The sequence below is a fragment of the Mesorhizobium tianshanense genome (assembly GCF_007830515.1).
GTDB lineage: Bacteria > Pseudomonadota > Alphaproteobacteria > Rhizobiales > Rhizobiaceae > Mesorhizobium > Mesorhizobium tianshanense.
Genome location: NZ_VLKT01000053.1, coordinates 1 through 47,898 on the forward strand (window position 1 = coordinate 1; position 47,898 = coordinate 47,898).

Below are 47,898 nucleotides of genomic sequence, written 5' to 3' on the forward strand. Positions count from 1 at the left end.
AGGGTTGGCTTAGACAACCGAATCCTACGCCAAATCAATCGCTTAGGCTACATCCGCCGCCTCTCAGACGGGTCGTCGTGCATAAGACGGGCTAGAATGTCCACCATCCCGTCTTGGAAATAGGCCTCCCCGCGCGCGAAGACCGCGTCGCCGACAAGGCCTCTGAGCGCGTGTGGATCAAATCGGGGGTGGCTTTTCGAATTCATATCACCGGATGGAGCAGACCGTCGGTCTCGATAAGGTGGAGCGCCTCTTCCAGCGTAACCGAGGCATGCAGGCGAAACCACTGGCCGGTATGTCGATGCCACATGACATCGAAGCGGGTTTCCACAAGATGGTGCTCCAGATGATCGAGCCGCGTGAAGGCAGAATCGAATTCCTCGCCTAAGTTCTCCGCAAAGCCGGAACGGTACCGGGTGATGAAGCTGTATTTGCTGCCGTGCCACTTGCCGAAGATGTCGACGGGATAGTTGAACTGCGTCGGGCGAATCTCTGGCAGAAAACGCGGCTTGAGCGTTTCTGCGATAAATTGCTCGCAGATGGTCGCGACTGCAGTCTTCTCCTCCTGGGTCAGAGCTTTGACCCGAATCCATCTGCCTTCCTGCCTCGGCATATTCCGCTCCAGCCAATCAAAGAGAGTAATACGGCAGGTACAACTTTTCTTGCCCATTGTGCCAGCGCAGAGGCCTTGGCAGGTCATTGCCAGCGTGCCCGGATGGCGGCAGTCTGGGATTCCTCTGCCCGGCGCCTACTGAAGGCCGATCAGCTCCAAGACTAGGGCGGACAGACCCGTCGCCTCGGTGTCGCTGTTTAGCGGATATCGATCCTGACCGGCATAGACAACGTACTTGCGCGTCGGTGCGGCATCTTCGCAGGCGAGATGAAAGCCCTTCTCGATGCGTGGCGCCAGACCGCGCTTGATCTCGATCGCCCATCTTCCATGTTTCGGAATGTCGAGAAGCAGATCAATTTCGGCGCCCGCCGATGTGCGATAGAAACTTGCCGAGCTATGCGCTGGCGCTGCCGAAATCAAATTCTCGATCGCAAAGCCCTCCCAACTCGTACCGACGACCGGGTGGCCCGAGAGCTGGTCGAAATCGATAATACCGAGAAGGGCGTGGAGCAGCCCGCTGTCCCTGACATACACCTTTGGCGATTTGACGAGCCGCTTGCCGATGTTGGCATGAAAGGGCGGCAGCCGACGGACCAGCATCAGATCGGCGAGCAGGTCAATATAGCGCGTCACGGTCTGCGCGCTGATGGCGAGCGAGGCAGACAGCCTGGATGCATTGAGCAGGCTCCCCTGCCCGTGCGCCAACATGGTCCACAAACGCTCCAAGGTTTCGGCAGGAATGCGCGGTCCGAACTGCGGAACATCGCGTTCGAGATATGTGCGAATGAAGTCGCGGCGGACATCAAAGCTTTGCGTGTCATCCGCAGCGAGGAAGGAATCCGGAAAACCGCCGCGTACCCACAACGCAAGAAGGTTTTCTGGGGTTTGTGCAGCCTCGGCAACATCAAATGGCCCCATCTCAATATAGGCAATGCGGCCGGCCAGCGTCTCGCCGGATTGGCGCAGCAGATCGATTGAGGCCGATCCCAGGACAAGAAAACGTCCGGTGCGATGCCCGCGCCGCCGACCTTGATCGATGAGTCCACGCAGCGTCTGAAACAGTTCCGGCGTGCGGTGGATTTCGTCCAGGATCACAAGCCGATCTTCGTAGGCTCTGAGGAACAGTGCCGGATCGGCAAGCTTCGCGCGATCTTCCGTGGCTTCCAGGTCAAGATAAAGGGATGGCCGCTTATCGGCTATGCTATGAGCGAGAGTCGTCTTGCCGACCTGTCGAGGTCCAATCAGTCCGACGGCAGCCTGCCGTTGAAGGGCGGTGTCAACCAGCTTGCGTGCTCTTCGCTCGATCATCCTTGCAAATTATCCATGATGCGGATGATTTGCAAGGATAGATAGAACAACTCACGCTCTGCATTCCTGGATAATAGCCGCTTCCCAGCTTGATCGGCTTATTTGAGTTTCCGGCGCCCCGTGCACATGCAATCGCACCGGCTTGAGTGCGCCAGTTCAAGACTTTCACCGTGCTCGCATCGCACGTCGCGTGTCGATCCTAAAGCCGGAGTTCGGCACCTTGCTGGACGAATTGCTCAGCTCACACCAATTTACTGGCGGGTCTCTGCGGCGCCCAACGCACTACTTTGGCAGTTTCATTGATGCGGCTGTCGGAATCTGATGCGGCAGTGCGGACATCGGTGTGGCGGCGACCGTGCGAAGATGTCGAGTATCACTTGCCTGACAGCTGGCATGGTTGGTTGCGGAGGCGGTCCTGGGATTCTTTTTTCCGTCCCGCCGCTTTGAGACGGCGGGATTGGAGGAAAGCGTAGGCGATCATCGTCATCAGGGCGTGTCGGTGTAGGCCCGTCCAGGGATCTGCCTTCGAAGTGATCCAGACCGAGACGTTCCTCCTTGAGCTGCTGGTGCGCCTGTTCACAGACCCATCTGCTTTGATCGTGGCGGCGAGGGCCTTGATGGTGGCATCGGCCGGCGGGTTCGACACATGGTATTTTTGCTCTCCGGTCGACCGCCGCTCGCCAACGAGCCAGACCTCTTCGCCAGGCATGCATTGCATCCGATCATCGAGCATCCGGTGCTTATGGCCATCCGCAACGCGGACACGGCAGGCCGCGAAGAGACAGGACAGCCGACCCTTTGGTGCCGCGCCGCCAACTGACCTTTTGCCATCGTCTCCTGAACTGGGAATGGAATGGCGGCTCTACTAACGATCGGAATTTCAGCCTTTTCCTCGGAAGGAGCGGTTCTGTGCAGTACCGGACCTCGGAGATCGCAGCCTAGAACTCCGCATGCATGTCGCGGAAGAGCCTCGGCGCAACGCGAAAGCGGCGCTCGAAAGCTTCTGTCAGTCGCACGGGTGGGAAGAGACCAACCTGCGCCGCCACTGATTTCAGGGAAAGGCCGCGGGACAGAAGCATGCGCGCCGCATCGAGCCGGGCGATCTCGACGAAGCGGGCTGGTGTCTGACCAGTCGCGGCTACGAACTTGCGGTGGAAGCTCCGTTCGGTCATGCCGGCACGAGCGGCGAGCGAGGGTACATCCAGCGGTGCGGCGAGATTTGCCTGTATCCATCCGATCAGATCGGCGAACGGGCTGTCGCCCTTCAGCTGCGCCTGTAGGAGGGGGCTGAACTGGGACTGATAGCCGGGACGGCGAGCATAGAGGATCAGGCGTTTCGCAACCTCGCCGGCGATGATCGCGTCGAGGTCGTGCGCGATCATCGCCAGCGCCATGTCGATGCCAGTGGTGACTCCGGCCGAGGTCCAGAGTCGGCCATCGACCATCCCTCGGAAAGCTTTTGGCAAACGCCTTGCAGGAATCCCAGTGGGTCGAGATTCGATAGCGTCGAGAAGCCCGAGCGCGGCGAGCAAGAAGCCTCCGGTACAGACGGAGCCGAACCGCTCGGCCATTTTGGCGAGATCCGGGATCGCAGCCCTTAGGAACGGGTTTGCGACAGCCTGCAAGAGCGGCTCGCGCTCGGCGCCTGCGATAAGAACCGTCTGCGCGTCTCCCGGTCGAAGTTGTTCCCTCTCGCCTTCAGCCTTGACAGGGAACATGAGAGACTAGGCTGTCGTGCTAATGAAGAAGTGTTAGCAATCCACAATCGTGCCGGTACTGCGAATCTAATCGTCTCAACCACTGAGTTCGCTTAGTTTTTACAACTAAGTCCGCCCAATCCACCATTGGGCACAACTTTTTCGCCGCCGAACCAAGACTGGCAAACAATGCCGTCATCTATGTCGATATTGCTTAGTCAGATGGACCCCCGTCATCAGAAAACACCTTTGATTCCAATATGTTTTACCAAGGCCTCATTGATAATTCACCTCACATGATCTTCTGCGTTGCCGAATGATCCCACACCAAACCTAACATAGCCGATCACCGCATTTTGTATGTCTTTCCTGCTACTCCAGCTCTATTGTTCAAACAGCGCATAACTCACTGAAATTACTGTAGAATATTTTTTATCACCTTGCGAAGTCCGACACCAGAACCGTCAAAAAAATTACGCTTTTGATTTTAAAGGGAAAATCGCCACAAAAAGATATTTTGAGTTTCACCAACTATCGGGGCCAATCGGCCGATTTTTTTGCACCCTGCGGCGTTCGACGCCGCGCCCAAGCCGTCTCGAAAAGTACCGTCACCGCCCCAGCTAAGGCATTAGCCAGAAGCCATCGCGATCGACAAGCAACCGGTGTTGCACACACCCTACTGCAGGCGATGTGTTGCGAGCGCTGGCATCCACTCGATTTCTGCCGAATTTCCGGCTAGCCTGGGCGATAGATGGCTCAGTTCTGGTGGGTGAATCACAATCAGACCGCCCGTCAAGAGATTGATGGGCAGCACCTTTGGTCCCCCAAGACCGAGAGCAATGGCGCGCGAGGTGAGTTCTACAACGATATGCGCCGTGCGGCTCCCGGCGACCTTGTCCTTTCGTATGCCGGTCAAGCAATTAGGTATATTGGCAGGATAGCGGAATTCGCCTTCACCGCTCCGAAACCAATGGAGTTCGGAGAGACTGGAGCTTATTGGAATCAAGAGGGATGGCTTCTGCCGATCTTTTGGACACCGTTTTCCCTTTCGATCCATCCCAAAACAATAGTAGGGAGTCCCGGCCCGCTCCTGCGGGGTCGCCCACTGTCCTCAAGCCGAGAATTCTAAAAGAGACGTTCAACAAATGACCCAGCACGCACAAAACGCTCGAATTCTCATGTACAGCCACGACACGTTCGGGCTCGGCCACTTGCAGCGCTGCCGGACGATCGCGCATTCGCTGGTCGAGGATTTCCGCGGACTTCAGGTGCTTATCATTTCGGGTGCGACTATCGCTGGCGCCTTCGACTACCGCGCCCGTGTCGACTTCGTGAAGATCCCCAGCGTCATCAAGTTGCGCAACGGCGAATACACCTCGCTGGAGAAGGATATCGATCTGCATGAGACGCTAAGGATGCGCCAGTCAATCATCCGCCACACAGCCGAGACCTTCCGGCCGGATATCTTCATCGTCGACAAGGAACCGCTCGGCCTGCGTGGTGAGATCGAGGACACGCTGTCCTACCTCAAGACGCGGGGCACCACGCTCGTGCTTGGCCTGCGCGAGGTGATGGACGCGCCGCATCTGCTCGAAGCTGAGTGGGCACGCAGGGATGTGATGCGCAAGATAGGCCTGTTCTACGACAAGGTCTGGGCCTATGGTCCGCCGGATTTCTACGACCCGTTGACCGGCTTGGATGTGCCACCGGCTGTCAGGGCAAAGATGAAGTTCGTCGGTTTCCTGCAACGGAGCCTGCAGAAGAACGAGTTGCCCGGCCACCGGCCCGAGGGCGACTATATCCTCGTTACCACCGGTGGCGGCGGTGACGGCGGCGACTTGATCCACAACGTCATCGATGCCTATCAGCAGGATCCGCACTTGCGGCATAGGGCGCTGATCGTGCTTGGGCCTTACATGCCGGCGCGCAAGCGCAACAAGCTGCTCAAGAAGGGGTCCAAGATCCCCTATATCAAAATGATCGAGTTCGACAACCGCATGGAAGAGCTGATTGCCGGCGCCAAGGCGGTAGTGGCGATGGGCGGTTACAACACCTATTGCGAGATACTGTCTTTCGACAAGCCGGCGCTGATCGTGCCGCGCGTCAAGCCCCGCGAGGAACAACTGATCCGCGCACGGCGCGCAGCCGAACTCGGCCTCGTCGAGATGCTTTTGCCGGAAGAAGCCGAGGATACCAAGCGGTTTGCCGATGCACTGGAGGTGCTGCCGGACCGGCCCCGCCCATCGCAGAGCAATCCGCATCTGACGCTGGAAGGGCTGCCTCATATTTCCGAAATCGTCGCGGAACTGCTCGACCGGCGGGCCGGCCATCACCTTTCGGTCATCGAAGGCATGAACTGAGTTGCAACATCGCAAGATCGTCGTGGTTCTGAAGGGCTATCCGCGGCTGTCGGAAACCTTCATCGCGCAGGAACTGCTCGGTCTGGAGCGTGCGGGGTTCGACCTGATACTCGTCGCGCTCAGGCGGCCGACAGACGCAAAACGCCACCCCGTGCATGACGAGATCAAAGCGCCCGTTCACTATCTGCCGGAATATCTGCATGAGGAGCCGCAGCGCGTGGCTCGCTCGCTGTTTGCTTGTCTGCTGCGGCCGGGCTTCTGGCGCGCGCTCGGATCGCTGGCTACCGATATCCCCCGCGACTTTACGCGCAATCGCGTGCGCCGCTTCGGGCAAGCGCTCGTGCTGGCGGCCGAATGGCCGGAAGATGCGGGCTGGCTGCATGCACATTTCGCGCACACGCCGGCATCGGTGACGCGCTATGCCAGCCAGCTTCGCGGCCTGCCCTGGAGCTGCTCGGCCCATGCCAAGGACATCTGGACTTCGGCGGACTGGGATCTGGCTGGCAAGCTTTCCTCGGCGTCCTGGACAGTCACTTGCACGAAAACCGGCTTCGACCGGCTGCAAAAACTCGCTAACGGCAACTCGTCCGTGCATCTGAGCTATCATGGGCTCGACCTTGATCGCTTCGGCAGTTTTGGCGAGGCGCGAAAACAGCATGACGGCTTGGCGCCGGACGAACCGGTTGTCGTTCTGAGTGTCGGGCGCGCCGTCGAAAAGAAAGGTTACGATACGTTGCTGGAGGCCCTTGCCCTTTTGCCTGGTGATTTGGCGTGGCGTTTCGAGCATATCGGCGGCGGCGAGGAACTGGAACGGATCAAGGCGCTGGCGCAAAAGCTCGGCCTTGATGGTCGCGTCTCTTGGAAAGGCGCGCTTGCGCAAGAGGAGGTGCTCGAGCACTACCGCCGCGCCGACATCTTCGCCCTGGCCTGCAGGATCACGGCAAATGGCGACCGGGACGGTCTGCCGAATGTTCTGGTGGAGGCGGCTAGCCAGCGGCTTGCCTGCGTGTCGACCGATATTTCCGGCGTGCCGGAGCTTTTATCGCCGGATGAAACCGGGCTGCTGGTTCCGACGGAAAACCCAATTGCCCTGGCACAGGCGCTGGAGCGCCTGATCCGTGATCCCGTGCTGCGCGCCCGCCTCGGCGACGCCGCAGAGCGGCGCGTGCGCGGCAATTTCGATCATATGGCAAGCATTGGACAGCTCAAGGAACTGTTCGAGCGGGAGTGGCGGGCCGCCGAATGAAGCCGCTGCGTGCTTTCTTCTATGTCCAGCACCTGCTCGGTATCGGCCATCTCGCGCGCGCCAGCCGCATTGCGGCGGCTCTGGTCGATGACGGGTTTGACGTAACCGTCGTGACCGGCGGAGCGCCGATCGCGGGGTTTCCGGGACCGGGTGTAAAATCTGTAACCCTGCCACCTGTCACCTCCGGTGATGAAGGATTTTCCGGACTTGTCGACCTGCAGGGCAACCCCATCGACGATGATTTCAAGAAATGGCGTTCAGAGATGCTGCTGCAGGCATTCCGGGATTGCAGGCCTGATATCGTCATTGTCGAGGCGTTTCCATTTGGACGCCGGCAGATGCGTTTCGAACTCTTGCCGCTGATCGAGGCCATCGACGCGACGTCGCCCAGACCGCTGCTGGCGACGTCCGTCCGCGATATCCTTCAGGAGCGCGTCAAGCCGGGCCGAAACGAGGAAACGGTCGATCTCATCAACAGGTATTTCGACCTTGTTATGGTCCACGGCGATCCGGCTTTCGCAACCATCGACAAGACATTTCCACTGGCTGGGGCGATCAGGGCCGAGGTCACCTACACAGGGCTCGTTGCCGCGCCGCCATCGCCCGCGACCTCCGAGCGCTTCGACGTTCTGGTGTCGGTTGGCGGCGGGGCTGCCGGAAAGAGCCTTGTCAGTTCCACCGTCGCAGCCGCGCGGAATGCCAACAACGCTTGGAAATGGTGTTTGATCACCGGCCCAAACCTGCCGAAAGACGAGTTTGACGCGATCGCACGCGATGCCACGCCGGGCCTGTCCATCTTCCGGTTCCGCGAGGATTTCGCCAGCCTGCTGACCGGCGCCCGCCTGTCAGTCTCGCAGGCGGGTTACAACACGGTCTGCGATGTCCTGCGCGCGGGTTGTCGCTCCCTGCTCGTTCCATTTGCAGCCGGTGGGGAAACCGAACAGACGTTTCGCACCCTGATGCTCGAAGAACTCGGTCTTGCAACGGTGCTGATGGAAAAAGACCTGACGCCTGAAGGTTTGGCGCAAGCGATCGACCAGGCGCTGGCAGGACCGCCGCCATCCGCGCATCGTCTCGATCTGGAAGGCGCGCGTCGCTCGGCGCAAATCCTGCGCGAGCGGTACCGAACATGGTCCCTAAAAGCGGAGCCCGGTTTCGGAAAAGTTCATGATCGATAGATCCTAACGCGCGTCGCGTCTTGATGAGATTGGCGCGACGCGCTTCAAGTCCTTGTTTTTATTCCAAAAAGCCGCTACGCTCTTTTGGTCGAAATGCATTAGACAGTTCCAATCAGCATGAAGCGCGTATAATTTTTTGTCGGCAGTTCGCCGGAGAACCGCACCTCCCCTAGCGCCGCCATTGCTTCGAAGGCTGCAAGTGAAGCCACGCAGTTGATATGCGTCGGCTCGCTGAAATAATCGTTCGATTGCAGCAGCACATTCGTGCCCCGCGGAAGCAGAGCAAGCCAGGCGCCCAGATCGGCTATGTGCTCACAGCTCGTATTGACCACCAGGTCGGGCTGCCCGGCCGCATAGTCGAGTGCGTGCATATCCGCCGTCAGCGCCCGGAACCGGTCGCCGGCTTCCCGGTTGAGGGTCCGGGCGACCGGCGCGACTTCGGGATCGATGTCGATGCTGTCGACCGCCGCGATGTCGAAGCGGGCGTCGTTGAATAGCATTGCCGGCAATACGCCGTACCATCCACCCAGAATCCATATGCGCCCGAACCGGCCGCCGCAGCTTTCGACCAGTCTGTCGAGCGCCCACATCTTGCAGGCGACCTGCTTGTGGTTGAAGGCGTTGGCGATATCGGCCTTCGGATGTTTGGCGATGACGCGCGCCAGCCCTGCCACGAGAGGGCATTTGACATAGGCAGCAATTCCCCGTGTGAGATCCAAGGCTTGCTCGTGCCCGTCCATGCCGGCATTGCGTGGTTGCGTGACATCCATCATATTCGTCTTGTATGTTGGGATTTCGGGCGACGCAATCTTGCCTCCCGCAAGGCTGTTTGATCCGCGGGACGTGATTATGCTGGAAGTCGCTTCGCCATTGCCCGGTGCCGGAGAGAGCCTGTTGCATCTGTCCGGACCATCGGCGTGCATTCGCCAGCACCAGCCGCGCAGCTGCGGCCTTGTGCCGTTCGGCTATTCGCCAAAACCCTACGGAAGCCGCGAACCGTTTGGCCAGCCGCTTTCTTCGCTGATCAACAATGCCCATGTCGTTGTCATCGACCATGCGCCGGAACTGGATCGCGCCGCCTCGCAGGTTCCTTCCATCGTTGAGCGCAGGACAATCTCCGCGCACTGCAGCTTCGAGCTTGTCGTTGCCGGGGAAGAAATTGCCGATACGCCATTCGCCAGCAGGTGCTTTTACATCCTGCATTCTTCCAACTGAAGGGTCCATATGGAACCCAGCCTAGCCCGCTATATCTGGACGCACACCAAGAAGCAGCAGCTCTGGATATTGATGATCGTCGTGCTTTCGATGATCCCGTATTTCATGTCCTTCGACCTGCCGAAGCTGATCGTCAACGGCCCGATCCAAGGTGGCGGATTCGAGCAGCCGGGCGCGACCCAGCCATTCATGAGGCTACACTATAACCTGCCGTTCATTGGAGAGGTCCAGTTCTTCTCCGGTTTTCAGCTCGACCGCAGGGCGACGCTGTTTGCCCTGAGCCTTGTGTTCCTCTTGCTAGTCGTCATCAACGGCCTGTTCAAACTCTACATCAATACCTACAAGGGCCGCCTCGGCGAACGCATGCTGCGGCGTATCCGCTTCGATTTGGTCGATCGTGTGCTGCGGTTTCCACCGGTTTACTTCAAGCGGGTGAAATCCGCCGAAGTGGCGACCATGGTGAAGGACGAGGTGGAGCCGCTGGGCGGCTTCATCGGCGATGCCTTCGTGCAGCCGGTGCTGCTCGGCGGCCAGGCGCTGACGGCCATGCTGTTCATCGTGGTCCAGAACTTCTGGCTCGGAATGATAGCGGCCGTGATCGTGGCGATCCAGATCGTGCTCATCCCGCGAATGCGGCGGCGGCTGATCGTGCTCGGGCGCGAACGGCAGTTGACGGCGCGCGCGCTTTCGGGCCGGATTGGCGAAATCGTCGACGGCATCGGCGCGGTCCACGTCCACGATACATCAAACTACGAACGCGCCGACATAGCTGCCCGGCTCGGGCTCATCTTTAAGATCCGCTTCGATCTTTACCAATGGAAATTCATGGTGAAGTTCCTCAACAATTTTCTCGCGCAGGTCACGCCCTTTCTGTTCTACATGATCGGCGGGTATCTGGTCATCCAGGGGCGGCTGGACGTCGGTCAGCTCGTGGCCGTGATCGGCGCCTACAAGGACCTGCCCGGACCGATGAAGGAACTGATCGACTGGGATCAGGCGCGGCAGGATGTCCAGGTCAAATATCAGCAGGTCGTTGAACAGTTCACCGTCGGGGGTCTCATTGCGCCGAGAATCGGGGCATTGACGATCGATGATCCCGATCCGATGACCAACCCCCTGTCGGCGATCAATCTGTCCATAGCAGACGAAGGCGGTGCAATGCTCCTTGACCGTATCTCCCTCCAGGTCAGGCCGGGCGAGACGGTGGCGCTGGTCAGTACCGCATCAGGTGGAGCGGAGGCGCTTGCAGAAGCCTTCGCGCGGCTGAACTGGCCGGACAGCGGAAGGGTCGCTTCGGGCGCCGACGACCTGCTTGAACTCCCCGAAGCAGTGACCGGCCGGCGCATGTCCTATGCCTCGTCGGATGTTTTCCTGTTCCAGGCAAGCCTCCGCGATAACCTGCTCTACGGGTTGAAGCATGCGCCGCTGACATCGGTGCCTTATGACGGTGCTGCGGGAGACCAGCGCCGCTGGAACATCAACGAGGCGCGCCGGTCGGGCAATCCGGATCTTGATATCCACAGCGACTGGATCAACTATGCTTCCGCCGGCGCTACCGGCCCGCACGACCTTTTTGAGGCCGTGCGCCGGGTGCTCGACGCGGTTGTTCTGTCGCGCGACATTCTGGATCTTGGCTTGCGCTCTTCGGCCGACCTCACGCGTCACACGGAGCTTGCCAGGCAGATCGTCGAGCTGCGTGCGGCGCTGCGAACCCGGCTGGAACACGAAGGGCTGAGCGAACTGGTGGTTCCCTTCGAACCAGGCGCCTACAACAAGGAAGCAACGATCGGCCAAAACCTGCTCTTCGGCGCTGCCGCCGGCCCCGAACTGGCCGATAGGGCCCTGGCGGCCAATCCCTATTTTGCCTCTGTGCTGAGGCAAGCCGGCCTCGACCGCACGCTCTACGAAATGGGCATGGAGATCGCCGAACAGGCGATCGAGCTGTTTGCCGACCTGCCGCCCGATCACCAGTTCTTCCAGCAGCTCGCCTTCATGAGCGCCGAGGAGATACCCATCTACGAAACCTTGTTGCAACGGCTCAAGAACCGTCCCCACGAGGCGGTTTCGGAGAGCGATCGCGCCATGATCGTCACCTTGAGCTTTGCCTATATCGAGCCCCGGCACCGCTTCGGCCTGCTGAGCGACGATCTGATGAGCAAGATCGTCGCTGCGCGCAACCGATTCTATGAAAACCTGCCGCCCGAGCTGCAAAATGCGATCGAACGGTATGATCCTGCCAAATACATTGCTGCAGCCACCGTCATGGATAATGTCCTGTTCGGGCGTGTGGGCAACAACCATCCCGACGCGCCGGACCGCATACGGTCCATCGTCTATGACATTCTTGACGAACTGGGGCTTTATGCCGAACTTCTGGATGTCGGCCTGGACTTCAACGTCGGCACCGGCGGAAGGCGGCTGACCGGTGGACAGCGACAGAAGCTCGATGTTGCCCGGGCCCTGCTCAAGCGTCCCGATTTTCTCATTCTCAACCGGCCGCTGTCGGCGCTCGACCAGCGCATGCAGGATAAGGTGCTGCGAAACGTGCTCGAGGAAGCCAGGCGCGACGGCCATTCGCCGGCAATTGTGTGGGTCGTGACGAATCCGGCGATGGGGATGATGTTCGATCGCGTTATCGTCTTCGACTCGGGTCAATTGGTGGAAGACGGAACACCCGAGACACTTTTGGCAGGGAACGGTATCTTCAAGGAACTGCTGTCATAGAGCAACGGACATTCAGATGGGATCATTCTGCCGGTGGGAATTTGCTGCAAGGTCAAGGGATCCGGCGAAGGGCGTAGCGGGACTACATCCGCGCCGAAAACCCGAAGGATTTGCCACAATTCTCCCAGCTCTTCGGGTTTCCGGCTGGCGGACGCCCATTTTTTCAGGCGGCATCGCCCGATCGCACGACATCGGGCTCGCCACCTTTCGCGTGGTTCGTCTCGCCATCCCGGAAACAGAATTAGTTCCATCTGGGCGGCCGTTGCTCTAGTCTGGCAAACGCGAATTTGGGAAGGTTTGCGACAATGCTGCTCAAGGATGAAGTTGGAATGCTACAACGCGTTCCCTTGTTTTCTGGCATCGAGCCGACAAAGCTCAAGTTGCTTGCGTTCACATCCGATCGCGTGAGCTACAGCGCCGGCCAGATCCTTTTCCGGCAGGGCGACGACGGAGACGCCGCCTATGTCATCCTTTCAGGCAGGGCGGATATTCTGGTCGATTCCGACAGCGGGTCGATAAAAGTCGCCGAACTGGTGCCAAATTCGATTGTTGGCGAGATCGCGATATTGTGCAACGGCTCCCGCACTGCCACCGTCAGAGCGGCAACTCCGCTGGAAGCCTTGAGAATTCCCAAGGATCACTTCCTGAGGCTTATGAAGGAGTTCCCGGAAATGACCATCGAGATATTGCGGGTTCTTGCCGATCGCCTAAGCCATACGACCGCTGATCTGATCGACGCACGAAGCGCCAAATAACGAATGACGTGCGCTCAATCCTCGCCGTCGTGATGGCACTGGCCTTGCTGAGAAGGTCACCCGGAGAAAACCTGTCTCGCATAGCAGCAGTTGTTTGGCTACGATGGGCGACGGGGACTGCGAAGGGCTAGCATGGACGACGACGTTTTCCTGGTCAGGTTTTGGGGCGTGCGCGGCAGCATTTCGGTATCGGGGCCAGAATTCTGTCGCTATGGCGGCAACACAACCTGCATTGAGATGCGATGTGGTAAGCATACGCTTCTGTTCGACGCGGGCTCTGGCCTACGGCCTGCCGGCGGCGCGCTTCGGGCGTCCGGCGTGACCGATTTCGACCTGCTTTTCACCCATTGCCATTACGATCACATCATCGGGCTGCCGTTTTTTGCGCCGATCTATGACTGGAGCGTCAAGGTTACGCTTTGGTCCGGGCATCTTGCAGGACGCATGACGACCCGGCAGATGGTCGATGAGTTCATGCGGCCGCCGTGGTTTCCGGTGAAACTGGATATCTGCAAGGCAAGGCTCGACTGCCGCGATTTCGTATCCGGAGACGTGCTTCGGCCGCGCGAAGGGGTGGTGGTCCGAACCGGCAGTCTTATCCATCCGGGCGGCTGCATAGGCTACCGGGTCGAATGGGGCGGCCGCGTCGTGGCGGTGATCACAGACACTGAGCATGAGCCCGACAAACTCGATCAAGCGGTGCTCGGCCTGATCGAAGATGCCGACCTCGTCATTTACGATTGCACCTACACCGAGGAGGAAATGGAACGCCGCCGCGGTAACGGGCACTCGACATGGCAACAGGGCGTCAAGCTCTGTGAGGCGGCCGGTGCGCGGGGGCTTGCGCTGTTTCACCACGATCCGACACGCACCGACGAGGAACTGGACGAGATCGAGAAACTGGCCAAAGACAGGTTTGCCGGCGCTTTTGCCGCACGGGATGGCCAGACGCTCAAATTTCCAGTCTCATTGCACAAAAAGCGCTGAGCTATTTTCCTCTAGAGTGCTTCACCGTTTCACAGAACGGTGAAGCACTCTATCTCTTTGTTTTGACGCAATTCCTCAGGGAAAGCGCTACGCGCTTTTCCCGGGAAAACCGTTCACACTTTTCCTGGAATTGCTCTACCGGCGCTACGCCCGATCAATGTCCTGATCGGAAGCCATGTGCAGGCTTCAGTCCGTGCGGTGACTGTGAACAGCCGTTTGAGGAAAAGCCAGGCCGATTCATCATGTACGAGATGGTGGGTGAGCAGGCCGACCGGTTCGCCGCCGTCGAATGCATGCTGCAATTGCGCGATGATAGCCTGAACCAACAGGCCATGATCGCGGCAGCCGCGCGTGCCATGCCAATCCATGAGGTCGACATTGCTGTTGATGACCGCCAGTGGAGCCGGCTTCGGCGGCCCATAGACCGACAATGCCGTAAATCCTATCGATCCAAGGCCGGATACCAAGCCGGCATCGATCCTGTTCCAGGGTGGCACCAGCATCGGAACGGCACGTGCACCGTGCAGGCCGGTTACGTGCGACAGCCCGCGAGCCAAATCATCGAGCACCGCCTCGCGTGGCCGATGCGCGCCGAGTTCCTGCTTTTTCTGGTCCTCGGGCGCATGATTTCGGTGCGCCCAGCCATGGATGGCGACCGTGGCATGCGGCGCCTCGTCAAGCCGGACGACAAGCTTCTCATCAGTCAGGGCCGGAATGACGGCCAGAGTGACCGGAACCGTGAATTCACCGGTGAGGTCGAGCAGCCGATCAAGCGCAGGCGTCGGATCCACGGCGTCGTCGTCGCGCAGCCAGAACTCTGCCTTACGGTCCGCCCGTTGCAGGCACGTCAGTTCTTCCACCAAGGGCTGCCAGATCTGATCGGATGTCATGAAACCGGGATCTTCGCAAGAAGTTCGGCCAGACGCGCCGCTGCAACATCAAGGGAACGTTCTTCGAGGATGAAACGTCTGGCTTCTGCGGCCATGATGGTTCTTTCGTCGTTACGGGCCAGAAGCCTTTCAATGGCAGAAGCGAACGCCGCCACATCGCCCGGCGGAGTGAGAAACCCGGTCTGGCCATCCCGCACGACCTCCGGCACGCCGGCTATGTCCTGAGCCACCACCGGAAGGCCGGCGGCCTGTGCTTCAAGATAGGCAACGCCATAGGCCTCGCCGTAACCCGGCCAGACGTAAATTCCCCCACTGTAGAGGACATCAGGCACTGCGGCTGGCTCAATCGCGCCAAGCCATTCGATACGGTCGGCGGGCACGCCCGCGAATTGCGCTTTGACCTCGTCACGGGCAGGCCCATCCCCGACGACCGACATGGTCCAGGGCAGGTGGCCGATCCGACCGAGCGCTTGCGCCAGCATGCGATAGCTTTCGACTTTGTCGCCCGAGCGCATCATGGCGACGGTAACGAGGCGCGTTGGACAACCCCGTGCCGGCATTTCCTGGAACACCGATGCGTCGATGAAGGGCGAAAGCATACCGAGAGCGGCGTCGGGAATCGCATCTGTCAGTCCCTGACGATCCCTTTGCGTGAAGCAGATGTTCAGCGCTGCCTGTTCGACCGCTCGCGCCACCAACGCTTGCGTATCGGCCCACAAGCCGGCGTTGCGCCGCCTCGAATAGGAGGCTTCCGCTGTCACATACGGGACAGCAAAGGCCGCCGCCAGCTCGGGCCCGATCAGGTCGGGCGCCTTGTAATAGGGATGATAGGAGAACCAGAGATCGGGCTTGCCGTCACGATCCCAAAGCTTGGTCAGCCGCGCGCCCTCCTCTCGGGCCTCGATCTTGAGCGCATCGAAACTCTTCGACTCCGGTTCGCGTAGATAGAGGCGCAATTCGGATGCCAGTTCGACGCTATGCCCTACACGCTCCAGCGCCTTGACCAGCATCCGTGCCATCTGGCGGTCGCCGGAGGCAACGGGATGATTGGGTGACTTCAGCGGCGCGTAGAAAGCAATTCGCATCGCCGGACCCTATCATCGGAAAGCCTGCGCAAGTCAATTTCGAAGCATGATCGACTTCACCTTCAAGCACTGGAATGTGCTATCTGATGCTCATGGAAACAGCTACCGCCTCCGACCCGTTTGTCGCTTCTTTGCCGGTCTTCGCAAGGTTCGAAAGCGTTGCCGATATCGATAACTATCGGCCTCTCCCCGATGGCTGGGCGTTGGCCACAGCCGACATCGTCGGCTCGACCAAGGCGATCGAGGCGGGGCGCTATAAAACCGTCAATATGGCCGGCGCCAGCGTCATTTCGGCGCTGCTCAATGCGCTGGGTCGGCAAGATCTTCCCTTTGTCTTCGGCGGCGACGGCGCGCTCGTGGCGTTTCCCGGCTCGGCGCTGGAGATCACCCGCAACGCGCTGGCGGCTGTCCAGAGATGGGTGGCGGACGAACTGGACCTGACCTTGCGTGCCGCAATCGTGCCGATAAAGGATATAAGAGCGCAAGGCCTCGACGTTCGCGTGGCAAGGTTCCAGGCTTCCGAAGCGGTCTTCTATGCCATGTTCGCCGGCGGCGGCGGCAGTTGGGCGGAAGCAGAGATGAAAGCGGGGCGCTACCGCATCGATCCTGCGCCGGCCGGCGCGCGGCCGGACCTGACCGGTCTCTCCTGCCGCTGGAACCCGATCGAAGCCCGGCATGGCGAAATCGTCTCGATCATAGCCATACCGGGGGCGTCACGCGACTTGCGCGGTTTTCAGTTTCTGGCTTCCGACATCATCGCCCTTGCCGGCAGGCAGGAACGCGATGGCCACCCGGTGCCGGTGAACGGGCCTGGCTATAGTTTTCTGCCCGCCGGCCTCGATATCGAGGCGCGGGCCATGGCACCGGCAGGATGGCGGTGGCTGTCGAAGCTGTGGATAGTGTTCCTGATGACGCTTACGGCTGTTACGGATAGATATGGCTGGACGATCGGCAGTTTCGATCCGAAGATCTACAAACGCGACGTGGCCAGCAATTCGGATTTCCGGAAGTTCGACGACGGCTTGAAGATGACCATCGACGTTGACGCGGATGTGTTGCAACGGATCGAGAACCGGCTGGAACAGGCGGAAGAGGCGGGCATCTGCAACTATGGTCTGCACCGCCAGAAATCGGCCTTGATGACATGCCTCGTCGCATCGCCGCTGCAGCGCGATCACGTTCATTTCATCGATGGCGCCGCCGGCGGCTATGCGATTGCTGCCGCAAGCCTGAAGGCGAAGGTGCCGGTCTGATGACGGCTTGCGGAAACCGATTTTCCGCAATATGCCTCGGGGTTCTTGGGGAACCAGGTGAGCCTCGCCATGGGAGCGGACGGCCTGTCCGAATTGACGGAAAGCAGATTTTTGGACGCCTCACGATCGACATATGACCGTCTTCTGAATCGGATTTCGACACGCGCCGCGCAAGTCGGCGTGATCGGACTGGGTTATGTCGGGTTGCCGCTGGCGGTTGCGATCGCACGCGCCGGCTTCCCGGTTTCCGGCTTCGACATCGAAGCCCAGAAGGTCGAGAGCCTGAACAACGGCCAATCCTACATTGAGGCGGTGACGTCGACAGCCCTTGCCGGCCAGGTGGCGAGCGGGCGGTTCCGCGCCACTGCGGATTTTGCCGAACTGGCCGTCTGCGATGTCATCATCATCTGCGTTCCGACACCGCTGACGAAACACCGAGAGCCGGACCTCTCCTTTGTCAGGAACACGGCAGGCACCATCGCGAAGCATTTACGTCTCGGCCAGCTGATCGTGCTGGAATCGACCACCTATCCTGGCACCACTGACGACGTGATCAAGCCCATACTGGAAAAAACCGGCTTGCAGTCGAAGATAGACTTCTTCCTCGGCTTCTCGCCCGAACGCGAGGATCCCGGCAACCGCAGCTTTGAAGTCGCGACGATCCCCAAGGTCGTGGCAGGTGACGGCATTGAAGCGGCGACGCTCGTGCAGGTTTTCTACCAGGGCGTGGTCAAGACCGTCGTTCCGGTTTCCACCACGGCGACCGCCGAGGCGGTCAAGCTGACGGAAAACATCTTCCGCTCGGTCAACATAGCCCTCGTCAACGAGTTGAAGGTCGTGCTCGGTGCGATGGGCATCGACATCTGGGAGGTGATCGAGGCGGCAAAGACCAAGCCCTTCGGCTACATGCCTTTCTATCCTGGCCCTGGACTCGGGGGGCACTGCGTTCCGATCGATCCCTTCTACCTGACGTGGAAGGCGCGCGAATACGAACTGCCGACCCGCTTCATCGAGCTGGCGGCAGAGATCAACACGGCTATGCCGCGTCATGTGGTCGATGAACTGGCGAAGGCGCTGGACCGGCGCTGCGGCAAGGCGCTCAGCCGCTCGTGCATTCTCATCATCGGGCTCGCCTATAAGAAGAATGTGCCCGACATCCGCGAAAGCCCCTCATTGCGGCTCATTGAACTCATCGAGGAATGGGGAGGCAAGGCGGAATTCCACGATCCGCATGTTACCGAAATCCCGACCACACGGGAGCATATGGCGATCAAGGGGCGTCGCTCGGTCGAATTGACCGAGGTGGCCTTGAAGGATTTCGACGCTGTCGTCGTTGCAACCGACCACGACGAGATCGACTATCAGGCGATCGCGGATCACGCTCTTCTGATCGTCGACACACGCAATGTTTTTGGCCGCCTCGGGCTAGCCCGAGAGACGGTGGTGAAGGCCTGACGGCGTCTGAGCCGGCGAATTTTTTGCCCGATGTCAGGATCGGGATTGCACTCCGCCGGCAGTCTCGCCACATAATGTGCCGGGAGATAGATGCAGTTACCGCCTGCTTCCTTCCTGCAAGGACAGTCATCCGGGAAATTCTTCGCCGGCTTTTGCCGGCGAAGCCGGCTTCGTTGACTTCGAGGGTGTGGCGGATCAAGGAGATTTCGAGATAGCATGAGCACAGCGCAAGCAGAAATTTCTGCCATTCTCATGGATAAGGTTGCCGATTGGCTGACCCAATCGGCGCTGGCGGGCGACGACCTGGAAACATTGGTAAAGGGCTTTTGTGAACGGCTGGCTGCTGCCGGCCTGCCGTTGAAGCGGGTGCATTTGGGCTTTTCGATGCTTCATCCGCTTTATGACGCGCTTGGCTTCACCTGGCTCCGCGGCCAGGGCCTGGAAGTGGAAGGCTTCCGCAATGAGGACGGCGCTCATTCTGACAGATTCCTGAACAGCCCATACTACCATCTGCTCAGCCACAAGCTCGACCATCTGCGGCGCCGGCTCGACCCGTCGGTGACGTCGGAATTTCCTGTTTTCGATGAACTCAGGCTTATGGGCGTCACCGACTACATGGCTTTCGTCCATCCCTTCAACGGCAATACCAGTCAGGGCATGATGGGCTCCTGGTCCACCGACAGTGCTTCAGGCTTCAGCGACAGCATGATTTCGGCGCTGCTGCGCATCCAGAACCATCTCGCTATCGCAGCCAAGATGGCGGTGCTCACCAAGCTCGCCGACAACATGATGACAACCTATCTCGGCGGCGACGCCGGCAGGCGGGTGCTGGACGGCCAGATCAAGCGCGGCGAGGGCGACACAATCCGGGCCGCACTGGTCATGGGCGATATGCGCGGGTCGACAAGGCTTGCCCAAACCGCCGGCCGCGAAATCTATATCGATACGCTGAACCAGTTTTTCGATGCCATTGCTGCACCTTTCAATCGCAGAGGCGGGCAGATCATGAGTTTCCTGGGGGATGGCTTCATTGCCGTCTACCCTTGCGAAAGGCACCGTGCGCAGTCCGAGATCGCCTGCCAGGCTGCCCTTGCGGCCGCGCACAAGGCCAGCGCGCGCATGATGGATCTCAATCTGCGCAGAAAGGAGCAGGGGTTGGGCGGTATAAAATTTGGTATCGGCCTGCATGTCGGCAATGTGATGTTCGGCAATGTCGGGCTTACCGACCGGCTCACATTCTCTGTCTTCGGCTCGGCTGTAAACGAGGTCCAGCGCCTCCAAACCCTGACCAAGAAATATCCGCACAGCGTTCTCGCCAGCAAAGACTTCGCCAGCTATTGCGGCGCCAACAGCTGGCTGACGCTCGGCGAGGAGGAACTGGCGGGTATCAAACAGAAGCTAACGGTGCTTTCACCCGATCTGTCGGGTGCTCTCGCACCCGATGAAGACGGTGCGCTGGAGCCGATTTACGACCGAATATCGGACGCCGAGCAGGTCATGCTGCTTCATCGCGATGCCGCGCGGCTGTCGGCGGGCGAGCCGAGGAAGCTCCAGTAACCGCCACGGTCTGATCCGAACGCCTTTGGTATGCAGTCCGGTCGCCGGTTCCGCCAGGGAACTGGCGACCGTTTCGAATCCAAGTTGCTCTAGGCTGGCAATGCGCTAGTCTCGCTTTCTGGGTCTGCCGGCCGGCAGTCCGCCAGAGTGGGCTGGTGTGAGAATGAATTCGGGCGTTGATCTGCTGCGGATCGAGGATGTTGGCATCTCTTTTGCCATTATCGGGGGACCGTTGCACGCCGTCAGGCGCGCGAGTCTTCGCGTGCTGCCCGGCAAGGTTACCGCGCTTGTGGGCGAGTCCGGTTCCGGAAAATCGGTTCTCAGCCAGGCAGTGATGGGCATTTTGCCGAACACAGCCCATGTTCGCGGCCGTATCCTGTTTTCCGATCCTGAAAAGCCCGGCACGACGCAGGATATCCTGCAGATGCCGCGTGACGGACCAGAAATCCGGGCGTTGAGAGGCAGCCGCATCGGCGAGATCTTTCAGGAGCCGATGACATCGCTGTCGCCGCTGCACACGATCGGCAATCAGGTCAGCGAATCCCTGCAGATTCATACGCCCATGGCTCGGGTGGAGCGCAAGGCGCGGACCGAGGAAATGCTCGGCCTTGTCGGCTTTCCCAACCCCAAGCGCGCCTATGACATGTATCCCTTTGAACTTTCGGGAGGATTGCGTCAACGCGCCATGATCGCCATGGCGCTTATCTGCCGGCCCGCCCTGTTGATCGCCGACGAGCCGACGACGGCGTTGGACGTCACCATCCAGGCGCAAATCCTGCAATTGCTGCGCGGGCTCCAGACCAAGCTGAACATGGCGATGCTGCTGATTACGCACGACCTTGGCGTGGTCGCCAATGTCGCCGACGAGGTGGTGGTCATGTACCATGGCGAGATCATGGAAGCGGGACCTGTGGAGGCGATATTCCGCCGGCCAGGCCACCCTTACCTGAAGGGCCTGATGGCAGCCGTTCCGCATTTCGACCTGAAGCCTGGCGAAAGGCTAAAGGCGCTCCGCGAGGTGCCGGTAAATGTCGGGAACCTGCTCGGCAAGCAGACGGCGCCGGCATCGAAGGGGCCGGACGACATCCTGCTGGCGGTCAGGGATCTGACAAAGACCTTCACCATCCGCAAGTCCGGATGGTTCGGCGGGGATCATCAAACCTCTGTTCGCGCCGTGGATGGCGTGAGCTTCGATATCAGGCGGGGTGAGTGCCTGGGTCTTGTCGGCGAAAGCGGCTGCGGTAAAACCACCGTCAGCAAGATCCTCATGCGGGCTGTCACCCCTAGCGGCGGCTCTGTGATCTTCAACGGCCGCGATGGTCCGATCGACGTCTTGGAAGCCGAGGGAGACGCCCTGCGCATGCTGCGCGCGAAAATCCAGATGGTCTTTCAGGATCCGGTTTCGTCGCTTTCACCTCGCATGACGGTGGAGAACATCTTGAGCGAGCCGCTGGAAATCCATCAACGTGGCAATGCCGCGTCCCGACTCGCCACGGTCAAGAGCCTGATGCAGGCAATCGGGCTCGATCCGCGCTTCATAAAGCGTTATCCGCACAGTTTCTCCGGCGGGCAGCGTCAGCGTATCGGCATCGCGCGCGCGTTGGCGCTGGGGCCTGAACTTCTGATCTGCGACGAGCCGGTTTCGGCACTCGATGTCTCTGTCCAGGCGCAGATCCTGAACCTTCTGAAGGACCTGCAGAAGGAACTGGGCCTGACCTACCTGTTCATATCCCACAACCTGGCAGTGGTGGACTACATGGCAGACCGCATCGCGGTGATGTGCGGCGGGCGTATCGTCGAGCTCGCGCCGCGCGAAATTCTGCTAAGGAAGCCAGTCCACCCCTACACGCGCTCACTGGTCGCAGCAGTACCTTACCCCGATCTCGACAGGCCGATGGATTTCAAGACGCTGAAGCTCGGCGGCGCTTCCGACACCAGTGCATGGGGACCGCAATTCCGCGACGAGGGCGACGAGGATATGCTGTCGCCGCTCGACCTTGGCGGCGGCCACCTCGTGCTGGCCCGGCGTACGGCCGATGTCAGCGAGTTACGCCATTGATCAGCCGGCGCACCGTCCTTGGACTTATGGCATCGGCATTTCTGCCGGGCACGTCGCGCGCCGGCGATCTGGAGCCGGCATTTCTTCAGCCGCGGCTGAAGGCCAGGGCGCTGCCGGCACTCGCCGAACGCTTGCCCAAGAGCCCGCGCGCGTTGAATCTCACTGCGATGGGCCGGCAGCCCGGCCAGTATGGCGGCACGCTGCGTACGATCATCGGCAGCCAGAAAGATATCCGGATGATGACGATCTATGGGTATGCTCGCCTGGTCGGCTATGACGAAAAGCTTAACATGCAACCCGACATTCTCGAAAGTTACGACGTAGCGGATGATCGCGTCTTCACTTTCAAGATTCGGGAAGGGCATAAATGGTCCGACGGTAGCCTGCTGACGCCGGAGGATTTTCGCTATTGCTGGGAAGATGTCTGGCTCAACGATGAGCTTTCGCAAGGCGGGCTTGCCCCGGCCCTGCTGGCGGACGGGAAGCCGCCACGCTTCGAGATCGTCGATCCGTCGACGGTCCGCTATAGTTGGGATGCGCCCAATCCCGACTTCCTGCCCAAGCTCGCTGCTGCATCGCCGCTATCGCTTGTTCTGCCGGCCGCCTATCTCAAGCAGTTCCACAAGAAATACCAGGATCAATTTCGGCTCGCCGGCCTAATGAAGGAGAACCGGGTCAAGAAATGGACGCTCCTGCATATCCGCATGTCGCGGCAGTATCGCCCGGAGAACCCGGATCTGCCGACGCTCGATCCCTGGCAGAACCGGACCAAGCCGCCGGCTGAGCAGTTCGTCTTCGAGCGCAACCCGTTCTTTCATCGAATAGACGAGAACGGCCGGCAACTGCCCTATGTTGACCGGATTGTCATGAATGTCAGCTCGTCGGCGATCATTTCCGCCAAGGCCGGTGCGGGCGAGAGCGACCTGCAATGCATGGGAATTGACTTCACCGACTACTCCTTCCTGAAGGATGCCGAGAAGCGCTACCCGGTAAAGATGCATCTGTGGAAACGCACACAGGGTTCGCGGCTGGCGCTGCTCCCCAATCTGAATTGTGCCGACCAGGTCTGGCGCGGCCTTTTGCGTGACGTGCGCGTGCGCCGCGCACTTTCGCTCGCTGTGGACAGGCGCGAGATCAATATGGCTGTGTTCTACGGATTGGCGCAGGAAAGTGCCGATACTGTCCTGCCGGAGAGCCCGCTCTACCGGCCGGAATTCGCGAAAGCCTGGGTCGCCTATGATCCCGACCAGGCCAATGCCCTGCTCGACGAGGTCGGGCTTCAGACGCGTGACGATGACGGCCTGCGGATACTTCCCGATGGACGCCCTGCGCAGATCATAGTGGAAACGGCCGGCGAAAGCACGCTGGAAACCGACGCGCTCGAACTCATCACCGATCACTGGCGCAAGATCGGCATCGCCCTGTTCATCCGGACTTCGCAGCGCGACATCTTCCGCAGCCGTGCGCTTGGCGGCCAGATCATGATGTCGATGTGGTCGGGCATCGACAATGGCGTGGCGACCGCCGACATGAACCCGAGCCAGTTGGCCCCCACCATCGACGACCAGTTGCAATGGCCGCTCTGGGGTGCTCACTACTTGTCTCATGGCAAGATGGGTGAGGCACCCGATCTTCCGCCTGTGGTCGAGTTGATGGCTTTACTCAAGCGCTGGAAAGCATCGACCGAAGCCACGGAGCGCACCGAAATCTGGAATTCTATGCTGTCGATCTATACCGATCAGGTGTTTTCGATCGGCACGGTGAACGGAACGCATCAGCCGGTTCTGGCGTCCTCGCGGCTGCGTAATCTGCCTGACAAGGCGCTCTACGGCTACGACCCGACGGCCTATTTCGGTGTCTACATGCCGGATACATTCTGGCTTGGAGAGTCCTGAGCGTGCTTCGATACATTGTGTGGCGCATCGCCGTGATGGTTCCAACGCTGCTGGTCATATCGGCGCTGGTGTTCACGATCATCGAACTTCCCCCCGGCGACTATTTCGACAGCTTTGTTGCCGAGCTTCGGGCTCAGGGTGAAGGGGTGGATTCCGATCGCATCGAGATGATGCGCAAGGAATATGGTTTCGACAAGCCGCCGATCATTCGCTACTTCTACTGGGTCGGCGGGATGCTGCACGGCGATTTCGGCTATTCCTTCGAGTATGAGCTGCCGGTTCGCGACGTCGTCGGGGACCGAATGTGGCTGACCGTGCTGGTTTCCTTCGTCACGATCATCTTCACCTGGCTCATCGCCTTTCCGATCGGCATGTACTCCGCAACGCATCAATACAGCTGGGGCGACTACGGCCTGACTTTCTTCGGCCTTCTCGGCCTTGCCATTCCGAACTTCATGCTGGCGCTGATCCTGATGTATTTCGCCAACATCTGGTTCGGCACCTCCATCGGCCATCTCATGGACCAGCAATATCTCGGCGAGCCGATGAGCTGGGCCAAGGCGAAGTCGATCCTCGCCCATCTCTGGATCCCGGTCTTGATCATCGGCACCGGGGGCACGGCAAGCATGATCCGGCGGCTGCGCGCCAATCTGCTCGATGAGCTACACAAGCAATATGTCGTGACCGCGCGCGCCAAAGGCCTTCACCCCTTCAAGGCGCTGGTCAAATATCCGCTGCGCATGGCGCTCAATTTCTTCATTTCCGACATCGGCTCTATCCTGCCGGCCATCATCTCCGGCGCCGAAATCACGGCGATCGTGCTGTCTTTGGAAACGACCGGGCCGATGCTGATCAAGGCGCTGCAAAGCCAGGACATGTATCTGGCGGGGTCGTTCCTCATGTTCCTCGCCTTCCTGACGGTCATCGGTGTCCTGATTTCCGACCTGGCGCTGGCGCTGCTTGATCCACGAATTCGTTTGCAGGGCGGCAGCACCAAATGAACACGCATTCGCCGCTGCCCGCTCCGGGTGCTCCACTGCAACACTACGTTTCCACCGCGCCCATTGACCTGCAGTCGGTCGAGGCGATGACGCCGGAGCAGTCGAAGGTCTTTCAGGCGTCGCAGTTGCGGCTGATGTGGTGGAAATTCCGGATGCACCGGCTTGCCGTTGTATCCGGCATATTCCTGGCGGCGCTTTATTTCGGGATACTGATCTGCGAGTTCCTGGCGCCCTACAATCTGCACACGCGCAACATGGACTACATCCATTCACCGCCGCAGCGGGTTCACCTGTTCCACAACGGCCAGTTCGTCGGGCCGTTCGTCTATGGCCGACAGATGACGCTGGATATGGACACGCTCAAGCGGAACTACATCGAGAAAAAGGATGATGTTCAGCGGATCCGTTTCTTCTGCAAGGGCGACAGTTATCAGTTCTGGGGCCTGATCGAAGGTGACAGGCATTTTGTCTGCCCTGCCGAAAACGGCCAGCTCTTTCTAGCCGGCACTGACAGGCTGGGGCGCGATGTGCTCTCGCGCATCATCTATGGCGCACGCATTTCACTGACAATCGGCCTCGTCGGCATCAGTTTCAGCTTCCTGCTCGGCATTGTCATCGGCGGACTGGCCGGCTATCACGGCGGTATCTTCGACCTGATCGTTCAACGGATAATCGAAGTTCTGCAATCGATCCCCAGCATACCGCTATGGCTGGCTCTGGCGGCGATCATGCCGATAACCTGGAGTCCGATCCTGATCTATTTCGGCATCACCGTCATCCTCGGGCTGCTCGACTGGACCGGACTGGCGCGGGCCGTGCGTTCAAAGCTTCTAGCCTTGCGCGAGGAGGATTACGTTCTGGCCGCGCAATTGATGGGCGCCAGAAGCAGCCGCATCATCGGGCGGCATCTCATTCCCGGCTTCATGTCGCATCTGATCGCGACGGCGACGATCTCCATACCCGGCATGATCCTGGGCGAGACGGCGCTGAGCTTCCTCGGGCTCGGCCTGAGGGCGCCGATAACCAGCTGGGGCATCCTGCTCACCGAGGCGCGCAGCGTCAGCGTCATCGCGTTCTATCCATGGCTGCTTTTGCCGATGCTCCCCGTCATTCTCGTCATCATGGCGTTCAACTTCCTCGGCGACGGCTTGCGGGACGCCGCGGACCCCTACAAGTGAGATCGCTATTCCGCCGCGCGGCCCGCCGACAACTCGTATGATGCTTGTCGGCGGCCGGTTGCGTTATTGCAAGGTTCGTCGTTCGCCTCTATATGCGGCAAGCCTCGATCGGGGCTGCTGGTTCAGGACATACAATCGCATATGAGTCGTCTCGATAATTTCATCAGCAGGATGACCGCACAGCGCGACATTCTCAATCAAATCTGCCCCGAGGTGGCGAAGATGGAGGGGCTTGTGCTCGAGCTCGGCCTCGGCAACGGCAGGACGTTCCACCATCTGCGCGAGCGCCTGCCCGGGCGCCGGATCGTGGTGTTCGACCGCGAAGTTGGCGCACACGCCAGCTCAATTCCCGACGCTGAAAACCTCGTGCTCGGCGAAATACGCGAGACGGCCCGCAAGTTCATTGGCATCGACGCCGCTCTTGTTCATGCCGACATCGGCACCGGCTATGACGATCGCGATGCAGTGACCGCTACCTGGCTTCCTGATCTGATTGCGCGCCTGCTTCGCGTCGGCGGCTTCGCGGTCAGTGGCACGCCGCTCGATCACCCGCTGCTGCAACGCCTCCCGCCGCCGACTTCGGAGCCCGCCGATCGTTATTTCCTCTGCAGGCGCGTGTAAGGGCCGAGACGATCCAAATCTTCAGGGGCCTAAGCCTTCTCTTCGGGGCCGAGTCTTCAGGGGATCGTATAGACTGCTATCTCCCGCTCAATGCCGCGCAGCGAGACCTCATGAGGCACCGGCGTCAGAGCGTTCCTGTGCAACAGATCGGCGGTGAGATTGTCGTCGACCACCGCACGAGTGGCGAAGATCGCCTGTGCGTTGGCAAGGTTCTGGACTCGCGAAGCAATGTTGACCGTCTGGCCGAAATAGTCCTGCCGCTCGTTCATGGACACGGCGATGCAAGGGCCGGCATGGACTCCGATCTTGAGCAGCAGATCCTCGCGCCCGCTCTTGTCGTTGAGCTCACGCATGGCATCGCGCATCCTGAGGGCCGCAGCAATCGCACGATCAGGCGTCGCGAAGGTCGCCATCACCGCATCGCCGATCGTCTTCACCACCGCGCCTGCCTCCGCCGCGACGATCTCGTGCAGAACCTGGAAATGCACGCGCACGAGATCGAAGGCTGAAAGATCGCCCACTCGCTCGTAAAGCTCGGTCGATCCGCGCAGGTCGGTGAACAGGAAGGTCAGGCTGGTGATTTTCAGGCGCTGGTTGATGTCGAGCGTATCCGTGCGATAGAGATCGCGGAACGTCTGGTTGGTGAGCAGGCGCTTGGCGGTCAGGAATGGCCGGCGTTTACCCAGCAAATCATGCAATGCCTGGCCGGCGATGAAGACCGTCGGCAGCACGCGGGTGTCGGTCCTGTTCTCCAGCGAAATGCGCAACGGGCCGGGTTGCATCTCCAGCGTCTGGTTCTGGACATGGTCGCGGTCGAAGACCAAAGAGAGGCTTCGGCGCTCTTTTGTTGGTTCGCCCTTCCCGTCGATGAACTGCGCTGAATGGGTAACCGGCTCGAAGACGATGATGAATTCGGACGGAAGCTGTATGTGCAGAACCGCCTTTTCACCGGGCGCAAGCTCGATATCCTCCAGCGAGAACGCTTCCATCTTTTTCGCCAAATCCTCTTCCGGCAGATCGGCGCCGGACGCCCAGTAGATCTGGCGGAAATATTCCGCCACCGGCAGTTCGTGTGGATTGTGGGCGGCAATCCTGCGCACGCGGGGACTGACGGTGAATGTCACCTCGACCATCTCGTCGAGGGTCGGCGAATAGCCCTGGGAGCACAGCGCGCAGGTGTATTCGTCCTTCTGCAGGGTTTTCAGCGTGGCGTTGGTGTCGAGCACGCCGCCACAGCCGGGGCACAGAACATTCCAGGAAATGTCGAAGATGCCCACCCGTGCCGCATGGAGAAAGGCGCTTATGGCGCGTTCCTCGTCGAGGCCATGCTTGCTGGCGAAGGCTGGCGCATTGATGCGGCAAAGTTCGCGGTCCTTGCCCTCCGCGATGGTTCGCTTGATCGCGTCGATTGCCTGCGGATCGACATCGGTCGATTGCTGCAGAAGCGAGAACAGATCCTGAGCTTCGTTCATCGTGCGGGCTCCGGAAAATGCGCCCCCGAGGCGTGTTGGCCGGACCGGTCTTCGGTCCGAGCGCTCCATCTTACTTCGAAACGGACCGTACGGCCATTCGAATGGATAAGCCCGGTGACAGTTCATTTTCCATTCGGGCGGATTTTCACCGGCCGCAAGCCGCACTATGATGGTCCATGGGGTATTCATCTTTGGGACTTCCTCCCATGCCGACATCCAACAACCCGCCATTTCCCGCGGCCCTGCGCCTTTTCTCTGTGGTGGTCATCATCGTGCTGATCGTAGGCGCCGGCCTGTTTTTCGCGCCTATGCTGGTCAAGCCGCGCTGGCCTTGGGCCGTCACGCCGTTCAATGCCCGCTTCCTCGGCGGCTTCTACACCGCCGAAATGGTCGTGATGGCGGCGCTGCTGTTCTGGAATCGCTGGTCGCCAGGCAGGCTCGTGCTCGTCATGGCCTTCATATTCACCGTCATCGTGTCGGTGGCTTCGTTCATCAATCTCGGCTATTTCAACTTCGAGCGCAAAGCGCCCTGGCTCTGGTTTTTGGTCTATCTTGCTTCGGTAGCGGTATCCGGGCTGTTCCTGTGGCGGGCCAGGGCCCGTCCTTCTGCAAAAGGCGTGACCTTAAATCCCGCATGGCGCGGCTACATGCCGGTGGAATCGGCGATCCTCGGGCTCTATGGCGTCGGCCTGTTGCTGTTTCCCCTGACATTCAGCGGCTTCTGGCCATGGCCGATCGATGCCTTCCACGCTCAGGTCTACAGCGCCATCTTCCTCGCTGGTGCGGGCGGCATATATCTCGTCTTGAGAAGCGCGCCGCGCGAGGAACTGCTGGTGCTCGGCTTGGCGCAGTTTCTGGTTGGCCTGCTTGCCATCCTTGGCCTCGTCATCACCGACGCTGCGGTGCACCGGATCGACTGGACGGCGACCGGGACATTGTTCTGGCTCGCCCTTTTCGGCGGGATCGGCATCAGCGGCGTCTTCAAACTCTACGCCGCCTCCCGGTATTTTAGCTCGCAATCGGCATCATAGGTTGCGGAGATGGCTGGATTTTTAGGTGACGTCCGGTGCATCGTGCCGGGCCGATAGCTTTGCCGGGAGCGCCATGACCAGCACGACCTCGCCATCCTCCGAGAAAATCCAGCCGCAGCTCCGGTCCGTCCGGCCAAGCGATGCGGAGGCGCTTTGCGCTATCTTCAACATGCCGGGCTTCCGCTGGGGCACGCTCAGGATGCCCTTCGAGATGGTGGAGCAGGTGGAGCGGCGCATCGCCAAGTCCGGCCAGGAAACCACCTGGATCGTTGCGGAGTTGGACGGCAAGGTCGTGGGCCATGGCAGCCTGGTCGTGCAGGGTTCGCCGCGCCGTTCGCATATCGGCGAGATCAATATCGGCCTTGACGATGCCTTTGTCGGCAAGGGCATCGGCTCTGCCATACTTGGCGCGCTGCTTGACGTGGCCGACAACTGGCGCGCCCTGAAGCGGGTCGAATTGACCGTCTATGCCGACAACGAACCGGCCGTCCGTCTCTACACAAGCCACGGCTTCGAGGTCGAAGGTCGGCATGTGAAGGCCGGTTTTACCGACGGGCAGTACCACGACCTCCTGAGCATGGCCCGGCTGCGGTTCTGAGATCCGCTGTTTGGCCGTAACTGTTTGGCCAATCTAACAATTCGTGCCGGCGAACAGGTGATTGCTCATGGAGAACTCCGTAGGATGCGGTCAATTTCGTCTCACACCATTTTTGATCGAGTTGACAATCTATGTGTGGGCCGGCTGCATCCAGCAAGTCTGGTCTCCCTTGGCGTTTGCACCGCAAGTGGCTAGACGGGACCAATGACCGCCGTCTTTGACCCAACCCCTACGCCTCCGGTGGAAATTCTGGCCGTGCTGTCGCTGCTCTGTCCGGAAGTCGTGCGTGACATCGAGCAGAACTGGAATGCACCGGTTTCCGATTATGCCCGCCATCTGTGGCGGCCGGTGGCAAGGCCTGCATCGGGCCCGGCGATCGCTGCCCGCTCGATCCTGCGCGAAGTCCTGCATCAGCGCCTTGGGGTGATCATGCAGCCTGAAGAGATCGGCAAGGCCCTCGAAGAATTCGAGCACAGACCGGTGATTCAGTCCGGCCTGCATTGCCTGCTTCTGATGGACCGGATCACCTTCGATGCCCTCCTGCTTGCCTGGCTCGGCGCGGTCGAAAACGGGCTGTCGGCCTTCTTCAGCTTCATGGGAACGACGATGACCATGGAGACAATTGGGCGGGAGGGGCCGGGATGGCTCGATGTCGGTGACGACAAGGTCAACCTGTTTGGCATGGGGCGCCACAAACTGTGCCGCAAAAGCGCCTGCGTGGCCGGTCCCGTCACCCTCAACAAGCGCGCGCTCGAAGCGGTGGGCGACGAAACGGATGCCAGCCGCTGGCTGGGCACACTGCTTGCCAGCCAGGACAAGGTGTTTGGAACCGCCGCCGATGCGCTGACAGCCCTCAACGAGGATCTGGTCGCCGATTGGGATCGTTCCGGCATGGCCCTGCCGGTTTTCATCGATGATCGGCTCGCCGCGGCTGCCGTGGCGCGGCATCTAGAACATGATGGCAGCCTTCTTTCCAGGCTGCTCATTGAGCCCGCAAGGCGCCAGCGTCTCGAATGTGCCCTGCAAGCGGCCGCCTTGAGCCCATTTGGCAGATTCCTGCCCAATGCCACGGCCTATTTCTGGGGCATCCGCGAGGAGCGCGTGCGCAAGCTTGTCCTCGAGAACGGGCACCTGATCGAGCCTGACAGGCCGCATGGTCTTTCCATCCCGTTCGAGCGGTCGCATCTCAGGCAGGCGCTGCTGGACGGCGTGCTGCTGCCGAACTTGTTCCTGATGTTCCTCGTCCTTGCCATATTGCCGCGCGTGCGGGTTGTGGGCGGCCTGAGACAGATTGGCTATGTAGCGCTTTTCCACTCGATCCTACTGGCTGCGCTAGATGAAGACGCGCCGGAAGAGCGCGATCTGGCTGCGGAGCTGCAGGTTCGGGAAAATGCCTGGGGCATGCGGGTCATCGATGAGAAAATTTCGGTCCGCGAGCAGCTTGCCGGCCTGCCGGAAGGGGCGCTCTTCCCGGACCTGCTCCGGCAATACCGTTTGCGGACATTTGCAGAGACGACCGACGACCTGAAACTGGTTCGCGAAAACGCCCGATGGCGCAAGATCGGCCAGGCGGGGATCAAGGCGAGCTGAGCCTTACTTCAGGTTGATTTTCTGGTGCGCAACCGCAAGCGACGGCGATCTATCGGTGAGCCTCTGGCGTCTGATCCGGCCGCTTCCTTGACGCTGATACCTTTCGGGATTTCGACGACGGCTTCCGCCTCGATCGGCAGCGCTCTGCCACCGGACCCACACTGATCGCTCGATGCCCATTTGCGCTGCCGCTTGCTGGTCGACGGTTATCGGTTCATCCTTGTGAACACCCTGGCCGTGAAGTGCGTAGCGAGATCACGCCGTCACGGCCCCTAGCGAGGTCTTGTCCTATGGACTGCTCGGGCTGCGGTTTCGAAGTTGAGGGCGGTTACGCTTTCTGTCCGAGGTGTGGCAGGCGCCAACCCGTGCCATGCGCCAGTTGCGGCTACCCCTGCGCACCTGATTTCGAGTTCTGTCCGAAATGCGGGGCAAGCGTCGGTGCGCCCGCAAAAACCGTCGAACGGCCTGCTCCGACACCAAGCCGGACCATTGTGCCGCCTTCTCGAACTCCGTCGCTGCTTCCGAACATCGAAAGCGAAGATGGGCTGCATCCCGTCTCTGACGCCGATCGACGGACGGTAACGGTCCTGTTCGCAGACCTTTGCGGCTTCACGACACTCAGCGAGCAGCTCGACCCCGAGGTCATGCAAGCGCTGCAGAACGAACTGTTCAAGGAATTGACGGCGGCCGTGCGAAACTTTGGTGGTTTCGTCGACAAGTTCATCGGCGATGCGCTGCTCGCTTTGTTCGGTGCACCGGTCGCGCATGAGGACGATCCGGAACGTGCGCTTCGCGCCGCTCTCGACATGATCGCCCGGACGGCGCGGCGCGGCGAAAGCGCCCCCCACTCCGGCTCGCCTCTGTTACTCCATATCGGCATAAACACTGGCCCGGTCGTCACTGGCGGGTTGGGCATCGGCACCGCCAAATCCTATTCGGTGACCGGCGACACAGTGAATACGGCGCAACGCCTGCAATCGCTGGCCGCACCGGGTGAGGTGCTGGTAGGCGAGCTCACTCACAGGCTGACCCGGCATGCCTTCTCTTACGAGTCGCTGGGTGATGTCGTGCTTCGCGGCAAGGCTGGCAGTGTGCTCGTCCATCGACTGGATGCACCGCTTGCGGCGCCGCGTGCAGCGCGTGGGCTCGAGGCGCTCGGCCTCAGCGCGCCGATGATAGGTCGTGGTGCGGAGCTCCATAGAATGCTGGCGAGCCTTGACCAGGCGTGCGGCGGCTCGGCCCAACTTGTCCGCCTCGTCGGAGAAGCCGGTATCGGGAAATCGCGGCTGGTGAAGGAGTTCGTCGCCCGCGTCGGCGACGAGGATCGTTTTCGAAACGTCGCCGTGCGGCAGGCCACGTGCTCACCGCTGGGCGAACAATCATTTGGCGCCTTGGGCGCAGTGGTGCGCAGCGCTGCCGGGATGATGCAAAACGACAATGGGGACGAAATGCGAGGGAAGCTCGCAGGCTTGCTTGCCGATCTCGGCCTGCAGGGCGAGGAGGCGAAGCGGCTGATGCCTTTGCTCTACCATGTGCTTGGCCTTGGCGACCCCGATGCCACCTTGCAGCATGTCGAGCCCGAGCAGCTGCGGCGGCAAATTCTCTATGCAGTCCGCACAATCATCGAACGGCGGCTTGCGTTGTCGCCGCTGTTGATTGTCGTCGAAGACCTGCACTGGGCCGACGCCGTGTCGCTCGAGGCACTACGTTTCGTGATGGACAGGTTGGTGCGCACGCGGTTGATGGTGCTGGTCACGCATCGTCCGGCACCGGGCAACGACCAGCTCGACTCAAGTCGGGTCAGTCATACAGCGCTCAGGCTTTCGCCGCTCAACAATGATGACGGACGCAGCCTGTTGGCGGCGCTTTTCGGCGAGAGCTGGGTAAACTCCGCAGGAGGGCTTGTCGACCAGATCCTCGAGCGCGCGGGCGGCAACCCCCTTTTTGTAGAGGAAATCGTTCGCGGCCTTATCGATCGCGGTGTACTGATGCGCGAGGGCCAGCGATGGCGGACTGTGGCAGGCGAAGTCGCAACCGGCATTCCCGCCACTATCCAGGCAATGTTGCTTGCTCGCGTCGACCGGCTGCCCCAAGAGGTGCGCCGGTTGGCCCAGGAAGCCGCGGTAATCGGCCCGCGCTTCGACGCCACACTTCTGAAAACCGTGACAGCCGACCCCGGCCGGCTAGAAGCCGGCTGCGAACTGCTTTGCGATGCGGAATTCATCGAGGAAGTTGCCGGATCAGGCTCGGTCTCGTCGCAAAGCTACCGCTTTACGCAAACATTACTGCAGGACGTGATCTACCAGAATCTGCTCCTGCAACGCCGGACCGACATCCACGGGCGGGTCGGTGCTGCCTTGGAGCAACTGTGCGGCGACAAGCCGGAACGGCTCGAGGATTTGACCGTGCTCGGTCATCATTTCGCACAGAGCGCCGAGCGGGAGAAGGGCGCGCATTACCTGCAGGCGGCGGGCGATCGCGCTCGCATGATATACGCCAACGACGACGCCCTTCGTTTCTACGAGCGAGCACTGACTGCGTTGGACGCGATCGGGCAAACACCGCTCAAACTGGCAATTGCAGAGCGCATTGCCGATTTGAGCGGCCCGGTAGGCCGCCGCGAGATCGCGCACCACCACTACGAGACGGTGTTGCAGGCATACCGCGAGTCCGCCAATCGTGTCGCTTCGGCGCGAGTTTTGCGTAAGATCGGTCGGCTGCTCTGGGACGTCGGCAAGCGGGACAACGCAGAATCCCGCTATGTTGAAGCGGCAGCGCTCCTCGATGGAGCGGATGCCCCGATCGAGCAGGCGCATCTCTGGCAAGAACGCGGTCGACAGGCGTTCCGTAGCGGAGATCACGCTCTCGCGGTAAAATGGGCAGACGCGGCGATGGATTGCGTACGTACTCTGACAACGGAGCATGTCTCCGAGGTAGGATGTGATGCCACTCTTGTGACCGCCGAGGCACTTAATACCAAGGCTGTTGCGTTGGCTCGCCTTGGGCGAAACCGTGAAGCCGTGCGTCAGGTTGAGCGTAGCATTGAATTGGCCGAAGCCGCCGGTCTACTGGGTGCGGCCTGCCGCGGCTACACCAATCTCGGCGTGCTTTACACGACCATCGATCCGGCACAGGCGATGGAGGTCTGTCGGCGCGGTCTTGAAGTGGCACGCCATATTGGTGATTTGGGTTTCCAGGCGCGCCTCCTCGCCAATCTGGCGGTCGCTTGTTGTACTTTCACGGATCGCTGTCCAACGGAGGGCGTGCCTGCTGCCGAGAAGGCCATCGAGATCGACCGGGCGCTCGATCAGCGCGAGCACCTGCCGGTGCCGTTGATCGTGCTTGGGCAGATCCACCAGTGCCACGGCCGTCCGGAACTGGCGGTTGGCTTGTTCCACGAAGCACTGGACGTAGCCCGCGAAACGGGCGAACCCCAACTGCTGTTTCCGTGCTATGATGGTCTCGCAACGCTTAATCTCGACCTCGACAATCTGGCCGAGGCCGAACGCTACTTTTCCCTGGCGCAGGATATATGCGCCCAGCACGGGCTCGACCCGGAAGCGCTTGTGGTGCTGCCTTTTCTCGACTAGCCGGGGTTGGAGGTTGGAAATGTCCTCGCGTAGTGACTTGGTGCCGCTTCAACCGGGCGACCGTGCGCCGAACTTGGTACTCGACGCCATTACCCAGGAAGGCAAGATCGCGCTTGACGACTTTCGCGGACAAAAACCGGTGTTGGTCGGCCTGTTTCGAGGTCTGCATTGTGCGTTTTGCCGGCGCTATATCGCCGCCCAGGCGCGGCTTGATCCGGATCTGCGCGACAAGGGCGTGGAGAGCCTGACGGTGGTCAACACGCCGATCGAGCGGGCGCGTCTCTATTTCCGCTACCATCCGATGCCGAATCTGCTTGCGGCCTCCGACCCTGAACGCGCTTCACATCGTGCTTTTGGACTGCCCAATCTCGAATTCACCCAAAACGAGACGAACTGGCCGTACAAGGTCTCGATGGCAGCGGCAAAGGATATGCGGGTCGACATACCAGGCGAGTTGCCAGGTCCGATGGATCCTATTGCGGCCAGCGAAATCCTCAACAAGAAGGACAATTACGAAGTGACCGAAGCCGACGAGCAGATGATGGCAACGGGACACGGACAATTGGTCGGTCAATTCCTGCTGGACCGGCAGGGGATCGTCCGCTGGAGCTTCACGGAGGTTCCAGAGGGTGGGCGATACATGTTTGGGAAGCCAAACCCGCAGGAGCTGATGTCAGCCGTGTCCCAAGTCGCCCAATAGACACCTTTGCAAGAGTGTGTTCCGGGGCAATGGTGAAATTGCAGTACGCGGGCCTTAGGCGTCCTGGGAAGCCCGCCGACATCTTGCCGGCGCAATGACGCGCGACCGTGTTTCGGGCGGCAAGCTGGACCGCTGGACCTGCCCTGAGTTTTTTGACCGAAGGGGCCGTCGCAACGGTTGATAAGTTTGCGGCACGCAGTCGCGTCTATCCCCGCATAATGCGATAGACAGTTGCATCGCCCTCCACACCTCGAAGAGGCGCATCAAACGCGACGACGCCTCGGCCGGCAAGCAGGTCACTCACGTCGGGCGCGGAATAGAGCGCCTCGGAGATGCAAACCTGTCCGGCTTCCGCCAGTGACTGCACGCGTGCGGCGACATTGACGGTCTGGCCGAAGTAGTCGAGGTTGTCGTTGAGTGTGACGGCAATCGATGGACCGCAGTGGGCACCCATCTTCAGGATAATCCCAGGCCTGACATTGTCGCCGTTGAAGCGATCGATTTCTTCAAAAATGTTGAGGGCCGCCGAAATCGCATCCGATGGCCGCGAGAATACTGCCATCACCGCATCTCCGATCGTCTTTACGACAGCGCCGGAATGCTGGTGGACCGCCGCATTGAGAAGGGCGAAATGCTCGCGGACCAGGGCATACGCGTTGAGGTCGCCAAGGCGCTCATACATGGCGGTGGAACCCTTGAGATCCGTGAACAGGAAGGTGATCTGCCGGATGCCGAGCCCCTCCTTCTCGTCGACACGCTCGGAACGGAAGAGCCGGCGGAAGGTTTGCCGCGCAAGCAGCGCCCCGCCGGAAACATATGGATCGAAATCGAGCGTCGGCTTGGTCGTCAACGCGACAAGCTCGGGCGGCCAGTTGATGAGAAGCAACGCGCCACGACCGGATCCCGTATTCGCAACCTCAATGACAACCGGACCGGGCGGCACGGCCGGCAACGAAGGCAAGAAACGCTTGCCGTCATAGTTGATCTTGAGAAGTGTCGGCGCCAACACCGGATCCCCTGATATTGGTACCGCGAATGCCGCCTGTGTCTGCACGTTGACGCCTGACAGGGAGCCGGGATCGAGGTCAGCGCGCAGCGTTGTTGTGGTGCCCGGCGGCAGGAACGTCATGCCCCGCACGAAGCCTCGCAGAACGTCCAGAAAGCGTACGTCCTGCCCGGGCAGCCGCCCGTCATTGCCGAAGCGTAGCTTCCAGTGAAAATCCTCGACAGAGAGCGTCTGGGGCTCGTGGAACGAAACCCGCCGCAGATGGGGCGATACAGAGAAGGAGACCTCAATGAAGTCGTCGAGGTTGGTATCGCCCGATACGTCGCACAGGCCGCAGACGTAATGCGTCTGCAACGTGCGCAGGGCGCCGAAACTGTCGAGCACCATCCCGGATTGAGGACAAAGCACGTCCCAGCTCATATCGAACAGGCCGCAGCGGGCCGCGTGAAGGAAGAGGTCGATTGCTTCAGGCTCGGCGATTGCGCGGTCGCGGGCGAAGGCCAGCGGATTGACACGATAGAGCGCCTGGTCGTCGCCGTTCCTGATAAGCGTTTCGAATTTCGAGATGACGCGCGGGCTCCAGGCTCGCGCCTGCTCGATCTCGGTCATCTTGCCTTCGAGAAGACGATCATTGACCACTGGAACGACAGCTCCACCCGTTTGCCTTGCGGCAGCCTACCAAAAATCCTGCCCGATGCGAATGGACGGAAACGCTTCGTCTGTCTCGAGACTTAGGGCGGCACGCGCCACACTGGTGCAGACGCGCTGAATGTCGGGTCGGTCATTAGCGGACTTTCGCAAACATACCGATTAGCGCTCTTCGACAAGCCAGAATTAACGGTTCTGGCGATGCTTTCTGCCGCCGCTGGACTACCGATGTCCTTTGTGGATGTCTCCTGTATCGTGGGGTCGATGCGACAACACCCCTTCCAACCGTCAGAATGCCGTCACCGGGAGCGGGCCCGTCCAAGTGGGGTAATCGCGGAACAACGCACCCTGGCGGTAACTCCGGCGTTTGCCTGCTCGATCAGCCGCACGCCGGTGTCGGTCTCCGCATGACATCGGGCGATCGCGGCAGTCTGGTCACATGAGCCATCGTCAACGACGATAATCTCGAGCGCACGATAGGACTGAGCGCGTACGCTGCCGAGCGTCTCGTCGATCGTGTCTCGCGCATTATGAGCGGGAATGACACTGACAAGTTCACCGCTCTTCGAGCACGGCCTCGACAATGGCAACAAAGTCATCGAGTGAGCGATCTCCGCGAATCTCGATGCGCGGAAGGTCGATGGGATCGCAATCGAGGTCCGCCGGCCCGTGCTTGCGGCCGAAGCCGATCCGATAGCCGCACTCCTTGGCCAGCCGGCCAAGCCGTCGGTCGGTGACAGAGAATGGTGCCGCGAACGCCGTGGTTGGCCGACCGGTCCACCGTTCGATGAACATACGAGATCGCAACAGCTCGGCGGCCAAGTCAGAGCTCGACAGACCATCGATCGCGCGATGCGTCGCCAGATGGCTTCCGAAGAACGCACCTTCGGCGGAGAGGCGTCGCACCGTTCCGGCGCCCATAAGCTGTATCGGCGGACCGCTGTCGGCGTCCCACAGTGCACTTTCACCCACCAAGTCCGTTACCAGGAACACTTCCGCGGTCAGGTCGTTCGCGCGCAAGATCGGCCAGGCATGGTCGGCAAAGTTCTGGAAGCCGTCATCGAAGGTGATGAGCACTGGGCGGCCAACAAAAGGGCTGCGGTTGGCGATGGACCCTTCCAGCTGCTCGGACCCAATCGCGTGAAAGCCATTGGCGCGCAGCCATGCCATCTGGCTGGCGAATGCGGCGGGTGTGAGCCGAAAACGGCTGAGCGCGGCCGGACCATCATCGGCGACGCTGTGATACATGAGGACAGGGATACGCTGCCGCCGCTCGCTACGTGCGACGTCGCGGCGCAAGGCCCGTGCTCCGCCCCAGACGATATTTCGCGAGACCCCGATTCCGACGGGCGCGCGGATTGGCACATGATCTATTATTGGTTCCGTCGCCACGTCGCCCGGTGACAGGCGACGGAAGCGGTCTATGCGATAGAGCTCGGTCTGGATCGATTGCTCGAGGACGAGGCCTTCGGTCGCTGCCAGCGTCTCCGAGATCGCTTGTGCACCGAATGTGTTCCAGTCGAAGCCCGTCCTTTCAACATTGTCACGCAGCACGAATGCGTGTGCGCTGATGAAACTGCCGCCAGGCGCCAACGCCTCAGCGAATTTTTTGGCAATGCGCCGCAACTCGGCGAGATCGTCCAGGTAGTAGAGCACTTCCGAACAGACGATCAGATCCATATCACCCGGCAGCGTGTCGGCAGAGAAATCCAGTACGCCGAATTCAATATTCGGCTGATCGCCGCATCGCGCGCGGGCCCGTTCGACGGCTATGGCGGAGATGTCGGTTGCGGTCAAATGGCCCACTCGCGGCGCCAGCTGCCGCGTGAAGTGCCCCTCCGCGCAGGCCAGCTCAAGCGCCCGTCCGATGGGACCGGCCGGCAGAATTTCGAGCTGCCGCTGATATTTTTCCTGCTCATAGGGCGAACTGTAGTTCCAGGGATCTTCGGTCGCGAAATAGCCATTCCAGAACGACGTGCGATCCTTGTCGTGCCTGGCCCGTGCGCGGCGCGGCGCCGCGGGAGGCTCCGCAGGTTCGGCGCTCGACCGAACCAGCTCCCGCGCTTCCTCGGCCAATTGGGCGAGTTTGCCGAAGTGACTGTCCGGATCGGACCGGCGGTCAAGCCGCTCACGGGGCACGACATTCTGGATCAATTCGATCCAATAATCCCTTGTCACTGTTCCGAGTACGCCGAATTGCACGACAGCCTCGATCTGGCCATCCGTCATCAGGTAGGCATAGATTTGATCGATTCCCTCCGGAAGTTCGATCGCGGCCGGATTTCGAGCGTCGACGCGAATTCCAAGTGTCCGCGCCAGCCTGCGCGGCGCGGCAAGATCGTCGACGTCGAGAAGCATTTGCTCAAGCTGATACTGGACGCGGCGACCCGCGACGGGATTGCCCCAAACCTTGCCGAGTTCGAGGATCAACTCGGTGACGGAGCCGCCGAACCTGTCCCACCTGGCGGCCAATTGCCCTGGCACCGATAGGCTACCCACCATAAGGCCATCGAAGGCCACCTTGGCGATCTCACGCGCCCATTTGCGTCCTGCCGGGAGCGCGCGCAGGGGCTGCGGGTTGATCGAGCGTGAGCCGCAGCCGCAATCCGACGCGGCGTTCCACAACGCGAACCACGCGAGTGCCTCGGAAGCGGTGTGGCCGCTCGCCTCGATCGCTCCATTGGCGTGTGCCGGTGCTGGGTGTTTGACCCTGGGATCAGGAGAAAAGCCGCGGGCTATCACGATTTCCGCATCTGCCAGCATCTGCGTCGAATTGCGGGAGAGCGCGTTGGGGCTGACACCATAGAAAGCGAGCGGCTCGTCGACCATCACCCAATTTTTGCCTAGACGTGCGAGGCGCTGCCACAGATCCCAGTCCTCGCAGGTGCGCAGCGAAACATCGAAGCCGCCCAACTCGACAATTGTCTTCCGGTTGACGAGCACCGCGTGAGTGCGGATGGCGCACCGGCGCGCGAATGTTTCGAAGGGCTGGATCGCAACCTCCGTCGGGATACTCGACGGGGTGAGTTCGCCATCGGGCATCACGCGCCGGGAACCGCAATAGGCGGCGACCGCATCGGGCGCGGCTTCAAGTGCGGCCAGCATTTTCGCAAGGAAGCTGGTATCCACCCAATCGTCCGCATCCAGAAACATGAGCCAATGGCCGCGCGCTGTCGAAATCCCGCTATTGCGCGCGCTGGCGGCGCTATACGCGCAAGAGCTCAACGTCCGAAATCGGGCATCGTGCTCCACATAACCGGCGACAATCGCGGCGGTGGCGTCCGTGGAGGCGTCGTCGACGACGATCGCCTCCCAATCCACTATTTCCTGATCGAGAAGGCAATCGAGTGCGCGCGCCAGCGTTACCTCCGCGTTGTGCGCAGGAATCACTATTGAAACCAAGGGATTATGCGCCACGCCGTCTTACCCGCGCCTGGTTCGAAGGTAGAACAAGAGTCCCGAAACATAGCCGGCGATTTCCTGCCAAAGGAAACGGTCCTCAGGGAGGCTGCGTCCAAACAGTCTCCTGCGAACTCTTCCGAGCCGCCGCGACGCCGCCATTTGGCTGCAGAGCGAGCTTGCTCCTGTCGTGCTATCGATGTTGGAAGCCTGGTGCAGCATTCGCATCCGTGCCGCCGAGCTTGGGCGCCAGCTGTCGCAGATGCACGTCAAAGCCAAGCATGCCGCATACTCATGTCGATACCCGGAATCGGCACCATGACCACAAACTGCGGTCCCTGGCACCGTATGAGGTGCAATAGCTATGGCAAACTGACGTCTTTTGCAATCGGGGGCGCAATAAATGCAAGCCCACTGAAGCTGGTATGAATGACTGCAGCTATTGGGACTATGCTCCCCTCCTATCGACCGGAACGCCTCGATTCCGAGGTGCATTCTCGAACAGCCATTCTCCGTGCGAATGAAGACCTTCTTCTACCGTTGGGCCCGCATCGGAAGCTAATCGTCGCAGTATAACAGCCGGGTGCGAGACAGTATGTGCCCCGCCAGACCAGCTACTTTAGCCATATCTAATGAATATGCGCTACTTAATTGCGCTCCAGTAGCTAATAGCCTGACATTGTATTACTCATTTCGATAGTAGATTGCGCCAAATGGTCGTTTAGATTAGCCGGTTATGGCTGCTATCACAGAGAGATGCGAGAGGGACACCAATCGGAACTTGTGCATCTTCTGCTAGTCCAAGAGATGTAAAAGGGACGCACGAATTGGCTTAAGTCAAGAAGATTCCGGCTTGCGAGCTAGGTATTTTGCTGACATGCTTGCGTGTTTTCAGTTTTGCACTGTGGCAGGTGTTCAAACGAAGGGGCATAGGGATGGCTAAGGAATCTTCGAATACCGCTTCTTCAGCAAATAAAGCGGAAGGAAATCTGATAGGTAATGCAGACGGAAACGGGCTGACCTTCATGGGAGTCCAGGCTCGCGAGGGCGGGGTCTCCGGCGACGCTGTAGGTGTCGACAAGATACGTGATCTGCTGTTCGGCAACCAGATGCAGGACTATGACCGCCGTTTTTCCAAGCTTGAAGAACGGTTTTTGCAGCGCTTCAAGGATGTCGAATCCGAGGCCAAGCGCAATCTTGAAATGTACGAGTCAAATGCAAAGAAGCAGGTTGAATCGCTCGCGGCGCAATTGCGGAACGAAAAGGATGCACGAGCCGAGGCCGACAAGGAGATTGACCGCAATCTTCGCGAACAAAATCAGGCGCTTGAAAAGCAGGTGCGCGCGTTGTCGGATCAATTGAGCGAGCTTGAGCGCGAAGTTGCGGACCGGATAAATCGAAGCGATCAATTGCTGCGTGAGGAAATCAAGCAAAAGAATGAGAGCATTCAGATGCTAATTGAGAAAATGTTCTCCGATCTCAGCAACGTCAAGACCGACCGAAATCTTTTGGCTGGCCTGTTTGTCGAGGTTGCAAAATGTCTAAATCAGGATCCCGTCGGCAACAAGAGTAACTCGGAACGTAGTTGGAAAGTGAGTTGATCGGAACTTGACGTCGACCGTCGACCCAATCAGCCTTCCTCAAAGGGCAGCTTCGAACGATACAGAGATTGATCGCGAGGCTCTGGCTAGTCTTTTGGTCGAAATTGCCCGGAGCGTCGATCCGGACTATCGCGCGCGGTTGGACGGAGTTCCAACCGCCGATCCTCGCATGGAAACGCTGCGCCAGTTGCTGGTCGGCCGTGAAATTTCGGAGCTTTCACGAGTTACCCACCTGCTCGACGAACCTGAGCAGCTTGCGGCTGCAGTGGGGGACGTTCTCCCCAGTGCAGCCGCTCGTGCGTCGCATGCGCAACTCGGAGAGGCCCTTGCGCCAGCTGTCGAGAGGGCCGTGCAACGGTCCATCCAGAAGAGCCCGCGCACGCTTACGGATATATTATACCCGGTGTTTCTGCCGGCAATTCGCAAGTCGATCGGGGAAAAGATCGATCAGACCTTTCAGTCGCTGAATGAAACTTTAAGACATATATTTACCTGGCATGGGCTCAAGTGGAGATTTGAAGCCTGGAGAACAGGGGCAAGCTTCTCAGAAGTTGTCCTTAAGCATTCTCTTGTCTATCGTGTAGAACATGTCTTTCTCATTAACCGCAATTCCGGTCTTTTGATAGCGCATGTAACTGCTGATAATGCAACGAGCGAAGATCCTCAACTCATTTCTTCGATGCTCAGTGCAATTCAGGATTTTGTTAAAGACTCATTTAACGAGAAAGAGCAGAGCGGCCTGGACACTATCCGTTTCGGGGAGCTTCGTCTCTGGTCAGAAGTTGGACCGTTTGCGACCTTGGTTGCGGTGATCCGGGGAAATCCGCCAGAGGAATTACATGAAATAGTTCGCGATGTGTTGCTTCGCATCCATGATGAATGCTCACAGGCTTTAGAGCAGTTTGACGGCGACAGTTCGCAGCTGGCCGGCGTAGAGACGCAGTTGCAGACCTGCGTTGAACTGAAGCAGGAGGAATCAAACCAGGGATTTCCGTGGCTAGTGGTGGCTGCAGTCCTGCTGGTTTTGATTCCGGCAGGCGGTTGGTTCTTTCTTTCCTGGCAATCCGGGCAGCGCTGGCAGGCCTATGTGTCGCGACTGGGGACCCAGCCGGGCATCATCGTTGCCGAACAAAAAATGCGCGATGGCCAATTCTATATTGCCGGCCTGAGAGATCCGCTTGCCGCAGACCCGCAGTCGCTGTTGTCCGGAACGCAGGTCGATCCCGCCCGCGTTCATTCACACTGGCAATTCTATCAGAGCCTTGAGCCGGAGTTCGTATTGAAGCGGCTAACGGCGTCGCTGGCTCCGCCGGATTCAGTACGACTTTCGATCGTCAATGATCGCATCGTTGCCGAGGGTGAGGCTCCCGACACCTGGATAGATCGGGCACGCGCAGCGGCCCGACAGCTTTCAGCAGGCGGACCGGTATTCGATATCTCCAAGGTCCGTGATGTGAGCCCCGAAACACGCGCGGCGGAGCACTGGCAGGCCTATGTGTCGCGACTGGAGACCCAGCCGGGCATCATCGTTGCCGAACAAAAAATGCGCGATGGCCAATTCTATATTGCCGGCCTAAGAGACCCGCTTGCCGCCGACCCGCAGGCTCTGCTGTCCGGAACAGGGGTTGATCCTGCTCGCGTTCATTCGCAGTGGCAATTCTATCAGAGCCTTGATCCGAAATTCGTGCTGAAGCGGCTGATGGCGTCGCTGACCCCGCCGAAATCGGTTCGGCTTTCGATTGTCGAGGATCGCATCGTTGCCGAGGGTGAGGCTCCCGACACCTGGATAGACCGGGCGCGCGCAGCGGCCCGACAGCTTTCGGCAGGCGGACCGGAATTCGACATCTCCAAGGTCCGTGATGTGAGCCCCGAAGCACGCGCGGCGGAGCACTGGCAGGCCTATGTGTCGCGATTGGAGACCCAACCGGGCATCATCGTCGCCCAACAAAGGGCAAGGGGCGGACATTTCTATATTTCCGGCCTGAGAGACCCGCAGGCGACCGACCCCCAGGCTCTGCTGTCCGGAACGGGGGTTGATCCTGCTCGCGTTCATTCGCAGTGGCGATTCTATCAGAGCCTTGACCCGAAGTTCGTGCTGAAGCGGCTGATGGCGTCGCTGACCCCACCGAAATCGGTTCGGCTTTCGATTGTCGAGGATCGCATCGTTGCCGAGGGTGAGGCTCCCGACACCTGGATAGATCGGGCGCGCGCAGCGGCCCGACAGCTTTCGGCAGGCGGACCCGTATTCGACATCTCCAAGGTTCGTGATGTGAGCCCCGAAGCACGCGCGGCGGAGCACTGGCAGACTTATGTGTCGCGACTTGAGGCCCAACCGGGAATCATCGTCGCCCAACAAAGGGCAAGGGGCGGACATTTCTACATTTCCGGCCTGAGAGACCCGCAGGCCGCCGACCCGCAGGCTCTGCTGTCCGGAACAGGGGTTGATCCGGCTCGCGTTCATTCGCAGTGGCAATTCTATCAGAGCCTTGATCCGAAGTTCGTGGTGAAGCGGCTGATGGCGTCGCTGGCCCCGCCGGATTCAGTACGATTTTCGATCATGAAGGATCGCATCGTTGTCGTGGGTGAGGCTCCTGCCGCCTGGATAGATCGGGCGCGGGTCGCCGCCCAACAACTGGCCGCGGATGGACTCTCTCTAGAAATTTCCGAGCTGCGCGAGTTGACCCCTCAGGAACTCACTCGTTTGAGGGAGGCTATTCAAGCGGTCGACATTTTCTTCGATTCTGGCAAGGCTGTACCGGGACCAGAGCAACTGCCAGTTCTCGACAAATTGGCGAATCAGTTGAAGGGATTGGCCAAGGACGCCCGCAAGGCAGGCGTAACAGCACAGTTCATGTTGACTGGCCATTCGGACGCCGTGGGCCGTGAGACGACCAACGCGTCGATCAGCGCCGCCCGCGCCGAGACAGTTCGTGCGCTTCTCAAGAAGCGCGGCGTCGCTCCGGAATCGCTTTTGGTTCGCGGCGCGGGCACCTTTGAGCCGGCGGAGACTGAGAATAGCCGAGCCGGGAGCTCCGCCAATCGCAGAGTTTCGGTTACGGTAAACTTCCACTAGGGCGGAGCCCAGGATATTGCAAAAAAAGATCTGCATGTTGGGGGGGTTCGCTGTCGGAAAGACGAGTCTGGTTCGCAGGTTTGTGCAAAGCATCTTTTCAGAGACCTACTTGACCACGGTGGGAGTGAAAATCGACAAGAAGAGTGTCGTATTCCCGGACAAAACCGTGGATCTGATTTTGTGGGATTTGGCCGGCGAAGACGATATCGGCTCATTCCGCGTCAGCTATGTGCGAGGTGCGAGCGGGCTCGTGCTTGTCGTCGATGGAACCCGCGCCGCTACTCTTGCCGTGGCGCTCACGCTGCGCGAGCGGGTCGAGGCCGAGTTCGGCGCTATGCCGTTTGTATTGCTGTTCAACAAATCCGATCTGGCCGATCGGTGGGCGATTTCGGACAATGAAATAAACGAATTGAAGCAAATTGGATGGCAAATCTATCTAACAAGTGCGTTTTCGGGTGAACATGTTGATGATGCGTTTCGTCAGCTTGCTTCGATGGTTGCTAAATAAACTATGGATAGATTGCCAATAGAAGTCCGAGAATGGCTTTACAATTTCGTCTACAACGAACGTGCTGTTGCATATCTGAAAATAAATTCCCAGCTTTTAATAGCTGATAAGGGTGGTAGTGTTGAACATTACGGCCTATCATCACTTTGCATTGGCAAGCCCGTTGCCGAGCAGCTTGAATTCATGGAAGGTTTGCTGCCCTGCATAGATCTTCCATATCATATGCCCATGGTAGAATTGCCCGGCGGGCGTGTTGCAGACCTTCATCTTTATACGGACAACGCCTGCATCTGGCTGCTCTTTCTTGACGCCACCGCCGAACGCGACAATAGGCAGCGGATTCAACAGAAGGCGTATGAAATGACGCTTCTGCAAGAGAGAGAGCGCCAACTCAACGAGAAATTGCAGTTGATGAACGAGGCGTTGAGCAAGACCCAAGAGGGATTGTCGCGTGAATACCAGCGCGCCGAAAGCCTACTCCTCAACATTCTTCCGGCGTCGATCGCGGAGCGCTTAAAAGCGGACGAACAAATTGCAGACAACCACGCTGAGGTGAGTGTGCTTTTTGCCGACATCGTCGGCTTTACGGAAAGAGCGCGGAGCGTGGGAGCCGAGACAACGCTGGCTATTTTAAATTACTTCTTCAAGGCGGCGGATATGCTCTCGGAACGATACGGCTGCGAAAAGATCAAGACAATCGGCGATTGTGTGATGGTGGTCGCTGGCCTGCCCGCCGCGCGATCCGATCATGCAGAAGCCCTTGCGCACTATGCACTTGAGCTGCGGAAGGCGGTTAAACGCGAACGCTTCGCAGGAGAACCGCTAAGACTCAGAATTGGAATTCACTCAGGACCAATCGTCGCGGGCGTCATAGGCAAAAGGCGGTTTGCCTATGACCTGTGGGGCGAGACCGTTAATCTCGCCGCACGTATTCAAACGTCCGCGGAGCCCGATGAAATCCGTATTTCGGATGCAACTCACAAACTGCTTGGACCAAATTTTGCTTGCGACCCACTCGCGGAAACGGAATTGCGTGGTACAGGCCGTGTGCGAATGTGGCGGCTCCCGGCCTGATTTGTCGCTGGCAGTGCCGACCCTGGAGCGCAGCTTGCTCGATCCATCGGCATCAGCTTTCAGCAGTTCCAAAAATACAAGAACGCTAAGAACCGCGTGAGCGCATCGATGCTCTATGAGATCGCCAGGTCGCTGGGCGTGCCTGTCAGCCGCCTCTTCGAAGGCCTGCCGGGAAACGACGAGAATAGCGAACCTCAGCCTCTGTCGGTCGAGAGCGCTTCGATTTCATTGTCAGCGCAGAAGGCCAGCGGCTGATCGAGGGATTGAGGAATCTTCCCCCGCGGGTACGCGGCCGCGTGGAAGGCTTGATCTCCGCATTCGGGAAGAGCTGGCAAGTCCTCGACGCGGACGGGGACAACGCGAAGGCCGGAGAACCCGCACTGGCGGAACGCAAGAAAGCTTGGCCGACAGGTAGCCACGCAAGCGAATCTGCTGTCGCTAGACGTCATGTTCCAGGGCTGAGATCGGTGGCCCGCCCTTTCGTGCGATTAAGAGACGAGGGTTGCTCGGATGGGCCGAGCCGATCCTCAC

The 47,898-nt window shown here is 59.9% G+C and carries 34 protein-coding genes and 3 pseudogenes; 26 read left to right on the top strand and 11 right to left on the bottom strand.

The window, feature by feature from the left end:
* Window positions 1-202: 202 nt before the first annotated feature.
* The 4 genes and pseudogenes from IQ26_RS30760 to IQ26_RS30775 all read right to left on the bottom strand — a co-directional run bounded on the left by IQ26_RS30760 (window position 203) and on the right by IQ26_RS30775 (window position 3,492).
* Entirely contained in the window at window positions 203-613 is a 411-nt protein-coding gene (locus tag IQ26_RS30760; RefSeq protein ID WP_145722157.1) for a DUF3024 domain-containing protein, read from the bottom strand.
* 135 nt (window positions 614-748) lie between these two features.
* Window positions 749-1,921, bottom strand: a complete 1,173-nt coding sequence (locus IQ26_RS30765; RefSeq protein WP_145722158.1) for an ATP-binding protein — start codon at window positions 1,919-1,921, stop codon at window positions 749-751.
* Window positions 1,922-2,294: 373 nt separating this feature from the next.
* Window positions 2,295-2,754: pseudogene (locus IQ26_RS40045) on the bottom strand (transposase); the annotation flags it as partial.
* A gap of 105 nt (window positions 2,755-2,859) precedes the next feature.
* Window positions 2,860-3,492 carry a helix-turn-helix domain-containing protein gene (locus tag IQ26_RS30775; protein ID WP_240547309.1) on the bottom strand — a complete coding sequence of 211 codons (633 nt, stop codon included), beginning with the start codon at window positions 3,490-3,492 and terminating at the stop codon, window positions 2,860-2,862.
* A 1,271-nt stretch (window positions 3,493-4,763) separates the two neighbouring features.
* On the opposite strand from IQ26_RS30775, the gene IQ26_RS30785 reads away from it, so the two are divergent.
* From IQ26_RS30785 to IQ26_RS30795, 3 genes are read left to right on the top strand one after another with little or no spacing between them, the layout of a single operon-like run.
* Window positions 4,764-5,978 (top strand): glycosyltransferase family protein, encoded by a 1,215-nt coding sequence (locus tag IQ26_RS30785; RefSeq protein WP_145722159.1) that lies wholly within the window; start codon window positions 4,764-4,766, stop codon window positions 5,976-5,978.
* Between the two features lies 1 nt (window position 5,979).
* The gene (locus IQ26_RS30790; RefSeq protein WP_145722160.1) at window positions 5,980-7,224 is read left to right on the top strand and encodes a glycosyltransferase; all 1,245 of its coding nucleotides are present in this window, start codon (window positions 5,980-5,982) and stop codon (window positions 7,222-7,224) included.
* The gene (locus IQ26_RS30795; protein WP_145722161.1) at window positions 7,221-8,402 is read left to right on the top strand and encodes a glycosyltransferase family protein; all 1,182 of its coding nucleotides are present in this window, start codon (window positions 7,221-7,223) and stop codon (window positions 8,400-8,402) included. The genes IQ26_RS30790 and IQ26_RS30795 overlap by 4 nt, the downstream gene beginning before the upstream one ends.
* 98 nt (window positions 8,403-8,500) lie before the next feature.
* On the opposite strand, the gene IQ26_RS30800 is transcribed toward IQ26_RS30795, so the two are convergent.
* Window positions 8,501-9,175: a class I SAM-dependent methyltransferase gene (locus IQ26_RS30800; RefSeq protein ID WP_407660239.1), complete on the bottom strand. Its 675-nt coding sequence runs from the start codon at window positions 9,173-9,175 to the stop codon at window positions 8,501-8,503.
* A gap of 76 nt (window positions 9,176-9,251) precedes the next feature.
* On the opposite strand from IQ26_RS30800, the gene IQ26_RS30805 reads away from it, so the two are divergent.
* The 4 genes from IQ26_RS30805 (at window position 9,252) to IQ26_RS30820 (ending at window position 14,083) form a co-directional block, all read left to right on the top strand.
* Window positions 9,252-9,617, top strand: coding sequence for a hypothetical protein (locus IQ26_RS30805; RefSeq protein ID WP_145722162.1), 366 nt, complete (start codon window positions 9,252-9,254; stop codon window positions 9,615-9,617).
* 9 nt (window positions 9,618-9,626) lie between these two features.
* Complete coding sequence (locus tag IQ26_RS30810; protein ID WP_145722163.1) at window positions 9,627-12,341, top strand: ABC transporter transmembrane domain-containing protein; 2,715 nt, start codon at window positions 9,627-9,629, stop codon at window positions 12,339-12,341.
* Window positions 12,342-12,646: 305 nt separating this feature from the next.
* Window positions 12,647-13,096, top strand: a complete 450-nt coding sequence (locus IQ26_RS30815; protein WP_145722164.1) for a cyclic nucleotide-binding domain-containing protein — start codon at window positions 12,647-12,649, stop codon at window positions 13,094-13,096.
* Window positions 13,097-13,228: 132 nt separating this feature from the next.
* The gene (locus tag IQ26_RS30820; protein WP_145722165.1) at window positions 13,229-14,083 is read left to right on the top strand and encodes an MBL fold metallo-hydrolase; all 855 of its coding nucleotides are present in this window, start codon (window positions 13,229-13,231) and stop codon (window positions 14,081-14,083) included.
* A 113-nt stretch (window positions 14,084-14,196) separates the two neighbouring features.
* Here the strand turns inward: IQ26_RS30820 and IQ26_RS30825 are convergent, their stop codons facing one another.
* Window positions 14,197-14,973, bottom strand: a complete 777-nt coding sequence (locus IQ26_RS30825) for a polysaccharide deacetylase family protein (RefSeq protein WP_145722166.1) — start codon at window positions 14,971-14,973, stop codon at window positions 14,197-14,199.
* Window positions 14,970-16,058: a glycosyltransferase family 4 protein gene (locus IQ26_RS30830; RefSeq protein WP_145722167.1), complete on the bottom strand. Its 1,089-nt coding sequence runs from the start codon at window positions 16,056-16,058 to the stop codon at window positions 14,970-14,972. The genes IQ26_RS30825 and IQ26_RS30830 overlap by 4 nt, the downstream gene beginning before the upstream one ends.
* Window positions 16,059-16,150: 92 nt before the next feature.
* Between IQ26_RS30830 and IQ26_RS30835 the strand changes: the two genes are divergently transcribed.
* From IQ26_RS30835 to IQ26_RS30870, 8 genes are all read left to right on the top strand, one after another.
* The gene (locus IQ26_RS30835; protein ID WP_145722187.1) at window positions 16,151-17,311 is read left to right on the top strand and encodes a DUF3095 domain-containing protein; all 1,161 of its coding nucleotides are present in this window, start codon (window positions 16,151-16,153) and stop codon (window positions 17,309-17,311) included.
* Between the two features lie 111 nt (window positions 17,312-17,422).
* The gene (locus IQ26_RS30840; protein WP_145722188.1) at window positions 17,423-18,766 is read left to right on the top strand and encodes a nucleotide sugar dehydrogenase; all 1,344 of its coding nucleotides are present in this window, start codon (window positions 17,423-17,425) and stop codon (window positions 18,764-18,766) included.
* A gap of 216 nt (window positions 18,767-18,982) precedes the next feature.
* A complete protein-coding gene (locus IQ26_RS30845; RefSeq protein WP_145722168.1) occupies window positions 18,983-20,323 on the top strand; it encodes an adenylate/guanylate cyclase domain-containing protein in 1,341 nt (446 codons plus the stop codon).
* Window positions 20,324-20,486: 163 nt separating this feature from the next.
* Entirely contained in the window at window positions 20,487-22,382 is a 1,896-nt protein-coding gene (locus IQ26_RS30850) for an ABC transporter ATP-binding protein (protein ID WP_145722169.1), read from the top strand.
* Window positions 22,379-24,277, top strand: a complete 1,899-nt coding sequence (locus tag IQ26_RS30855; RefSeq protein WP_145722170.1) for an ABC transporter substrate-binding protein — start codon at window positions 22,379-22,381, stop codon at window positions 24,275-24,277. Before IQ26_RS30850 ends, IQ26_RS30855 begins: the two co-directional genes overlap by 4 nt.
* Window positions 24,278-24,279: 2 nt before the next feature.
* Complete coding sequence (locus IQ26_RS30860) at window positions 24,280-25,278, top strand: ABC transporter permease (protein WP_145722171.1); 999 nt, start codon at window positions 24,280-24,282, stop codon at window positions 25,276-25,278.
* The gene (locus IQ26_RS30865; protein WP_145722172.1) at window positions 25,275-26,456 is read left to right on the top strand and encodes an ABC transporter permease; all 1,182 of its coding nucleotides are present in this window, start codon (window positions 25,275-25,277) and stop codon (window positions 26,454-26,456) included. The genes IQ26_RS30860 and IQ26_RS30865 overlap by 4 nt, the downstream gene beginning before the upstream one ends.
* 141 nt (window positions 26,457-26,597) lie before the next feature.
* Window positions 26,598-27,077, top strand: coding sequence for a class I SAM-dependent methyltransferase (locus IQ26_RS30870; RefSeq protein WP_097575143.1), 480 nt, complete (start codon window positions 26,598-26,600; stop codon window positions 27,075-27,077).
* Between the two features lie 56 nt (window positions 27,078-27,133).
* Here IQ26_RS30870 and IQ26_RS30875 read toward each other — a convergent pair whose 3' ends face one another.
* Entirely contained in the window at window positions 27,134-28,549 is a 1,416-nt protein-coding gene (locus IQ26_RS30875) for an adenylate/guanylate cyclase domain-containing protein (protein WP_145722173.1), read from the bottom strand.
* 206 nt (window positions 28,550-28,755) lie between these two features.
* Between IQ26_RS30875 and IQ26_RS30880 the strand changes: the two genes are divergently transcribed.
* The 5 genes from IQ26_RS30880 (at window position 28,756) to IQ26_RS30900 (ending at window position 36,058) form a co-directional block, all read left to right on the top strand.
* Window positions 28,756-29,580, top strand: coding sequence for a hypothetical protein (locus tag IQ26_RS30880; RefSeq protein WP_145722174.1), 825 nt, complete (start codon window positions 28,756-28,758; stop codon window positions 29,578-29,580).
* 73 nt (window positions 29,581-29,653) lie between these two features.
* Entirely contained in the window at window positions 29,654-30,178 is a 525-nt protein-coding gene (locus IQ26_RS30885) for a GNAT family N-acetyltransferase (protein WP_145722175.1), read from the top strand.
* A 204-nt stretch (window positions 30,179-30,382) separates the two neighbouring features.
* The gene (locus IQ26_RS30890) at window positions 30,383-31,768 is read left to right on the top strand and encodes a hypothetical protein (protein ID WP_145722176.1); all 1,386 of its coding nucleotides are present in this window, start codon (window positions 30,383-30,385) and stop codon (window positions 31,766-31,768) included.
* 290 nt (window positions 31,769-32,058) lie between these two features.
* Entirely contained in the window at window positions 32,059-35,358 is a 3,300-nt protein-coding gene (locus IQ26_RS30895) for an adenylate/guanylate cyclase domain-containing protein (RefSeq protein ID WP_145722177.1), read from the top strand.
* A gap of 19 nt (window positions 35,359-35,377) precedes the next feature.
* Window positions 35,378-36,058, top strand: coding sequence for a peroxiredoxin-like family protein (locus IQ26_RS30900; protein ID WP_145722178.1), 681 nt, complete (start codon window positions 35,378-35,380; stop codon window positions 36,056-36,058).
* A 205-nt stretch (window positions 36,059-36,263) separates the two neighbouring features.
* Here the strand turns inward: IQ26_RS30900 and IQ26_RS30905 are convergent, their stop codons facing one another.
* From IQ26_RS30905 to IQ26_RS30915, 3 genes are all read right to left on the bottom strand, one after another.
* On the bottom strand, window positions 36,264-37,673 hold the full coding sequence (locus IQ26_RS30905) for an adenylate/guanylate cyclase domain-containing protein (protein WP_145722189.1): 1,410 nt from the start codon (window positions 37,671-37,673) through the stop codon (window positions 36,264-36,266).
* A 338-nt stretch (window positions 37,674-38,011) separates the two neighbouring features.
* A complete protein-coding gene (locus IQ26_RS30910) occupies window positions 38,012-38,311 on the bottom strand; it encodes a glycosyltransferase family 2 protein (protein WP_145722179.1) in 300 nt (99 codons plus the stop codon).
* Window positions 38,268-41,102 carry a trifunctional glycosyltransferase/class I SAM-dependent methyltransferase/polysaccharide deacetylase gene (locus IQ26_RS30915; protein WP_240547310.1) on the bottom strand — a complete coding sequence of 945 codons (2,835 nt, stop codon included), beginning with the start codon at window positions 41,100-41,102 and terminating at the stop codon, window positions 38,268-38,270. Before IQ26_RS30915 ends, IQ26_RS30910 begins: the two co-directional genes overlap by 44 nt.
* Window positions 41,103-41,289: 187 nt before the next feature.
* Between IQ26_RS30915 and IQ26_RS40700 the strand changes: the two are divergent.
* The 6 genes and pseudogenes from IQ26_RS40700 to IQ26_RS30945 form a co-directional block, all read left to right on the top strand.
* Window positions 41,290-41,435, top strand: a pseudogene (locus IQ26_RS40700) (IS110 family transposase); the annotation flags it as partial.
* Window positions 41,436-42,046: 611 nt separating this feature from the next.
* A complete protein-coding gene (locus tag IQ26_RS30925) occupies window positions 42,047-42,712 on the top strand; it encodes a coiled-coil domain-containing protein (protein WP_145722181.1) in 666 nt (221 codons plus the stop codon).
* 7 nt (window positions 42,713-42,719) lie between these two features.
* Window positions 42,720-45,785, top strand: coding sequence for an OmpA family protein (locus IQ26_RS30930; protein WP_145722182.1), 3,066 nt, complete (start codon window positions 42,720-42,722; stop codon window positions 45,783-45,785).
* A gap of 34 nt (window positions 45,786-45,819) precedes the next feature.
* The gene (locus IQ26_RS30935) at window positions 45,820-46,293 is read left to right on the top strand and encodes a Rab family GTPase (protein ID WP_208760251.1); all 474 of its coding nucleotides are present in this window, start codon (window positions 45,820-45,822) and stop codon (window positions 46,291-46,293) included.
* A gap of 3 nt (window positions 46,294-46,296) precedes the next feature.
* Window positions 46,297-47,367 (top strand): adenylate/guanylate cyclase domain-containing protein, encoded by a 1,071-nt coding sequence (locus IQ26_RS30940; RefSeq protein ID WP_145722184.1) that lies wholly within the window; start codon window positions 46,297-46,299, stop codon window positions 47,365-47,367.
* A gap of 42 nt (window positions 47,368-47,409) precedes the next feature.
* A pseudogene (locus IQ26_RS30945) lies at window positions 47,410-47,622 on the top strand (helix-turn-helix domain-containing protein); the annotation flags it as partial.
* Window positions 47,623-47,898 lie beyond the last annotated feature (276 nt).

Excerpts from the sequence above, each read along its gene's own strand:
- IQ26_RS30825 (WP_145722166.1), bottom strand. The coding sequence starts at position 14,973 with ATGACATCCGATCAGATCTGGCAGCCCTTGGTGGAAGAACTGACGTGC.
- IQ26_RS30870 (WP_097575143.1), top strand. The coding sequence starts at position 26,598 with ATGAGTCGTCTCGATAATTTCATCAGCAGGATGACCGCACAGCGCGAC.
- IQ26_RS30775 (WP_240547309.1), bottom strand. The coding sequence starts at position 3,492 with ATGGCCGAGCGGTTCGGCTCCGTCTGTACCGGAGGCTTCTTGCTCGCC.
- IQ26_RS30890 (WP_145722176.1), top strand. The coding sequence starts at position 30,383 with ATGACCGCCGTCTTTGACCCAACCCCTACGCCTCCGGTGGAAATTCTG.
- IQ26_RS30905 (WP_145722189.1), bottom strand. The coding sequence starts at position 37,673 with ATGACCGAGATCGAGCAGGCGCGAGCCTGGAGCCCGCGCGTCATCTCG.
- IQ26_RS30850 (WP_145722169.1), top strand. The coding sequence starts at position 20,487 with ATGAATTCGGGCGTTGATCTGCTGCGGATCGAGGATGTTGGCATCTCT.
- IQ26_RS30795 (WP_145722161.1), top strand. The coding sequence starts at position 7,221 with ATGAAGCCGCTGCGTGCTTTCTTCTATGTCCAGCACCTGCTCGGTATC.
- IQ26_RS30800 (WP_407660239.1), bottom strand. The coding sequence starts at position 9,175 with ATGATGGATGTCACGCAACCACGCAATGCCGGCATGGACGGGCACGAG.
- IQ26_RS30785 (WP_145722159.1), top strand. The coding sequence starts at position 4,764 with ATGACCCAGCACGCACAAAACGCTCGAATTCTCATGTACAGCCACGAC.
- IQ26_RS30895 (WP_145722177.1), top strand. The coding sequence starts at position 32,059 with ATGGACTGCTCGGGCTGCGGTTTCGAAGTTGAGGGCGGTTACGCTTTC.
- IQ26_RS30765 (WP_145722158.1), bottom strand. The coding sequence starts at position 1,921 with ATGATCGAGCGAAGAGCACGCAAGCTGGTTGACACCGCCCTTCAACGG.
- IQ26_RS30820 (WP_145722165.1), top strand. The coding sequence starts at position 13,229 with ATGGACGACGACGTTTTCCTGGTCAGGTTTTGGGGCGTGCGCGGCAGC.
- IQ26_RS30810 (WP_145722163.1), top strand. The coding sequence starts at position 9,627 with ATGGAACCCAGCCTAGCCCGCTATATCTGGACGCACACCAAGAAGCAG.
- IQ26_RS30865 (WP_145722172.1), top strand. The coding sequence starts at position 25,275 with ATGAACACGCATTCGCCGCTGCCCGCTCCGGGTGCTCCACTGCAACAC.
- IQ26_RS30910 (WP_145722179.1), bottom strand. The coding sequence starts at position 38,311 with ATGACTTTGTTGCCATTGTCGAGGCCGTGCTCGAAGAGCGGTGAACTT.
- IQ26_RS30885 (WP_145722175.1), top strand. The coding sequence starts at position 29,654 with ATGACCAGCACGACCTCGCCATCCTCCGAGAAAATCCAGCCGCAGCTC.
- IQ26_RS30880 (WP_145722174.1), top strand. The coding sequence starts at position 28,756 with ATGCCGACATCCAACAACCCGCCATTTCCCGCGGCCCTGCGCCTTTTC.
- IQ26_RS30935 (WP_208760251.1), top strand. The coding sequence starts at position 45,820 with ATGTTGGGGGGGTTCGCTGTCGGAAAGACGAGTCTGGTTCGCAGGTTT.
- IQ26_RS30900 (WP_145722178.1), top strand. The coding sequence starts at position 35,378 with ATGTCCTCGCGTAGTGACTTGGTGCCGCTTCAACCGGGCGACCGTGCG.
- IQ26_RS30845 (WP_145722168.1), top strand. The coding sequence starts at position 18,983 with ATGAGCACAGCGCAAGCAGAAATTTCTGCCATTCTCATGGATAAGGTT.
- IQ26_RS30760 (WP_145722157.1), bottom strand. The coding sequence starts at position 613 with ATGCCGAGGCAGGAAGGCAGATGGATTCGGGTCAAAGCTCTGACCCAG.
- IQ26_RS30830 (WP_145722167.1), bottom strand. The coding sequence starts at position 16,058 with ATGCGAATTGCTTTCTACGCGCCGCTGAAGTCACCCAATCATCCCGTT.
- IQ26_RS30805 (WP_145722162.1), top strand. The coding sequence starts at position 9,252 with ATGCTGGAAGTCGCTTCGCCATTGCCCGGTGCCGGAGAGAGCCTGTTG.
- IQ26_RS30815 (WP_145722164.1), top strand. The coding sequence starts at position 12,647 with ATGCTGCTCAAGGATGAAGTTGGAATGCTACAACGCGTTCCCTTGTTT.
- IQ26_RS30835 (WP_145722187.1), top strand. The coding sequence starts at position 16,151 with ATGGAAACAGCTACCGCCTCCGACCCGTTTGTCGCTTCTTTGCCGGTC.
- IQ26_RS30940 (WP_145722184.1), top strand. The coding sequence starts at position 46,297 with ATGGATAGATTGCCAATAGAAGTCCGAGAATGGCTTTACAATTTCGTC.
- IQ26_RS30925 (WP_145722181.1), top strand. The coding sequence starts at position 42,047 with ATGGCTAAGGAATCTTCGAATACCGCTTCTTCAGCAAATAAAGCGGAA.
- IQ26_RS30875 (WP_145722173.1), bottom strand. The coding sequence starts at position 28,549 with ATGAACGAAGCTCAGGATCTGTTCTCGCTTCTGCAGCAATCGACCGAT.